The sequence below is a fragment of the Paraburkholderia sp. Ac-20347 genome (genome assembly GCF_017104805.1).
Classification (GTDB): domain Bacteria; phylum Pseudomonadota; class Gammaproteobacteria; order Burkholderiales; family Burkholderiaceae; genus Paraburkholderia; species Paraburkholderia tropica.
In genome coordinates this window covers 57672-115342 of record NZ_JAAGPN010000002.1, presented here as the reverse complement: position 1 = coordinate 115342, position 57671 = coordinate 57672, and the positions used below count along the sequence as shown (strand labels likewise).

47 protein-coding genes and 12 pseudogenes (2 of these 59 cut by a window edge) are annotated in these 57671 nt (G+C 60.6%); 39 read left to right on the top strand and 20 right to left on the bottom strand.

Annotated elements, in window-relative coordinates:
- Positions 1-28: pseudogene (locus G3N97_RS01125) on the bottom strand (transposase) (its annotated part extends 632 nt beyond the left edge of the window); the annotation flags it as partial.
- Between the two features lie 5 nt (positions 29-33).
- On the opposite strand from G3N97_RS01125, the gene G3N97_RS01120 reads away from it, so the two are divergent.
- The 3 genes and pseudogenes from G3N97_RS01120 to G3N97_RS01105 form a co-directional block, all read left to right on the top strand.
- Entirely contained in the window at positions 34-798 is a 765-nt protein-coding gene (locus G3N97_RS01120) for an SDR family oxidoreductase (RefSeq protein ID WP_205991493.1), read from the top strand.
- A 2-nt stretch (positions 799-800) separates the two neighbouring features.
- Positions 801-998: a hypothetical protein gene (locus G3N97_RS01115; RefSeq protein ID WP_205991503.1), complete on the top strand. Its 198-nt coding sequence runs from the start codon at positions 801-803 to the stop codon at positions 996-998.
- A gap of 724 nt (positions 999-1722) precedes the next feature.
- Positions 1723-1992: pseudogene (locus G3N97_RS01105) on the top strand (M81 family metallopeptidase); the annotation flags it as partial.
- Between the two features lie 803 nt (positions 1993-2795).
- Here the strand turns inward: G3N97_RS01105 and G3N97_RS01100 are convergent.
- The 5 genes and pseudogenes from G3N97_RS01100 to G3N97_RS01080 all read right to left on the bottom strand — a co-directional run bounded on the left by G3N97_RS01100 (position 2796) and on the right by G3N97_RS01080 (position 10004).
- Positions 2796-4037, bottom strand: a complete 1242-nt coding sequence (locus G3N97_RS01100) for a porin (RefSeq protein ID WP_205991490.1) — start codon at positions 4035-4037, stop codon at positions 2796-2798.
- 179 nt (positions 4038-4216) lie between these two features.
- Positions 4217-5854 (bottom strand): annotated as a pseudogene (locus G3N97_RS01095) (MFS transporter); the annotation flags it as partial.
- 85 nt (positions 5855-5939) lie between these two features.
- Positions 5940-7178, bottom strand: coding sequence for a CaiB/BaiF CoA-transferase family protein (locus tag G3N97_RS01090; RefSeq protein ID WP_205991489.1), 1239 nt, complete (start codon positions 7176-7178; stop codon positions 5940-5942).
- 77 nt (positions 7179-7255) lie between these two features.
- A complete protein-coding gene (locus G3N97_RS01085; RefSeq protein ID WP_205991488.1) occupies positions 7256-8392 on the bottom strand; it encodes a MaoC family dehydratase N-terminal domain-containing protein in 1137 nt (378 codons plus the stop codon).
- Positions 8393-8444: 52 nt separating this feature from the next.
- Positions 8445-10004, bottom strand: coding sequence for an acyl-CoA synthetase (locus G3N97_RS01080; RefSeq protein ID WP_205991487.1), 1560 nt, complete (start codon positions 10002-10004; stop codon positions 8445-8447).
- Positions 10005-10120: 116 nt separating this feature from the next.
- Between G3N97_RS01080 and G3N97_RS01075 the strand changes: the two genes are divergently transcribed.
- From G3N97_RS01075 to G3N97_RS01065, 3 genes and pseudogenes are all read left to right on the top strand, one after another.
- Entirely contained in the window at positions 10121-10933 is an 813-nt protein-coding gene (locus G3N97_RS01075; RefSeq protein WP_205991486.1) for an IclR family transcriptional regulator, read from the top strand.
- Entirely contained in the window at positions 10930-11373 is a 444-nt protein-coding gene (locus tag G3N97_RS01070) for a PaaI family thioesterase (RefSeq protein ID WP_205991485.1), read from the top strand. Before G3N97_RS01075 ends, G3N97_RS01070 begins: the two co-directional genes overlap by 4 nt.
- A gap of 424 nt (positions 11374-11797) precedes the next feature.
- Positions 11798-12379: pseudogene (locus tag G3N97_RS01065) on the top strand (IS6 family transposase); the annotation flags it as partial.
- Between the two features lie 947 nt (positions 12380-13326).
- Here the strand turns inward: G3N97_RS01065 and G3N97_RS01060 are convergent.
- Positions 13327-14226, bottom strand: coding sequence for a LysR family transcriptional regulator (locus tag G3N97_RS01060; RefSeq protein ID WP_205991484.1), 900 nt, complete (start codon positions 14224-14226; stop codon positions 13327-13329).
- Between the two features lie 107 nt (positions 14227-14333).
- Between G3N97_RS01060 and G3N97_RS01055 the strand changes: the two genes are divergently transcribed.
- From G3N97_RS01055 to accC, 9 genes are all read left to right on the top strand, one after another.
- Positions 14334-15653, top strand: a complete 1320-nt coding sequence (locus tag G3N97_RS01055; protein WP_205991483.1) for an MFS transporter — start codon at positions 14334-14336, stop codon at positions 15651-15653.
- Positions 15654-15690: 37 nt separating this feature from the next.
- Positions 15691-16428 carry an aspartate/glutamate racemase family protein gene (locus tag G3N97_RS01050; RefSeq protein WP_205991482.1) on the top strand — a complete coding sequence of 246 codons (738 nt, stop codon included), beginning with the start codon at positions 15691-15693 and terminating at the stop codon, positions 16426-16428.
- A 247-nt stretch (positions 16429-16675) separates the two neighbouring features.
- Positions 16676-17314 (top strand): 5-oxoprolinase subunit PxpB, encoded by a 639-nt coding sequence (pxpB, locus tag G3N97_RS01045; protein ID WP_346777998.1) that lies wholly within the window; start codon positions 16676-16678, stop codon positions 17312-17314.
- Positions 17311-18294, top strand: coding sequence for a biotin-dependent carboxyltransferase family protein (locus tag G3N97_RS01040; protein ID WP_205991480.1), 984 nt, complete (start codon positions 17311-17313; stop codon positions 18292-18294). The genes pxpB and G3N97_RS01040 overlap by 4 nt, the downstream gene beginning before the upstream one ends.
- Positions 18285-18704, top strand: coding sequence for a biotin/lipoyl-containing protein (locus G3N97_RS40090; RefSeq protein WP_205991478.1), 420 nt, complete (start codon positions 18285-18287; stop codon positions 18702-18704). Before G3N97_RS01040 ends, G3N97_RS40090 begins: the two co-directional genes overlap by 10 nt.
- Positions 18705-18707: 3 nt before the next feature.
- Positions 18708-19484, top strand: a complete 777-nt coding sequence (locus G3N97_RS01030) for a 5-oxoprolinase subunit PxpA (RefSeq protein WP_205991477.1) — start codon at positions 18708-18710, stop codon at positions 19482-19484.
- A gap of 105 nt (positions 19485-19589) precedes the next feature.
- Entirely contained in the window at positions 19590-20627 is a 1038-nt protein-coding gene (locus G3N97_RS01025; RefSeq protein ID WP_241030292.1) for a porin, read from the top strand.
- A 189-nt stretch (positions 20628-20816) separates the two neighbouring features.
- Positions 20817-21290 carry an acetyl-CoA carboxylase biotin carboxyl carrier protein gene (accB, locus tag G3N97_RS01020; protein WP_205991476.1) on the top strand — a complete coding sequence of 158 codons (474 nt, stop codon included), beginning with the start codon at positions 20817-20819 and terminating at the stop codon, positions 21288-21290.
- Between the two features lie 12 nt (positions 21291-21302).
- Positions 21303-22649, top strand: coding sequence for an acetyl-CoA carboxylase biotin carboxylase subunit (gene accC, locus G3N97_RS01015; RefSeq protein ID WP_205991475.1), 1347 nt, complete (start codon positions 21303-21305; stop codon positions 22647-22649).
- A 19-nt stretch (positions 22650-22668) separates the two neighbouring features.
- Here the strand turns inward: accC and G3N97_RS01010 are convergent, their stop codons facing one another.
- Positions 22669-23637 carry a LysR family transcriptional regulator gene (locus tag G3N97_RS01010; RefSeq protein WP_205991473.1) on the bottom strand — a complete coding sequence of 323 codons (969 nt, stop codon included), beginning with the start codon at positions 23635-23637 and terminating at the stop codon, positions 22669-22671.
- Positions 23638-23774: 137 nt separating this feature from the next.
- On the opposite strand from G3N97_RS01010, the gene G3N97_RS01005 reads away from it, so the two are divergent.
- From G3N97_RS01005 to G3N97_RS39915, 6 genes are all read left to right on the top strand, one after another.
- The gene (locus G3N97_RS01005; RefSeq protein ID WP_205991472.1) at positions 23775-24440 is read left to right on the top strand and encodes an RraA family protein; all 666 of its coding nucleotides are present in this window, start codon (positions 23775-23777) and stop codon (positions 24438-24440) included.
- Between the two features lie 30 nt (positions 24441-24470).
- Positions 24471-25673, top strand: coding sequence for a pyridoxal phosphate-dependent aminotransferase (locus G3N97_RS01000; RefSeq protein ID WP_205991471.1), 1203 nt, complete (start codon positions 24471-24473; stop codon positions 25671-25673).
- Between the two features lie 78 nt (positions 25674-25751).
- On the top strand, positions 25752-27017 hold the full coding sequence (locus tag G3N97_RS00995) for an aminotransferase class V-fold PLP-dependent enzyme (protein ID WP_205991470.1): 1266 nt from the start codon (positions 25752-25754) through the stop codon (positions 27015-27017).
- Between the two features lie 322 nt (positions 27018-27339).
- On the top strand, positions 27340-27657 hold the full coding sequence (locus G3N97_RS00990) for a hypothetical protein (protein ID WP_205991468.1): 318 nt from the start codon (positions 27340-27342) through the stop codon (positions 27655-27657).
- Positions 27658-28189: 532 nt separating this feature from the next.
- Positions 28190-29380, top strand: a complete 1191-nt coding sequence (locus G3N97_RS00985) for a porin (RefSeq protein ID WP_205991467.1) — start codon at positions 28190-28192, stop codon at positions 29378-29380.
- 193 nt (positions 29381-29573) lie between these two features.
- Positions 29574-29699, top strand: coding sequence for a hypothetical protein (locus G3N97_RS39915; protein ID WP_277397717.1), 126 nt, complete (start codon positions 29574-29576; stop codon positions 29697-29699).
- Between the two features lie 156 nt (positions 29700-29855).
- Here G3N97_RS39915 and G3N97_RS00980 read toward each other — a convergent pair whose 3' ends face one another.
- Positions 29856-30773, bottom strand: a complete 918-nt coding sequence (locus G3N97_RS00980; RefSeq protein ID WP_205991465.1) for a LysR family transcriptional regulator — start codon at positions 30771-30773, stop codon at positions 29856-29858.
- Positions 30774-31032: 259 nt separating this feature from the next.
- Between G3N97_RS00980 and G3N97_RS00975 the strand changes: the two genes are divergently transcribed.
- The 4 genes and pseudogenes from G3N97_RS00975 (at position 31033) to G3N97_RS00965 (ending at position 34488) form a co-directional block, all read left to right on the top strand.
- Positions 31033-32346: an MFS transporter gene (locus G3N97_RS00975; RefSeq protein WP_241030291.1), complete on the top strand. Its 1314-nt coding sequence runs from the start codon at positions 31033-31035 to the stop codon at positions 32344-32346.
- A 9-nt stretch (positions 32347-32355) separates the two neighbouring features.
- Positions 32356-33333 (top strand): PDR/VanB family oxidoreductase, encoded by a 978-nt coding sequence (locus G3N97_RS00970; protein WP_205991462.1) that lies wholly within the window; start codon positions 32356-32358, stop codon positions 33331-33333.
- A 24-nt stretch (positions 33334-33357) separates the two neighbouring features.
- A pseudogene (locus G3N97_RS39245) lies at positions 33358-33654 on the top strand (Rieske 2Fe-2S domain-containing protein); the annotation flags it as partial.
- A 6-nt stretch (positions 33655-33660) separates the two neighbouring features.
- Positions 33661-34488 (top strand): aromatic ring-hydroxylating dioxygenase subunit alpha, encoded by an 828-nt coding sequence (locus G3N97_RS00965; RefSeq protein ID WP_241030290.1) that lies wholly within the window; start codon positions 33661-33663, stop codon positions 34486-34488.
- Between the two features lie 43 nt (positions 34489-34531).
- On the opposite strand, the pseudogene G3N97_RS39240 reads toward G3N97_RS00965, so the two are convergent.
- A pseudogene (locus G3N97_RS39240) lies at positions 34532-34681 on the bottom strand (IS110 family transposase); the annotation flags it as partial.
- A 363-nt stretch (positions 34682-35044) separates the two neighbouring features.
- Here G3N97_RS39240 and istA point away from each other — a divergent pair.
- The 3 pseudogenes from istA to G3N97_RS00950 all read left to right on the top strand — a co-directional run bounded on the left by istA (position 35045) and on the right by G3N97_RS00950 (position 39136).
- Positions 35045-36269 (top strand): annotated as a pseudogene (istA, locus tag G3N97_RS00960) (IS21 family transposase).
- Positions 36266-37133: pseudogene (istB, locus tag G3N97_RS00955) on the top strand (IS21-like element helper ATPase IstB). The pseudogenes istA and istB overlap by 4 nt, the downstream one beginning before the upstream one ends.
- Positions 37134-37464: 331 nt before the next feature.
- Positions 37465-39136: pseudogene (locus tag G3N97_RS00950) on the top strand (phage integrase family protein).
- A 129-nt stretch (positions 39137-39265) separates the two neighbouring features.
- Here G3N97_RS00950 and G3N97_RS00945 read toward each other — a convergent pair.
- Both G3N97_RS00945 and G3N97_RS00940 read right to left on the bottom strand, forming a co-directional pair.
- Positions 39266-39406, bottom strand: a pseudogene (locus G3N97_RS00945) (transposase); the annotation flags it as partial.
- A gap of 278 nt (positions 39407-39684) precedes the next feature.
- A pseudogene (locus G3N97_RS00940) lies at positions 39685-40326 on the bottom strand (IS110 family transposase); the annotation flags it as partial.
- Here G3N97_RS00940 and G3N97_RS00935 point away from each other — a divergent pair.
- From G3N97_RS00935 to G3N97_RS00925, 3 genes are read left to right on the top strand one after another with little or no spacing between them, the layout of a single operon-like run.
- Positions 40291-41133, top strand: a complete 843-nt coding sequence (locus G3N97_RS00935; protein WP_205991502.1) for a hypothetical protein — start codon at positions 40291-40293, stop codon at positions 41131-41133. The pseudogene G3N97_RS00940 and the gene G3N97_RS00935 sit on opposite strands and share 36 nt — an antisense overlap.
- 31 nt (positions 41134-41164) lie before the next feature.
- A complete protein-coding gene (locus G3N97_RS00930; RefSeq protein WP_346777997.1) occupies positions 41165-42487 on the top strand; it encodes a serine hydroxymethyltransferase in 1323 nt (440 codons plus the stop codon).
- A 44-nt stretch (positions 42488-42531) separates the two neighbouring features.
- On the top strand, positions 42532-43143 hold the full coding sequence (locus G3N97_RS00925) for a LysE family translocator (protein WP_205991460.1): 612 nt from the start codon (positions 42532-42534) through the stop codon (positions 43141-43143).
- A gap of 446 nt (positions 43144-43589) precedes the next feature.
- Here the strand turns inward: G3N97_RS00925 and G3N97_RS00920 are convergent, their stop codons facing one another.
- Together G3N97_RS00920 and G3N97_RS00915 are read right to left on the bottom strand one after the other, a co-directional pair.
- Positions 43590-43766: a hypothetical protein gene (locus G3N97_RS00920; RefSeq protein WP_205991459.1), complete on the bottom strand. Its 177-nt coding sequence runs from the start codon at positions 43764-43766 to the stop codon at positions 43590-43592.
- A gap of 252 nt (positions 43767-44018) precedes the next feature.
- Positions 44019-44315: an H-NS histone family protein gene (locus tag G3N97_RS00915; protein ID WP_205991458.1), complete on the bottom strand. Its 297-nt coding sequence runs from the start codon at positions 44313-44315 to the stop codon at positions 44019-44021.
- A gap of 453 nt (positions 44316-44768) precedes the next feature.
- Here G3N97_RS00915 and G3N97_RS00910 point away from each other — a divergent pair, with 453 nt between their 5' ends.
- A complete protein-coding gene (locus G3N97_RS00910; protein WP_205991457.1) occupies positions 44769-45182 on the top strand; it encodes a hypothetical protein in 414 nt (137 codons plus the stop codon).
- 206 nt (positions 45183-45388) lie between these two features.
- Here G3N97_RS00910 and G3N97_RS00905 read toward each other — a convergent pair whose 3' ends face one another.
- From G3N97_RS00905 to G3N97_RS00895, 3 genes are all read right to left on the bottom strand, one after another.
- Positions 45389-46210 (bottom strand): TIM barrel protein, encoded by an 822-nt coding sequence (locus G3N97_RS00905; RefSeq protein WP_205991456.1) that lies wholly within the window; start codon positions 46208-46210, stop codon positions 45389-45391.
- Between the two features lie 22 nt (positions 46211-46232).
- Positions 46233-47228 carry a xylose isomerase gene (locus G3N97_RS00900; RefSeq protein WP_205991499.1) on the bottom strand — a complete coding sequence of 332 codons (996 nt, stop codon included), beginning with the start codon at positions 47226-47228 and terminating at the stop codon, positions 46233-46235.
- A 163-nt stretch (positions 47229-47391) separates the two neighbouring features.
- The gene (locus tag G3N97_RS00895; protein ID WP_205991455.1) at positions 47392-48456 is read right to left on the bottom strand and encodes a LacI family DNA-binding transcriptional regulator; all 1065 of its coding nucleotides are present in this window, start codon (positions 48454-48456) and stop codon (positions 47392-47394) included.
- A 159-nt stretch (positions 48457-48615) separates the two neighbouring features.
- Between G3N97_RS00895 and G3N97_RS00890 the strand changes: the two genes are divergently transcribed.
- The 4 genes from G3N97_RS00890 to G3N97_RS00875 all read left to right on the top strand — a co-directional run bounded on the left by G3N97_RS00890 (position 48616) and on the right by G3N97_RS00875 (position 52328).
- Entirely contained in the window at positions 48616-49743 is a 1128-nt protein-coding gene (locus tag G3N97_RS00890) for a fatty acid desaturase family protein (RefSeq protein WP_205991454.1), read from the top strand.
- 23 nt (positions 49744-49766) lie between these two features.
- Positions 49767-50075: a MocE family 2Fe-2S type ferredoxin gene (locus tag G3N97_RS00885; protein WP_205991453.1), complete on the top strand. Its 309-nt coding sequence runs from the start codon at positions 49767-49769 to the stop codon at positions 50073-50075.
- A gap of 3 nt (positions 50076-50078) precedes the next feature.
- On the top strand, positions 50079-51311 hold the full coding sequence (locus G3N97_RS00880) for an FAD-dependent oxidoreductase (RefSeq protein WP_205991452.1): 1233 nt from the start codon (positions 50079-50081) through the stop codon (positions 51309-51311).
- A 135-nt stretch (positions 51312-51446) separates the two neighbouring features.
- Positions 51447-52328 carry a MurR/RpiR family transcriptional regulator gene (locus G3N97_RS00875; protein WP_205991451.1) on the top strand — a complete coding sequence of 294 codons (882 nt, stop codon included), beginning with the start codon at positions 51447-51449 and terminating at the stop codon, positions 52326-52328.
- 2 nt (positions 52329-52330) lie between these two features.
- Here G3N97_RS00875 and G3N97_RS00870 read toward each other — a convergent pair whose 3' ends face one another.
- Positions 52331-53272 (bottom strand): LysR family transcriptional regulator, encoded by a 942-nt coding sequence (locus G3N97_RS00870; RefSeq protein ID WP_205991498.1) that lies wholly within the window; start codon positions 53270-53272, stop codon positions 52331-52333.
- Positions 53273-53471: 199 nt separating this feature from the next.
- Here G3N97_RS00870 and G3N97_RS00865 point away from each other — a divergent pair, with 199 nt between their 5' ends.
- From G3N97_RS00865 to G3N97_RS00855, 3 genes and pseudogenes are all read left to right on the top strand, one after another.
- Positions 53472-54983, top strand: coding sequence for a CoA-acylating methylmalonate-semialdehyde dehydrogenase (locus G3N97_RS00865; RefSeq protein ID WP_205991450.1), 1512 nt, complete (start codon positions 53472-53474; stop codon positions 54981-54983).
- 242 nt (positions 54984-55225) lie between these two features.
- Positions 55226-56050 (top strand): annotated as a pseudogene (gene tpiA, locus G3N97_RS00860) (triose-phosphate isomerase); the annotation flags it as partial.
- Positions 56051-56276: 226 nt separating this feature from the next.
- Positions 56277-56507 carry a hypothetical protein gene (locus tag G3N97_RS00855; protein ID WP_205991449.1) on the top strand — a complete coding sequence of 77 codons (231 nt, stop codon included), beginning with the start codon at positions 56277-56279 and terminating at the stop codon, positions 56505-56507.
- A gap of 245 nt (positions 56508-56752) precedes the next feature.
- Here G3N97_RS00855 and G3N97_RS00850 read toward each other — a convergent pair whose 3' ends face one another.
- Positions 56753-57247: a heme-binding protein gene (locus G3N97_RS00850; RefSeq protein WP_346777996.1), complete on the bottom strand. Its 495-nt coding sequence runs from the start codon at positions 57245-57247 to the stop codon at positions 56753-56755.
- A gap of 76 nt (positions 57248-57323) precedes the next feature.
- On the bottom strand, positions 57324-57671 hold the 3' end of the coding sequence (iolB, locus tag G3N97_RS00845) for a 5-deoxy-glucuronate isomerase (protein WP_205991447.1). It continues 471 nt past the right edge of the window; 348 of the gene's 819 nt are visible here — the last part of the coding sequence; the start codon falls outside the window, past its right edge — the gene reads right to left on this strand; it ends in the stop codon at positions 57324-57326.

Genomic DNA, 57671 nt, shown 5'->3' with positions numbered 1-57671 from the left:
TGAAGTCCGGTGCGAGGCGACCGGTCATGGGTGATGCAGATTCCACCCTGCGAAGTCAAGATCGCGCCCCAACGCGTTCGCGACCTGATGGACTGGCTGATGACGCGCTACGTTCGGCCCGCTCTGCCGGACAACTTTAATGCCCGGCTCGCCACGGTGAAAGCGGAAGACAAGTTGCGAAGGCTGCTCGAGAAATTGCCGGCAGTCACGGAGGTATTCGTTGCTGATGTTTCGGATTTCCACGCCGCATCTAAGATTTCCGGGGAGCTAGTTGGCACTTGGGGTCGAATTGATGTCCTCGTTAACAACGCAGGTGTTTCGGCGCCGAAAAGCATCCTTGAAATTTCCGAAGCAGAATTCGATAGGTCGATAGCTGTAAATCTTAAGAGCTGCTTTAACTACGTTCATGCTACTGCACATCAGATGCTTGGACAGAGCGAAGGAGGGCGAATTATTAACATTGCTTCGGTCAGCGCAACATCGGGAGGTGTTACGCGGGCTGTCAGTAAGCATGCCTACGCGACGGCGAAGGCTGGAATTCTTGGTATGACGCGTTCGCTAGCGAAGGAGCTTTCACCGAAGGTGCTCGTAAACGCGGTATCACCAGGAGTAATTGCGACGGACTTGCTCAAGGAGAATTTGGGGCATAGGGAGGCTGAGTTGACTTCAGGTGTTGCGCTAGGGCGCCTTGGCACGCCGGAGGACGTAGCGAGTTTCGTTGCTTACCTGGCATGTGAAAAGCACCTCTACATGACTGGTCAGAACATAACAATCGATGGTTTCCAATGGAGTTGCTAAAAATGAGCTTGAATTTTGAGGGCAAGAGTGTTCTGGTTGCTGGGGCGGCGCGAGGGCTTGGAGAGGGCATCGTCCGCGCCTTCGCGAGTCGTGGTGCAAACGTCTACGCTGCGGACCGTCTTGAGGATGTCCGCTGCACTGATGACGTCATTGCATGGCGTGTGGGGATTGTCTGGGTGGCAGTGGATGTTCCTATTTGAGGGGCTTCCGTGCATTGGTCTAGCCGCAGTCGTCTGGCTAACGCTAGCAGACCGCCCACAAACGGCTAAGTGGTTGTCGGCAAGCGAGCGAGAGATCATCCTGGAAGAAGTTAAGCCTCCGGTGCCCAAGCACCCCTCGTTCTTGAGCGTTGCAGGTGACCCGAGGATTTATTTGATGTCGGCCGCCTATTTTTGCGTCATATGCGGAATCTATACGCTGAATTTTTGGCTGCCCACCATTCTGAAGGCGGGCGGCGTCACGGACGTACTATCTATCGGGCTGTTTTCGGCAGTCCCGTACGTAACCGCTATCGTGGGAATGAGATTCGCGGGGTGGAGTTCGGACCGCTCTCGCGAGCGTCGCTGGCACAGTGCGGTCCCTGCGCTTGTCGGTGCGGTTTAGAGCAGGTTCTTTTTCTGTTCCGATAACCGCAGTGAAAAGTACGCTGCCTGGGTTTCCAACAGAGCTCTAATTTTTGCTCAAAACGCCACTCGCCGACATCCCAGGTCGGCGAGGAAGTCCGGCGAAAAAGGTATGAGATGAGGTTGACCGGGCATGAAAGGGACGGAGAAATTGGCCTGCTGACTTTGAGAAATTGTTGATTTCGTGGTGGTGAGCAAGGCGAAGCGTCTTCCGCAAGTGGTTTCCCTGTAACACCTCGTTGGCTTCATCCAAGGCACAGAATCTACGGGTATCTGTCGTATCTGCTTTCATTAAACACCCATGCGAATCTTTTCTGCTTCACTGGCGACTGAGACGAACACCTTTGGGCCGATGCCAACCAGCATCGGCTCTTTTAGCGAGCGCAGCTACTTCCACGCTGGCGAACACCCAGACGCAATGCAAATGTTTAGTGGCCCTCTCTGGGCCGCTCGTCGAATCGGGGCGGAGCGTGGTTGGACGTTATTCGAGGGAATGGTGGCAGCGGCTGTGCCTAGCGGCCCCACAACCCAGCGTGCGTATGAAACGTTGCGGGATGAACTTCTAGCCGATCAACCACGGCGTAACTGTTCTTGAGGCGGCTCGCGCTCCCGCGCTGGCTCAGGCGTCTGCTCTGTTGTTGCAGCTCCTGCGTCGGCATCCGCTGCGGATTCCGGGCTGTCGCCCGATGTGGAGGCGTTCGTCGCCTCGCACATCGAATCCGCCGCCTGCGAAAGCCGCGCCTCATGCTCCAACGCGCCGCTACTGCGGTGTAGTCCATACTCTGCAACGCTGCTTCGGAATCTTCGAGCCGCTCAGCGGCGCCCGTACCGGTTACACCCAAGAAAAGTACGACCAGTGCGTCAGCACGCGTGCTGACAAGACACCGCGAAATGGTAAGCATGACGCTTACTCCGTCGTGTAGGAAACGGACACTGGCAACGGGGCAGCCACCAATTGTCAGCGATGGGTATCAATGTCGAATAACCGGCGCTGTCCAACACCGGAAGTTCGATGTCTGTCTGTGGGTGGCGTACGAGTTCACCGAGCAAGGCCATGTTCGGAGGGGAGAGCGTCGGGACGCGTTCTTTGAAGATGGAGTTTAAGCGAATATTTCTGATGTTGTGATTATCAGGCATCTTATGTGCTTCAAGAGCCCCGACGGCAGGGGGATAAGACGGCGCCAATTGACAAACAAGTCGGCGCGATCATGGGCGGAGCGAATTCAGCCGGTACCAGCGGGAGGCAAAAGTCCTGTACTCCCTGCGCTTGCTCCGCCTGGTCTGATTGCCATCGTGATTTGCGGAGTCAAGGAACGCCATGCTCGGATGCTTTGCTTGCGCGCCGGGCGGTCCGGCCAAGCAGAACCGCAGAGCTCAGAAGAAATGCATGAGGCCGAGCCGCAATATCAACTGATGCGCGTTGTTAGACGGCGTCACCGTCAGGATCGAAGCCACCGCGGGTTGGTTCGTCGAATCGGTGCCGCTCGCGATCACATACGTTGCGAGGGCATACAAATCTGTCCGTTTCGACAGGAGGTAATGCGCGGCTGCGTTGAACTGGTTGTAATGGGCGGGTGGTTTGCCGTCTATCGCACCACCGGTCAGAAAGTCATACGCGCCGGTCAAGACGATGTATGGTTTCGGCAGATAACGCACGTACGCGGCATAGCTGTTGAACACCGCTGTGCCGTGATAGCCGAGCGGATTCGTTATGGACAGCGTGCCCGAATTCGGATCGCCGAGGTCGCCGAACCGCACGTTCGAATAGTTCGCGCCGACAATCAAGCTGCTCGTGCCGTACTGCGCGCCGGCTCCGATCACCTGATACGTGCTGGCCGACGCAAAGCCGCTGTATACCGGGTTCGACTGAACGCCGGTCACCGTGCCGGCGTTGTTGCCGGTTGCCGAACTCAACGTATTGTTGCCGAAGAACGACTGGTTCGGGTCGTGCACCTTCAAATAGGCCGCCGCGACCTTGTACGGTCCTGCACCATACGAGGCGCCGAACGAATAGATGCTGTTGCGCGTCATGGATCCCGCGACGCCGCCGAAGCTGTACATACCGCCGACGGTGAGGCCTCGCCACGTAGGGCTCATGTATTTGACCGCATTGTTGGTGCGGTAGGTGTTCGCGAAGTTGTCGATGTCGTTGCCGTGCGCGGTGAAGGTCCCACCCCCACCCACGGTTGCCGCTGAAAGCGGCCGCAGGAAATCCACCACGGAGTCGTACTGGCGGCCGAACGTCACCGATCCATAAGGCGTCGTCATGCCCAGATAGGCCTGGCGGCCAAAGAATGTGCCTCCTTCTTGGAGTTTCCCGGTGCCGATATCGAAGCCGGTTTCAATCCGGAAGATCGCCTTGTAGCCGCCGCCGAGATCCTCGGTGCCGAGAAAGCCGAGCTGGTTGCCGGCCATCACGGTGCTGCTCGTCGTCCACTGCGTTTTACCCACCCGTGCGCCCGCTGAGTTCAGCGCCTGTGCGTTGCTGATGTAGTTGATGCCCTGATCAATGATCCCGTAAATGGTCACCGACGACTGTGCAAGCGCCGCCTGTGACAACATGCCGACGCACAGGAAACCTCCAAAGGAAGCTGTCCTGGCTATCAGTTTTTTCATGGCTGTCTCCATTCTATTATGCTTTTATTTCGTCATGCGAAATATTTATCATTCAGAAGCGCGATTTCGGGAATATGCCTTCCTGATCACGCGTCCATGTTCTTTGCGGACGCGCTTGCGTGCATCGGTTCGAGGCCACCTGCGCCGAGCGGAGCGGGCGCAGGTGCGGGATCGCTTTCGAGGCTCACGCCCTTCGTCTCCGGCAGCAGGAACACGCCAACCACGAAGGTCATGATGATGATCGTGACCGGATACCAGAGCCCCGCGTAGATGTCGCCCCGCGCGGCGACGATGGCGAACGCCATTGCCGGCAGGAAGCCGCCAAACCAGCCATTGCCGATGTTGTACGGCAGCGAGACAGCGGTGTAGCGGATGCGCGTCGGGAACATCTCGGCCAGCACGGCGGCGACCGGGCCATAGGTGGCGGTGATAAGCAGGCCCAGCGCGATCAGGATCACGAGCGCCATCGGCCAGTTGATCTGCGCGGGATCGGCCCGCTGCGGATAGCCGGCTTGTGTCAGCGCCTGGACGAGCGCGGCGCTGAAGCGTGTCTCGTCGGCCTTGGCGCTCGCATCCGTTGCGCGATAGCCGGGTACCTCGACCGAGCCGATACGCACCGACGCGATGGTGCCCGCCGGAGCGGGTGTGTTTACATAGCTGAGGCCGGCCTTCGCGAGTGCCTGCTTCGCGACGTCGCACGACGTGACGTAGTATGCGGTGCCCGTCGGATTGAACTGGAACGAGCAGTCGGCCGGGTCCGCGACGACCTGGATCGGTGCGTGGTCGAGTGCGGCTTCGAGCGCGGGATTCACGAAGTGCGTGAGCCCCCTGAATAGCGGGAAATACGCGCACGCCGCCACCAGCAACCCGATCATGATGACTGGCTTGCGGCCGACACGGTCGGATAGTGCGCCGAAGACGATGAAGAATGGTGTGCAGATGATGAGCGCAATGCCGATCAGCAGGTTGGCCGTCATGATGTCGACCTTAAGCGTCTGCGTGAGGAAGAAGAGCGCATAGAACTGGCCGGTATAGAGCACGACAGCCTGGCCCGCGACCAGCCCGAACAGCGCGATCAGCGCCAGCCGCAAATTGCGCCACTGCCCGAAAGCCTCGGTCAGCGGCGCGCGCGAGCCGCGGTTTTGCGCCTTCATGCGGCTGAATACCGGTGACTCGTGCAGCTTCAGGCGAATCCAGACGGATGCCGCGAGCAGGATCGCGGAACTGAGAAACGGCACGCGCCAGCCCCAGTCGGCAAATGCGGCGTCGCCGACTGCGAAACGCACACCGAGTATCACGATCAGCGAGAGCAGCAGGCTCAGTGTGGCGGGTGTCTGGATCCACGCGGTCCATGCACCGCGTTTCGCGTCGGGTGCGTGTTCTGCTACGTAAGTGGCGGCACCGCTGTATTCACCGCCTAGCGACAGTCCTTGCAGCAAGCGCAACACAATGAACAGGATGGGCGCTGCGATACCGATCTGATTGAAATTGGGCAACAGGCCGATGATGAACGTCGAGAGGCCCATCACAGAAATCGTGAACAGGAACGTATATTTGCGTCCGACCTTGTCGCCGATCCGGCCGAACACAATCGAGCCGAACGGCCGCACCGCGAAACCTGCCGCAAAGCTGAGCAGAGTGAAGACAAACGCGGCGGCGGGATTGACGCCGGCAAAGAACTGCTTGCTGATGATCGTCGCGAGCGAACCCGCGAGATAGAAGTCATATGCCTCGAATACCGCGCCAAGCGACGACGCGAACAGAACACGCCGGTCGTCACGCGTCATCCGCGTGACAGCCGTAGGGTTGTCAGTCATTTTCGTCTCCGTGCGGCCGCCTCGTGGGCGGCGTCGTTATCGTTCGTGAAACGGCAAAACGGCAGGTGCGCGTCGGCGGATCGGCTTAGCGCTTGTGGCGACGCGTGGTCGGCGTGACGCCGGAGGACAGCAATTGATCGATGTCGCGTGCCGAGTAGCCCACGTCGCGCAGCACGTTTTCGGTATGCGCGGCGAACGCCGGTGGCGCGCTGCGAACCGAACCGGGCGTGCGCGACAGCTTGACGGGAATGCCGACGCCGCGATAGTCCGGCAGTTCGACCACCATGTCGCGCGCTCGCGTTTGCGCATGCGTGAGTACGTCGGCAATCGACTGGATTCGCGATGCGGACACGCCCGCTTCGGTCAGGCGTGCGCACAGTGGTGTGCCGTTGAAGTTGCGCAGAATAGGTTCGAGCGCCTCGCGCAACGCGGCGCGGTTCGTCACGCGTAGCGGATTCGTCGCGAAGCGCGCATCGTCGATCAATTCGCGATGGCCGATCACGTCGCAGAAGCGCCGGAACGCGCCGTCGTTGACGACGCCGATGAACACGTCGCAGTCGGCGGCGGTAAAGGTGTCGTACGGCGAGATGTTCGGGTGCGCGTTGCCAGTCAGTTTCGGCGTTGCGCCGGACGCGAACCAGTTGGCGGGGTGGGGATGCAGCAGACTCAGCGCGGTTTCGAACAACGACGTGTCAACGAGCTGCCCTTGCCCCGAGCGATGACGCTCGGCGAGCGCGAGCAGGATGCCGATCACCGAAGACAGTCCCACCGCGGTATCGACGATCGGAATGCCGATGCGTGTCGCGCCCGATGCCGCGTGGCCGTTCACGCTCATCAGTCCGCAGAACGCCTGCAGGACCGCGTCGTAGCCGGGCATCGACGCGAGCGGACCGCTTGCGCCGAAGCCGGAGATGCGGCAATAAATCAGCTTCGGAAATCGCTCCGCGAGGACTCTGTGATAGTCGAGGCCCCACTTCTGCATGGTGCCGGGCAAGAAGTTCTCGATTAGTACGTCGGCGTCGGCAAGCAGGCGCAGCAACACTTCGCGACCGGCCGCGTTTGAAAGGTCAAGCGCGATGGCGCGCTTGTTGCGGTTCAAGCCGTGAAAATACGCGGCACTGTCGCCAACGAAGGGCGGGCCCAGCTCACGGGTTTCATCGCCTTGCGGCGGCTCGACCTTCAGCACGTCCGAGCCGTGATCGGCGAGTATTTGCGCCGCATACGGACCGGCGAGCACACGCGAAAGATCGACGACCTTCAACCCGTGCAACGCCCCCGATGGCGTACTGCCTGAGGCATACGGCGCGTCCGACGAATCACTCATCCAATGTCTCCAGTCTTGATGTTCGACAGGGGCCGTTGTGCCCGGCCCTCGGTACTGCCACGCACTTCTGGACGCGCTCAGCCGCGCGACGGCAACTCGACCACGCCGCCGCCGAGCACGGAAAGCTCTTTGTCCTGGTTGCGCGCTTCCTGCTCGATTTCGACCAGATGCCGGCCGTTCTCGACATACTTGCGCAGCACCTTGCCCGTGATGAACAGCATGTCGCCAGCGGGATTGTGGCGGCGGATCTTGCAGTGCGCACGCCGCAGGAAGCCGGCGTCGCCCATCCAGTTCGTCATGTGATGCGTGAGCCAGGAGCAGCGTTCGGGACCGTAGTCATAGGCGCCCGGCGCACCGACGCGCAGCGCGAACTCCTCTTCCCAGTGCACGCGCTCCGGGCAGTCGGGAATGCCGAAGCGGTTCTTGATGCCCGCGCCCGGATGCGCATCGACCAGTTGCCAGGCAAGCTTGTTCGCACGGATATACAACCCGCCCCAGCCTTGGGCATAAGCGATGAAGCCGGTGACCGTCATTGGCCCCTTCAGCATGACCGGCAGTTCCTCGCCCTCGGCGACGTCTTCCCAGTAGCGTTTTTGCGCGCCGCGCACCGGTTCGTGCCGGTACAGTTCATACGCCTCGGCCAGTTCACGCTCGGAGTACAGCCGCGGCGCGCGCGACTTGACCTCAGTGTACTTGGTGCCTTTCTCGCGCGCATGGTCGCGCTCGGTGCGAAAACACCAGCTATCCGCGTCGGCGACCAGATCGCCGTCCTGGTTGTAGAAGTCGACGTGATAGATCTGCTGGACCGCGCGGCCCGCGAAGCGTGTGTCGTGCTCAATCAGATCCTTGAGGCGCGCTTCGGTGGTGATGGTGTCGTTCCGGTGGACCGCCTTGTGCCAGTTCCAGTCGGCGCCCGACCACATCGCGTGCACGCCGGGCAGACCGCCCACGTAACCGGAGATGATGCGGCTCGTGGTGAACAGGAAGCTCGGCAAGGCGATGAGGCCGCCGTATTGCGTCTGTGCCGCGTATTCGGGATCGCACCACAGCGGGTTGTCGTCGCCGATGCCGTGCGCGTAGTGGCGAATGTTGTCGCGCGTGGCTTCATAGCACCACGGCTCGACCGTCGGTCCAACCTTCACGCCGATGCGCCGCGTGAGGTCTTCGAGACCCTGCTCGGTGATTTTGGGGAACATCAGCTGATCTTCGGCCATGCGTCTTCTCCTGATTGGCGAGGTGTGTCTACGTGTTGTTGGGGGGACTGCATCAAGCGGTGCTGGCCGCGGCTTGACGCTCGCGTTCGCGCAGCACTTTGCGATTGATCTTGCCGGCCGGATTACGGGGCAGTTCGTCGACGAACTCCACGATGCGCGGATATTCGTGCTGGCTCAGCTTTTGTCTTACGTAATCCTGAATTTCTTTGATAAACGTATCGTCGCCATCGCGCTGCGTAACGACCAGCACCTTGACAACATGCCCGCGCAAAGCATCGGGTGCTCCAATCGCCGCCGCTTCGCGTACGTCGGGATGCTTGAGGACCGCGTCTTCGACTTCGACCGCGCTGATGGTCCAGCCGGCGGAGATGATCACGTCGTCGGCGCGGCCGAGATGATAGAAGTAGCCATCGGCGTCGACACGGCCGAGATCCTTGGTTGGAATCCAGGCGCCGCGCCGCCATACCGCGAGTTCGCCGGTCACGTCGGGTGCGCATGGCACGCCGTTGGCGTCCTGCACTTCGACGCGCACGCCGGGCACGGCCTTGCCGAGCGAGCCGGGCCGCACGGCAAAGTCCGGCGCGCCCGGATAGCTGACCAGAATCACACCGATTTCGGTCGTGCCATACATACTGCAGACCATGCAGCCGAACGTGCGTTGCACGAACTCCATCGTGTCGCTATCGATTGGCTCGCCTGTGAACGACAGCTTGGAGAGTGCGTAGTCGAATTGATGCGCGACGCCGGAGTTGCGGATCATCCGGTAGTGCGTGGCGGCAGCCGACATATTGTCGAAGCGATGCTCGGAGAGCGCGCGCAAGAGCCGCTCGGGAGCGAACTTGCCGGAGTAGGCACCGATCGTTGCGCCGAGTGCGAGCGGCGCGAGCGTGCCGTGCCACAGTCCGTGCCCCCACGCCGGCGAAGACGGGCAGAAGAACGTTTCCCCGGGCCGCACACCGGTACCGTAGAGCGCCGCGCGAAGCACCATCACGAGTGCACGGTGCGTATGGTGTACCGCGTCGGGCAATTCGCGCGTCGTACCCGATGTGTACTGGAAGATCGCAAGATCGTCGCTATGCGAGGCACAGTCGAAACGATCAGGATAGTGCGCGATAGCTTGCAGCCAGGCATCGTCGGCGACTACCGTGGAAAGACCCGGTACCGACGCCGCCACCGGCGCCTTCTGTTCATTCGTGAACAGCATCCGCGCCTGGCAGTCCTCGACCCGCAGTTTGAGGCCATCGGGACCGAATAGTGTGAAAAGCGGCACCGCAATCGCGCCAGCCTTCAGGACTCCAAAAAGACAAGCGTAAAAAGAAAGCGACGGGTCGAGCATCACGCCGATGCGCTCGCCTGGCTGGACGCCCTGTTCCCGGAGATAATGCGCGACTTGCGATGAGGTACGTGAAAGCTCGGCGAAACTGAGGATTTCGTCGTGACCGTCGGCGTGAGCGACGATGACGGCGGGGCGGCCGCTTGCCGCGTGGCGGTCCACGCATTCGTGCGCAATATTAAGCTGCGAAGCGTCGCCATCCACCAACTCCCATAACTTGTCGACGCTGAAATGCTGTTGTGCATCGGCATAGGACGTGTATGCCGTCAACTTGGTCATCTGCGTTGTCTCCGGTTCGTTATGTCGTTCGTTAGGAGACACTGTAGAAAGCTCACGCGCTTTTGTCAAATACGTTATGCTTTTGTCTATAGACAAAAGTAAAAAGGAGAACAGGCATGAACGATCGAACACATTCCAGCGACGAGGGCGGGAAAGCCGGCGACGGCCCGCGAGTGCGCCCGGTGCCCGCGGTCAGCCGCGCCATCGCGATCTTGCGGCTGCTCGGCGAGAGCGAAGAGCCGCTCGGTGTCAAAGCGGTCGCTGATCAGCTGGAGATGGTGCCAAGCACGGCGTTGCACATCCTGCGCGTGCTGGTTGACGAAGAATTGGTGAAGGTGGATCGGGCGACCAAACGTTATGCGATTGGCGCGGGCATGCTGGCGCTCGCGCGCAGCGCGCTGAAGAGCGGTGGCTTCAGTCAGCTCGCGCAGCCGCATCTGGACGAACTTGCCTCGCGTTATGGCGTGCGCACAATGGGTGTCGAGGCGAGCGGACTGCGGCACATGGTCGTGAAGGCGTTGTCGCGTTACGAGTTGTCCATCAGTCTGCACGTCGAACTGGGTAGCCGGTTCCCGGCACTGATCAGCGCGACGGGCCGCTGCGTTGCGGCGTTCGGCGGCTACAGCGCGACCGAACTCGAAGCAGGATTCGCTGCTCTGCACTGGCAAAACGCGCCGTCGCTGGACGCCTGGATGAAAGACGTCGAAGCGACGCGCGAGCATGGCTACGGCGTCGATCGTGGCAACTACATTGCGGGCGTCACGGTGGTCGCGGCGCCGGTGCTTAACCCGGCGGGGCGCATGGCATACGGACTGGCGGCGGTCGGCATTGCGACACAACTGAATGCAGAGCGCGTTGCCGCACTCGGCCACGATCTACGGGCGGCGGCGGCCGATATCGCAGCATCGATCGTGGAGAGAAGCGCATGAGCGACGCGATCGACACGCAACGGCTGAGCGAAGCGGGCTGGCGCGAGCATGCGCGAAACGGCTTCATGGGGCTCGTCGGGCCGTTGTGGAGCCGGCGCGAAGCGGAGCGCTATGTGTTTGGCGTGTTCGTCACGCGCGAGCATGTGAATCCGGCGGGCATGATCCACGGCGGCATGATCGCGAGCCTGCTCGATCAGTCGGTGAGCACGGCGGCGTGGGAAGCAACGGGGCGGCAGCCGTGCGTGACGGTGCAACTCGATACGCATTTCGTCGCGGCCGTCCGGCCCGGTACGTTCATCGTGGCGCGTTCGCGTATCGTGCGGCAGACCGGCACGCTGCTGTTTGTGCAGGCAGAATTGAGCGTCGTGTCGGAGATCGTCGCGACTGGCGCCGCGACTATTAAGGTGATGCGGGTACCGGAAAATTTGAGCGCTGGGTAGCCTGCCGGATACTATCATCACGACCGTGAAGACTCTTTCTGGCGCGGAAACGTTGCTTGAACAGCCATGCGATGATGAGGGAGAGCGACTGGTATTGACCGAGACCGACTATCCGCCGTATGACCCGCGGAACCGCACAAGCCCATCGGAAAAGTTCCGCTCATCGGTGGGGAAGGGCAGACCACGGTGCGTAGGAACACGCTCCCTCAAGAGCGAATTTGGGTGTTTAGCTAAGCAGTCCTCCTATCTTGATAGGAAAACGCATGGACCGACACGCTGCGCTTTCATCTCGCTGGAGTTGAGGATCGCGAATTCACTGGCATCGGGAAAACCCACCGCTTCAGCGAAAGTTGGGGCAGGGGGGGGTGAGGCAGGTTTTCATGCATTCGAGTTTGATGCAAGAATGCTAATGTTATGATAAGAAGGATTGTCGCTGGTTCACACGACGATTTTGCGCTGGGTGAAGCGTTATACGCCCGAGTTCGTCAAACGCTGGAACCGCTTTGCTACACAGACGGGTCGCCCCTGGCGTGTCGACGAGACCTACCTGAAGATTCGCGGCAGGTGGGTCTACCTGTACCACGCGGTGGATCGGGCTCGCCAGACGTTGGACTTCATGCCCAGAGCCCGACGCGACGTGGCTGCGGCCAAAGTCTTTTTCAGCAAGGCCATCAGGCATCAGGGCCATCCGCCGGAGAGTATCACGCTCGACGGCTATGCAGCCTCGCACCGCGCGGTGCGCGAAGGGAAGACCGATGGTCTGCTGCCTGAAGGCACGAAAGTCCGCTCCTCAAAATACCTAAACAACGTGATCGAGCAGGATCATCGCAACATCAAGTCCAGAACGAACGTGATGCTTGGATTCAAGCGATTCAGGAGCGCCGCGACCACGATTTCAGGCATCGAGTTGACACATCGCATTCGCAAGGGGCAGTTCGATCTCGCGAAGCTCGGCCGCAAGGATGCCGCTGCGGCCGTCGTATGGAATGCGGTCCTGTTTGATTGATAAGGCATCCTACTCATATGAATTTTCTCAACCCGCTTACGTATTTGCACCAGAACCGTCATGCGCACCAAGCGTGACACGTTCTCGGAATTGTGTCGCCGATCTGTAGGTGCCCTTCGGTTGTGCGGGTGTGGCGGTGTACCCTGGCGACGTGATCGTCGGTGATGCAGACGGTCTGACAGCGGTGCCTGCGAATCTTGCCGTCGAGATGGCGGACATCTGTGAAAAGCAGGACGATATCGAGCACTATCTGGCGATGCGGATCGCGTCCGGGGATGCACTGTGGGGGTACCCGCCGAGCCCGCAGGTGTACACAGACTACGAAGCGTGGGTGATCGGGTCGCCCGCCGATCGAGCCACTGCCGGAGATCACGCGCACTTGAGCATGCATGGGAGACGGGCGTTTGCGAGGAAGGCAATGCGCCCGTCCCAGTGAGTTCAGCGCAGCCGCGGCTGTACTCATTTGTCTGAAGCTAGTGATCTTCTTCGTTAGCGGCACTCTTGTAGTGACGGCGAGCGGGGAAGCACGTCGGTGGGAAGTGGCAGCGACGTGGAGACGTAGAACTCTTCTCGCGGATATGGGTCGCCACGTATGGTCGACGATAATGCGCTCACGCATTGCCCGACTGCGAGGGCACCCTTAGTCCGCTGGACCTGAAGTTTGAACTTTTGCGATTGATCGCCTTCTTAAGAATGCGTGCCACTCGCAGAGCATCCAAATACCCGCACCAGGCACACGCGACGATTAGCGGAGTTTCAGCTTTTGCCAGGCAGAGAATGTCGAATGACCGGCATAGAATATTCCCCGGAAGCGGGGTTCCAAATACGAGATTTTAAATTCCAATATTATCTCGGTCGTCACTCTTGAGCGAGGAGAAAATCTTGGTTAAAATTATCGTTTGATATTTTAGTGGATAAAGTTTTTTCATTAAAATTACTGTTTTTATCTATTTAATCAACTTGTTTGATAACAATATTTTTTTTGTGCTTTCGACGAAAAGCCGAATCTCGTGGCTCTCACACTCTCTTATATAAGACATATAAAATCTCGGACGCACGAAATGCGACGAAGTGCTGATGACGGCCACAGACCCGTTGTCGATTTCGGTTTTTAACACCGTGGGTGGAAGTATGGCGACCGCGTTTCCTGCTCTGACCAGTTGTGTCATCATTGCAAGCGAGTTACACGAGGCATAGTTGTCGAAGCTAAGCGACTCGGAGCTGAACCACTGCTGCGCCGCTTCGAACAGCGTCGAAGGAGGGGCTATGGTGACAATCGGTAAAGCTCTCAACTCTCGCGCTGTAAGACCTTGACGTCCATTCAGAAACTTCACGCATGCGAGCCATTCGAGCTCGGCCTCACCAAGCACAACATCATTCACTGCGCTCGTCGAGTGAGGGTCAGTGAGGATCGCGACGTCTAACTCTTTTGCGTTGAGCTTCGCGCTAAGGGTCGAGCCTACATCGACTGTCAATTCGACACGCAGTGTGGGGTATTGCTCGCGGAGGTATCCGAGTAATTCTGTCAGGCAGACCATCGCCGTCGACTCGTTTGCACCGAGTCGTAACACGCCTCTCATTGGGTCGCTTTTTTGGCCGGCTGCGAGTAGTTCTTCTGTCGCCCTCAGAATGATCTGTGCCCGCTCCAGGATGTCCCGCCCCCGCAGGGTGATCTCCACCTTATGCCTGGTACGCTCGAAGATCCTCATCTCCAGGATTCTTTCGAGTTCAGCGATTCGCGCCGATATGGTTGGCTGAGAGACGTGCTGCTGGCGCGCAGCAGCGCGAAAGCTCCCGAGGCGGGCTACCCAGACCAAGGTTTCCAGCTGTTCCAGGGCGATTCTCATGATAGCTCCAGTCTTTCACCAAATTCAAATTTGTTCGATTATTGCCTATCACTCGGGCAAGGATACAGTGTATGTGAAAGAGAGAAACGTCGAATGGAGAACCGGAAATGAGCGCACCAGCTTTAAACGAGCCTCAACGGCCGCAGTCCAATGTCGTGTTGGAGCCGCTATACCGCCGCGTCACGCTGCGCTTGCTGCCATTCCTCATGTTGTGTTATGTCGCCGCATTTCTTGATCGAGTCAATATTGGATTTGCGAAGTTGCAGATGCTTCAGGATCTCGGATTTAGCGAGACGATATACGGGCTGGGCGCCGGTTTATTCTTCGTAGGATACTTCGTGTTTGAGGTGCCGAGTAATTTGATGCTTCATCGATTCGGAGCGCGGCTCACCTTAATGCGTATCATGGTTATCTGGGCAGTAATTTCGGCCGGATTCATGTTTGTCAGGACGCCAACGCAGTTTTTCATCCTGAGATTTCTACTTGGTGCAGCGGAGGCTGGTTTTTATCCTGGAATCATCCTGTACCTGACACGGTGGTATCCCTCTGGCAGGCGCGCGAAGATTATCGCGTTGTTCATTACCGCGATTCCCATCTCAGGGATCGTCGGAGGGCCTCTCTCAGGCTGGATTTTGGGGCACACCTCGCACTGGGGATCGCTTGCGGGTTGGCAATGGTTGTTCATTATCGAAGCGGTTCCGTCTCTGATCCTTGGCTTACTGACATTGTTCGTGCTTGATGACTCAATCTCCGCAGCAAAGTGGCTGAATCAGAGCGAAAAAAATCTGCTAACCGCGGAACTCGATGCTGCTGATTTACAGGTTGGATTTAGCAAGAAGGATTCACTTTTGAAGGCGGTGGCCAGCGGATACGTCTGGCTCCTTACCGTGATCTGTTTTTGTCAAGGTATGGGCCAATACGCCTTGTCATTCTGGATGCCCACACTGATTCGGCAAGCCGGTATATCGGATCCTCTCATGGTCGGTTCGACTTCGGCGATTCCCTTTACGGTTGCCGTCCTCGCAATGGTGTTGGTGAGTCGTAGCTCTGATGCGCGAATGGAGCGACGCTGGCACCTGATTGTTCCCTTTGCAGTCGCTGCTCTTGGTCTCTTAATTTCGACGAAGGTCGGAGGAAGCCTCAACGCGTCCTTGTTCGCGCTCTCGATTGCCGCTGCTGGCTGCTATTGTGTGTCGGCAATGTTCTGGAGTATTCCCTCCGCATTTCTGTCAGGCGCCGGCGCTGCGGGAGGTATTGCTCTCATCAATTCGTTCGGTAGCTTGGCCGGTTTCGTTAGTCCGTTTATGGTGGGCGCTTTCAAGGACGCCACACAAAATACTGATCTTCCGATGCTTCTCCTTGCGGCCACGATGGTGATCGGCGCAATACTTACTTACTTTTTACCGTCGCGCATCGTAAATCGATAGGTCGCCAGGACGGTATCAAATTGAGAAAATTCCGGAAATGAAATATCCAAAATTCAAACGCCTCGGCGTTCTCGTCCCGGCGACCAATAACGCAGTTGAAGCAGACTTCCAGCAAAACCTCGTTACCGGCGTGTCTGTTCATACTGCTCGGCTCACCATCGTTGATGGTGAATTGTCAGCAGCGACGCTCGATGGAATGAATAATGTATTGAGTGACGCTGTTCGGGATCTTAAAGCTGCCCATGTTGATGCCATTGCTTACGGCTGCACTTCGGGGAGCTTTTACAAGGGTCCTGGTTGGGATGATGATGTGATAAATCTCATCCGTGAGATCGCTGGCGTGCCTGCGATTGCAACCAGCCCATCAGTAATATCCGCGCTTCGCGACAAGCGAGCGAGGAGGCTGAGTGTCGTGACGCCGTATCCACAGGATCTCAATGCGCGCCTCAAGACATACCTGGAGAATGCAGGCTTTGAGGTGATGTCTATTGCCGGCGACGCGCGCTCAGCAGCTCGCGGTCATCGTGCGGTGAATGACCAGGATCCGGCGGAAATTGCCGAGTTTGCCATCCGTCATTGGGTACCAGAAGCCGATGCTCTGTTTTGTTCGTGTACGGCATGGAGAGCGATGGAAGCGATTCCTGAAATCCTTGCGGTCACCGGGAAGCCGGTTATTACCTCGAACCAAGCGACAATTTGGGCATCGATGCGGCTGTTGGCGCCAGAGGGCAAGAGTGAGGAATCCGCGACAATCTCAACCTCTCGTAGCGCATGATCTCCGTTGGCGAGTTTGAAAAAATTTTGCCCTGAGGTCAGGGAGAGTCACTCGATGGTCCTCCTTAAACGTCTCTATCCCGGCCAGCAATGCAGTTGACTGACCTGGCACCGGGGTGCGTTGTAGCGCCGCACCCTTCAGAGCGTCAATTTGGGATCGATCGAATCTTTGTATTCCACAAGTAATGGGTGCTGTGTTGCGTAATTCATCCACTCGTCCTGCCGACAAAACCGGCGATGCGCTTAAGGTGAGCCTGCTGGCCGACTCGGCGATTCTCTGCGAAAGCGCCGGACCGCTCGACCCGGTGTGTCAGGCGAAGTTCTGGGCGCTCGCGCAGGTTGCCGGAGAGTGGCCCGAAATCGAGGAAGTCGTGCCGGGCATGAACAACCTGATGGTCGTGATGAAGCCCGGCGACTTCGATATCGAGCAGACGGCGCGGCAGCTCGCGCAGGCGTGGCCGCACGTCGCGCCGCTGAGCGCGGCGGTCAAGGTGATAGACGTGCCGGTCGTGTACGGTGGCGAGCGCGGGCAGGATCTGCCGTATGTGGCCGAGCACGCGGGCCTGAGTCTGGAAGAGGCCGTGGCGATGCATGCCGGCGCGGAGTACACCGTGTATTTTCTGGGCGCGCATGCGGGCTTCGGCTATCTCGGCGGCATGGACGCGCGGCTCGAAACGCCGCGCCTGGAAAAGCCGCGCTTGAGCGTGCCGGCTGGCACCGTCGCTATCGGCGGCGTACAAACCGGCGTGATCGCGCTCACGGGACCGAGCGGCTGGCGTTTAATCGGCGCGGCGGAAGTGGACTTCTTCGACCCATTTCGCGAGTCGCCCGCGCTGCTCAATCCAGGCGACACGCTGCGCTTTCGTTGCGCGAGGATCGAATCGTGATCGAGATTCTCGCAACCGGTCCGCTGTGCTCGGTGCAGGACACGGGCCGCAGGGGGTATCGCAGTCTCGGCGTGAGCGTGGCGGGCGCGATGGACCCGCTCGCGCTGCGTATCGGCAATATGCTGGTCGGCAACGAGCAGGGCGCGGCCGGCATTGAAGTCACGGTGTTTCCATTCAAGGCGCGCTTCGAAGCGAACGCGCGTATTGCGGTCACGGGCGCGGACTGCCGTGCGTCGGTTGGCGACAAGGCGCTGCTGCCGTGGTGGTCGGTCGACGTGGCGCAAGGCGAGGTGCTCACGCTTAATCCGCCTCGCAGCGGCGCGCGTGCTTACGTGCTGGTTTCCGGCGGCATTGACGTGCCCGTGGTGCTGAATTCGCGCAGCACCGACATCAAAGTGGGCTTTGGCGGATTCGAGGGCCGTTGTCTGCGTCGCGGCGACGTGGTGAGCGTGCAGGCGGCCTCCTACGGTGCGAACGCTTCGGGCGGCTTCGGCGTGTTCCCGCCGCGCGACGTGCTCGACACGGCGTTCGCGCAACGCGGCGGCCGCGACGTAACGTTCGTGCGCGCGCTCCCCGGTCCAGAGCACGATGCGTTTCCCGAGCCGGCGCGGCGCGCGTTCTGGGACACGGCGTGGACTGTCACGCCGGACAGCAATCGCATCGGCTATCGCCTGCAAGGACTGGAGTTGTTGCTGGCCGAACCGCTCTCGCTGCTCTCGCACGGGATCGTGCCGGGCGTGGTGCAGGTGCCGCCTTCGGGGCGACCGATTGTGATGATGAGCGACGCGCAAACCTCGGGCGGTTATCCGAAGATCGCGACCGTGGCCGAGGCCGATCTCTGGCGGCTCGCGCAGGCGCCGCTGGGCAGCCGCGTGCAGTTCGTCGAGACCGATGTGGCCGGTTGCGTGGCGGCGTCGCGCGACCTCGCGCGACACGTGGCGAGTCTCGAAACCTGTCGCTGGAGGGCGCTGTGGAAGTAACGGAAATCGAAACCCTCGCGGCGCACATGCGCGCGACGGGCATGGAAGCGCTGGAGTGGCGGCACGCGGGTTCGCAACTGCGGATCGTGCGTGCGGGCGGCGCGGCGCAGATCGAACGTGACCATGCCGATGTCGATGCACAAGCGCTTGTAGCTATGCCCGAACAACTCGTGCGAGCGCCTGCCGTGGGCACCTTCGTCGCGAATCATCCCGTGACGCGCAAACCGCTCGCGGCGCGCGGCGCGCAAGTGAAACGCGGCGATGTGGTTGCACTGCTCGAATGCGCGGGCTTTCTGCGCGAAGTGATCGCCGCGGCGGACGGCGTCGTATGCGACGTGCTGGCGGCGGACGCAACGCTGGTCGAATACGGTCAGCCGCTACTGACACTGAATATCGAAGTGGTGGAGTGAGAGATGGATATCGTTGATTTGAACTCGGACATGGGAGAAGGCTTCGGCCCCTACAAGATGGGCGACGACGATGCCATGCTCGACATCGTGACCTCGGCGAACATCGCGTGCGGCTTTCACGCGGGCGACCCCGACATCATGCATCGCACGGTGACGGGCGCGCTGCAACGCGGCGTGGATGTGGGCGCGCATCCCGGTTTCAACGACGTGTGGGGATTCGGGCGTCGCACCATCGTGGGCGATAGTCTGAAGACGATCGAGAACCTCATCGCGTATCAGATCGGCGCGCTGCAGGCGATCGCGCACGCGGCCGGCCACAAGGTCACGCACTTCAAGACGCACGGCGCGCTCGGCAATCTCATGTTCAAGGACGCCGATATCTCCGACGCCATCGCGCGCGCCGTGAAGGCCGTGGATCGCGACTTGCTCTACGTGATTCCACCCAACACCGAAGGTGAGAAATCGGGCGAGCGCGCGGGCCTGCACGTGCTGCGCGAAGTGTTCGCAGACCGCGCTTACACGGATGAAGGCCATCTCGTTTCGCGCCGGCTCGAGGGCGCGGTGATTCACGACAAGCAGGAAGCCGCCGCGCGCGTGCTGCGCATGGTGGAAGACCGCTGTATCACCGCGCTTTCGGGCAAACGCCTTCCCGTGGCCATCGACTCGATCTGCGTGCATGGCGATACGGCGGGTTCCGTTGCCATGGCGCTCGAAGTGAAGAACACGCTCGTGGCCGCAGGCGTGATGCTGCAGCCGCTCGCCGCTACGCACCGCGTGTAACCGGACCTTGTCCTGCACCACGGCTAGACCGGAAGATGATTGATTAGATATGCATATTATTATAGCTAGTGCCGAGGATTGCTCGCCTACACTTGGACGCTGATTATGAAAAAATCCCTGCTTGAACCCGCGACGCTTGGCCTGCTCTCTGTTCCCACCTGGGCGCAGTCATCAGTCACGCTCCACGGGTTGATTGCCGGGGGGATTCGCTTCGCCACCAATCAGCCCACAACGCAGGGACATGGCAACAAGCTGTATATGTCAGAAGGCATTGGCAGCGGAAACCGCTGGGGCGTCAAGGGCTCGGAAGACCTTGGCGGTGGCACGGTGGCCATCTTCGACTTGCAGAGCAGCTTCAATCCGGCAACGGGCGGTGTCGATCAGCAAGGGCAGTTGTTCGGCCGCTATGCGTTCGTGGGCCTGACGAACACGCGCTACGGCGCGCTCAAGCTCGGCCGTCAGTACGGCACGGGCTTCGACTTCATCGCGACCTTCGATGAAGTGCAGGTGGGCAACCAGAATCCCGTGGACTGGGAAATCTTCCTGCTCGGCGTGCGCTTCGACAATACCGTCCAGTATTCGAACAGCTTCGGGCCGGTGGCCGTTGAGATCCATCATTCGTTCGGCGGCAAGCCGGGCAGCGAAAGCAAGGGCAGCACCACGGCGCTCAATGCGATCTATACGGAGGGCTGTCTGAAGGTGGGAGTGTTGGGCCAGCAGTCGAAGGACTCGGCCAATCACAACATGTATGCGGCAAGCTTGGGCTTTCGCTATGAGTTCTCGAAAGCGACGCTCTACTCGTACTACATCTACTCGCGCCGCTACGCGGGCTTCACAATCGCGGCCAATAGCAGCGGCGGCGCTCTCGCGAACGCCAACATTATCGGCAATGCCAACACGGAGGCGGGCGCAGGCACGCAGACCAAGGCGCTTATCGACAATCTGTTCAATTTCGGCGACGCCTATAAGCCCACGCCTTACCTGAAGTTCACGATGGGCGGTCTGTACGACCCCGTCTCGAACGTCGCGGGTTCGCAGTCCGGCCATATTGCCTCGTGCTTCGGCATGGCGGATTACCTGCTCTCGAAGCGCATCGACGTGTACGCCGACTCGATCACAGCCTGCTGGGCAGTGCTTCCGTGACGGACCCGAACAGCCCGATAGGCAGCTTCGGTGGCGAGAACAACAGCACCGGCGAGATGGTGGCGTTGCGCACGCGCTTCTGATCGCACGGTTCAGAACCTAGGTCCGCGTCGACGGACCGGTTTCGCGTTCGAGCGAAGCTGTATTCGTCGAACAGACATTGCCATTTCGACATCCCAAAACAATCGTATGGAAATTCAGAAAATCACGCATTTGATGGACCTGTTGTCGCGGTCCGATCTCACCGAACTGCATCTTCAGGAAGGCAACGATGTGCTGAAACTCGTGCGCGGCGGCGCGCTGGATTCGCCGCCGCCGAAACCGCTCGCGCACACAATCGCGCAACCGATCGCACAACAGGGCAGCGCCGTAAAGCCCGCCGATCAAGCTACGGCCGCGCCCGCTGCCGACACACGCCACGTGTTCAAGTCGCCGATGGTCGGCACGTTCTTCCGCGCGGGTTCGCCAGGGGCGGCGCCGTTCGTCGAGACGGGCACGCAGGTCGCGCCTGGGCAAACGCTGGGCGTGATCGAAGCGATGAAGATGCTCACGGAAATCGAATGCGACGTGGGAGGGAAAGTGCTGGAAATCCTCGTCGAAAACGGCGCGTTCGTGGAATTCGGCCACCCGCTGTTCACCATCGAAACGCGCGCGCCGCAATGAGAGTGAGTTCTTATGTTCGATAAAGTACTGGTCGCCAATCGCGGTGAAATCGCCTTGCGCGTGCAGCGCGCGTGTCGCGAACTGGGCATCAAGGCCGTCATGGTCTATTCCGAGGCCGACCGCGACGCGCGCTACGTGCAACTCGCCGACGAAGCCATCTGCATCGGTCCCGCGCCATCGGCCGTGAGTTACCTCAACATGAACGCGCTCATCACGGCGGCGGAAGGCACGGGAGCGCAGGCCATTCATCCGGGCTATGGCTTTCTCTCCGAGAACGCGCTGTTTGCTGAACGCGTGAGCGAAGCAGGTCTCGCGTTCATCGGGCCACGCGCGGAAACGATCCGCCTCATGGGCGACAAGGTTTCCGCGAAGAACGCGATGCGCAATTCCGGCGTGCCGTGCGTGCCGGGTTCGCGTGACGCGTTGCCCGACGACAGCGATGAAATCCGCCGTCAGGCGGATTTCATCGGCTTTCCCGTCATCATCAAGGCGGCGGGCGGCGGCGGCGGGCGCGGCATGCGCATCGTGCGCTCCAGCGAAGAACTGCTGAACGCCGTGGCGATGACGCGGGAGGAAGCAGGTCGCGCCTTCGGCAATCCGGCCGTGTACATGGAAAAGTATCTGCAGAAGCCGCGGCACGTGGAGATCCAGATTCTCGCCGACCGGCATGGCCACGCCGTCTGGCTCGGCGAACGCGACTGCTCGATGCAGCGCCGCCACCAGAAGGTGCTGGAAGAAGCGCCCGCGCCGCATATCGACAGAATACTCATCGCGCAGGTGGGCGAACGCTGCGCGCGGGCGTGCGTGGACATGGGCTACGAAGGCGCGGGCACGTTCGAATTCCTCTACGAAAACGGCCAGTTCTACTTCATCGAAATGAATACGCGCGTGCAGGTCGAGCATCCAGTGACGGAACTCGTCACCGGCATCGACATCGTGCGCGAGCAGATTCGCGTCGCGGCGGGCGAGTGCTTGTCATTCACGCAAGCCGACGTGCGTCTCACGGGCCACGCGATCGAGTGCCGCATCAACGCCGAAGATCCGAAGCGTTTCCTGCCTTCGCCGGGCCGTATCGGCACATGGCTAATGCCAGGCGGTCCCGGCGTGCGAGTGGACACGCACGCGCACGCGGGCTACACGGTGCCGCCGTACTACGACTCGATGGTCGGCAAGCTCATCGTGCATGGCGCGACGCGCGAGCAGGCCATCGCGCGCATGCAGTCGGCGCTCGCGGAGACGGTGATCGACGGTATTCAGACCAACGTGCCGTTGCATCGCGAGATTCTGGCCGACGAGGCCTTTATCGCGGGAGGCGCGAGCATCCACTATCTGGAGTCGCGCTTGAAGCAGGAGTCGTAAACTCGGGCGCGCGCGAACCTCAGGGCTTGGCCGGTGCGCGTTTGCGCGCCGGTTTCTGCGCGCTGGTTTGCGTCTGTTGCGACTGAAGCGGCTGAAACAGCAGGTTGCCGAAATCGACGCATTGCGTGGCGAGCCGCGCGATTTCGCGCGTGAGCGAGTACGGATGATCGGAGCGATAGACCGCCGAATACTCCACGGGCGGCAGCGGCGGATCCGTTTCGATCACGCCGAGCGTGCCTTCCTTCACGAGCGGCTGCAAGCACTCGTGGGGCAGATAACTCACGCCCAGGCCCGAGACCGTCAAGCCGATCTGTGCGACGAGGTTGTTGCTGGAGAGCGCGCGCTTCACGTGCACGCCTTGCTCCTGCAAAAAGCGTCCGTACGCCATGCCGGTGCCCGATGCATTGCCTTGCGTGAGCAGCGGAAACCGCGAGATCGCCGTCAAGGGAATCGGGCCGCCCGCCGGCACCATGTCGGGCGCGCACATCCACACGTTCTCGACGCGCGCGAGCAGCGTGGTCACGTAGGCCTCGCTCGTGGTACTGCCCGGCACGACGATGAAGTCGATGCTGTCGTCGGCGAGACGCTCGCGCAAGGTCGCGCTCAGTTCCACTTCGGCTTCGACAATGACCTTCGGATATTCGTGGCGGATCGCCGCGATCAGGCGCGGCAGCCACGTGAGCGCGGTCAGTTCGGTCACGCCCAGGCGCAGCCGCCGCACCAGCACTTCCTTCGCGCTCACGCGTTCCACGATCTGGTCGCGCCGCTCCAGCAGTTCCTTGGCGTACTGAAACAGCTCCTCGCCTTTTTCGGTGAGCCGTGCGCTGCGCCGGTTGCGGTCGAACACTTCCAGATTGAAGGTGCTTTCCAGCTCGTGCACGCGCTTCGAGATGGCGGACTGGCTCGCGTTGAGCTTTTTCGCGGCGGCTTCGAACGAGCCCAGCTCGACGATCCAATAGAGCGCCTCGACTTGCTTGAAGGTCAGCATCGTGCGTTTCCGTAAGACAGGTTCATGAAGAAAAGCGATCTTAGTAAATAGAAAAAAGTCGCTTTTTTGCAGCTATTTGTCGTTTTATCGTTGCCAGCATCGTGCCGTCAAGCGGCCAATATCCGATGGAGAACGCAATGAGCCTCACCGGCTTTCGCATCAACCCCGCGGCCGACGTCGCGCCGCAAGCGCTGCTCGCGGCATTCGAGAACGTCGTCACGCCGCACCTGAGCGACAACATGGCGCGCAGCACCGGCATTGTCGGCCTCACGCGCTACAACCGCACGGGCAAGCTCGTGGGCACGGCCCTGACCGTGAAGTGCCGCCCCGGCGACAACCTGATGATCTACAAGGCGCTCACGCAAATGCAACCGGGCCACGTGCTCGTAGTGGACGGCGGCGCCGAGCCGCACAATGCGCTGGTGGGTGAACTTATCAAGTTGCACGCGCAACAACATGGCTGCGTGGGGTTCGTTGTGGATGGTGCGATTCGCGATGTGGCCGCGTTCGAGAACTTTCCGTGCTATGCGCGCAGCGTCGTGCATCGCGGGCCGTACAAGGACGGTCCAGGCGAACTGAACGTGCCGGTTTCGGTGGGCGGCCAGATCGTGAATCCGGGCGATATCGTGGTGGGCGACGAAGACGGCGTGGTCACGTTCGCGCAGAGCGAAGCCGAGTCGTTGCTCGCATTGGCCGCGAAGCATCGCGCGAAGGAAGACGCGATCCAGGCCGAGATTGCCACCGGCCGACGCGAACAGAAATGGATCGAGCAGATACTCGCGGCAAAGAATCTGGCGGCTTGAACGCATAACGCGCATTACACACAATTGAACATGGATTTTCTTTCCGATCGCATCAACCGTATCAAGCCATCGCCGAGCATGGCCGCCAAGGCGCTCGTCGAAAAGCTGCGCGCTGAGGGGCGCGATATCGTCGACTTTACCATCGGCGAACCCGACCTGAAAACGCCCGACAACGTGGTGGAAGCCGCCATTGCCGCATTGCGTAACGGCGAGACGAAGTACACGGGCTCGAACGGCACGCCGCGCCTGCGCAAGGCTATTGCCGAAAAGCTCGCGCGCGACAACCAGCTGACCTATGCGCCCGAGAACGTGGTGGTGGGCAGCGGCGGCAAGCACATCATCTTTCATGCACTCGCGGTCACGCTCAATCCCGGCGACGAAGTCATCGTCCACGCGCCGTACTGGGTCTCGTATCCCGACATGGTGGTGGTCAACGAAGGCGTACCCGTGATCGTGCAGGGCAGCGAGGCGGAGGGTTTCAAGCTCACGGCCGCCGCGCTCGAAGCCGCGATCACGCCGCGCACCAAGTGGCTGATCCTGAATTCACCGAACAATCCCACGGGCGCCGTGTACACCGCCGAAGAATTCGCGGCGCTCGGCGAGGTGCTCCAAAAGCATCCGCACGTGTGGGTCATGTCGGACGAAATTTACGAGCATTTCGTGTACGACGGCGCGCAGCATGTCTCGGCTGTGCAGGCGATTCCCGCCATTGCGGAGCGCTGTCTCATCGTGAACGGCGCGTCCAAGGGCTACAGCATGACGGGTTTTCGCGTGGGCTTTGGCGCGGGTCCGGTCACGCTCGTCAACGCGATCGCCAAGCTAATTTCGCAGACCACCACGTGCCCGAGTTCGATCAGCCAGGCTGCCGCTATCGAAGCGTTTTCCGGCAGTCAGGATGCGCCACGCGCGGCCGCACGCAGCTACGCCGCGCGCGGCAAGCTGATGGCGGAGCTGCTCGGCAAGGCGAAGGGCATTGCCGTGCATGCGCCGCGCGGGGCCTTCTATCTTTATCCTTCGGTGGCGGGTCTGATCGGCAAGACCACGCCAGCAGGCGATGTGCTCGCCAGCGATCTCGACGTCGTGCGCTACTTCACCGAAACGGCGGGCGTGGCGACGCTCGACGGGTCCGCGTATGGCGTGTCGCCGTATCTGCGGCTTTCGTTCGCGACCTCCGAGCAGACCATTCTCGAAGGCTGCCGCCGTATCGTCGAGGCGTGCGCGGTGTTGACGTAACGCCCACGCCGCACGCAGGCCCGGTCATGGTGTACGCTGGCTGGGCCATTTTTCCGCGCACCATTCGAGGTTCACACAATGAACATGTCGACCGGCTTGCCATTTCCCGCAGCGCTCCAGCAGGAAATCAAGGGCCGCTTTCATTTCGTCGATGAAGACCACGCGGGCCGGCGCCGGCTGTTTTTCGACAACGCGGGCGGCTCGTTTCGGCTGAAAGCGGCCATCGAGCGCCACGCGCTCGTGGACGCCTTACCCGATTGCAGCGAGCGCATGCACGACGTCGCGCGCCACTTGCAGGAGATCGAAGCGCAAGGCGCCGCCGACGCGCGCCTGATCTTCAACGCGCAGGGCGGCAGCGTGTTCGCCTCGCACACCGCCTCGGGCGCGATGTTCGACGTGATTCACGCCGTGGCGGAAAACGTGCCGGGCACCAACGTGGTGACTTCGGTACTGGAGCATCCGTCGTCGTTCGACGCGGTGTCGTATTACGCGGAGAAAACGGGCAAGACGCTGCGCGTGGCGCCGAGCAACCCGGAAACGGGCGGCATCGACGTGGACGCGATCGTCAAGCTCGTGGATAAGGACACCTGCTTTTTGAGCGTGATGTACGCATCGAATATCTCGGGCGCGAAGATCGATATCGAAGCCGTGGCGCGGCGCGCGCGCGAGGTGAAGTCCGATCTCTACATCATTGTCGATGCCGTGCAGCACGCGCCGCATGGCGTGATCGACGTGAGCAAGACGCCGGTGGACGCGATGAATATCGCGCCGTACAAGTTCTTCGGTTGCCGCGGCTCGGGAATGACCTGGTTATCCGAACGAATGGCGCGGTTGCCGCATCACAAACTCGCGGCGAAGGCGGAAACCGTCTGGGATCTCGGCAGCGCGGCGCCCGCGCAATTCGCGGTGGTCACGGCCATGGTCGATTACGTGTGCTGGCTCGGCGCGCAATTCACCGCGAGCGCGGATCGTCGCGGGTGCTTTGTCGAGGGCGTGCAGCGTATCGAGCTGCATGAGCGCGCGTTGCTGGCGCGCATGCTCGACGGCAGCGCGAACGTTCCGGGTTTGCGACAACTCGCGGGTGTGACGGTGCACCTCGATTACGCCGATCTGTCGAAGCGCGATCTCATCGTCGCCATGTCAATCGATCGTATGACGGCCGCGCAGGCCGTGCGCGAGTACGAGCGGCGCGGCGTGATCGTGTACGAGCGCGTGCAAGACAGTCTCTACTCGAAGCGCATGCTCGAATCGTTCGGTCTTGCGGGCGCGATTCGCGTGTCGCCGCTGCATTGCCACTCGTTCGATGACATCGATCAATTTTTGCGGATCACGGCGCAACTGTAGCATTCTGTCGGATTGACCTGATTATCAGCGCGTATATTTGAATGCAACGCAAACTGATTGAATGCTCCACCTTTGGAGTTTCCGGCTTATTGGGGGAGAAGTAGGGAGGTTGTGCCGATCTACTTCGGAATTCAATTTGTATGGAAGAAGGATCAGCGTGCCGGACTATCGAAGAATTTGATGTGTGAACCCCTAAGTGTGACGGAGGATGAGTTGCGAAGGCGTGCCCGGAAGTCAAAGTCACTGTCGATCGTTTCGGAGCACTTGTTGGTTTTGGTCCTTATGCACGAAAGCTCGCGGAAGTGAATGCTGGCACTATCTAATGGTTTCTGGCAGGCTCGGCACGGCTGGAATGCAGATATTCGGGCGTCCGTTTGCCGATGAAACGACGCCGCGTGCGTCCAGACAACTCGCCGAGGCGTGGAAGTCTATTTTTAGGATGTGCAACGAATTCTTTGGGCTCAACTGCTGCATGTTCGAAACTAACTTCCCGGTCGATAAACAGACGTTCAACTACTGCAGCTCGTGGAATGTGTTCAGGTGGATCGAGTCTTTGCCGTTCGCGACCGACAAAATGACTGTTTTCTCGCGCCCGGAGCGCAGGGGGTACCGTTTATCGGATCGCGCCGTCGCCGCCTGAACGATGAACATTGGTGCCTGGATCGCGTCAAGTCGCGGCGGTGAAAACGATCGCCCGGAGCCTTGATTGCCTCTTTGCACGCGGGGTAGCCTTGGCTCGCGTACCACGCCGGATTAACGCTTTTCACGAGACCGAACCAGGAGGTGTGCAGGGAGAGGCGCCGGGGTTTGAATGCTTCATTAGGATGACTGGTGATATCGTCCGCCATCATTGTAAGCGCCGATGATCGACCTGGACCTCTCACAACGAGTGCAATGAAGATCGGCGGTTAGAATCCACTAACGAATTCTAGGCAGTTTTCTGAAAATAAATAGAGGAATCCTATTTTAAAATCTGAAAAAGAAGACCTGTCGATGCCGATTGCCAACACGTGTGAGCTTAGGTTCTTCGCATCAGTCGGTTCTCGGAAACGGCGTGCGGACCAGGGAGTTCCCCGACATTTAGTCGCAGTGAGATAAGCCAGTGACGGGGACGGACGGGCTGGCTTCTCAATAATTTCAAATGTTCTATCAACAACGGCAGACTTCAACATATGAAGCTCAAAAAATATTACGCTTCCGCATTGACGCTGGCCATCGGTTCGAGCGTTGCACACGCCCAAAGCAGCGTCACGCTTTACGGCATCGTCGACTCCGGATTTTTGTACAACAGCAACGTCAAAGGGGGCCAGTTGTACGGGCTGTCGTCGGGAAATTCGTCGCGATGGGGCCTTCTCGGAGCAGAAGATCTCGGTGGCGGCCTGAAGGCAATCTTTGACGTCGAGAATGGCTTCACCCTTGGATCCGGAGCGTTTAGCCAGGGTGGCCTGTTGTTTGGACGTAAGGCGTTCGTCGGTCTAAGCAACAGCACCTGGGGTACCGTGACTGCGGGACGTCAGTACACGGCGAGCAATGACGCAACCAGTTCGTTTGCCTCGGGGAATGACTGGGCGGCATCGGGCCTGAGTTACGGCACGCGCGCGGCAGACGTAGACAACGTCGATACCTCAAACCGGATCCAGAACTCCGTGAAGTACACGAGTCCGCGAATTGGTGGTATTACGTTGGGAGTCCTCTATGGATTCGGAAACGTCGCCGGGAATTTTGGGCAAAATTCGGTCAAAGACGTCTCGCTCGCGTACGCATACGGCTCGTTAAAGCTTGGTGCGAGCTACATGTTCACGAAGAATCCGTACTACGCGACATACGGCAACCAGGGCAACTCGTCGACGTCGACCTCCGGTACGAACAACAATATGCCAAGCCCCATCTTTGGCGGATACGCATCGGCAGGTTCACAGCAGATCGTGACAGCGGGGGGGGCTTATGGACTCGGGCCTGTCACCGTCGCTGTCCTCTATTCGAACACGCAGTTCCAGAATCTCGGCAGTGTTGCAGCAGGCGGGAGCTATGGTACTGCGTACAATGGTGGAACTGCAACGTTCAACTCTGGCGAACTGAACCTCAAATACGCCATGACCCCGAGTCTTACCCTCGCGGGCGCCTACATCTATACCCACAACAGCGGAGCCGGCAAGTACGACAGTGCTCACTACAATCAGCTGAATCTGGGCGCGATTTATTCCTTAAGCAAGCGTACTTCGCTCTACGCGAACGCCTTTTACGAAGCTGCATCGGGCACCGACTCGACGGGCAAAGCGGCCGTGGCAAATTTCATCGGTTCCACCTACTCGAGCACCAGCCATGCCGTTGCCGCGATCGTCGGCATCACGCATCGCTTCTGACGGTCTCGGCGCCCCGGCATGCCAGTGACGGGGCGGCGCCGAAGGGGCATCTTGCTTTCGGCGCAAATTTCCGGTCGTAACGATTGCGGTTGCATGAGATTTTCCGGCCTGTCCTCAATTAATATTTTCATTAAATCAACGAACAGAGCCCATTGGATTTCAAGGGCATCCGGGCTACAGTCTGGAGGACAAGGTGAAAAAGCTGCTCGACGAGGGTTTCGTTGGCGAGACCGAGGCAAGGGTGCTCAATAGCGTGGTTGACGCGGGGGAGCGCAGCGGCGCATCGCAGCTGGCAGCCCACAGTCGAACAGTCTCGTGAACTGCTTGCCGCGCTCGAAAACTTTCTGCGTCGAGTGCTTCTCAAGCACGGACGCGGGGCGCTCCGACCCCGCAACCCGCGGCCGCCGCGATAGGCGACCTCCTCGAACCGCGTCACGCATTGGCCATGCCCCGCGACGCGTTGCCACGGCAATGATTATCGCGGCGGGGTGCTGGCCTCAAGCCCCGCAGCCGTTGGGGCTAACCATTTCTCCTTCAGCCAGTCGATCAAGGCGCGCACGCGCGCAACGTTGAGATTGCGGCGCGGCACGTAAGCCTTGAACCAATTTTCCTGTGGCGTGAATTGCGGAAGCAGTTGCGTGAGTTGCCCGGAAGCGAGCGCCTCGCTAGCAACATACGTCGGCAACAGCGCAACGCCCAGACCTGTGCGAGCGGCTTCGAGCAACGTCAGGTTGTCGTCGGCGCGTAGCCGCGGGGTTACGTCCGCGGACACGACACCCCGCGCCGACTGGAACTGCCAGATCGTGCCCGTTGCCGCAAACACGAGACACGGATGCGATGTGAGATCGCGGGGATGTGCAAGCGGTTTTGCATTTCGCAGATAGCTGAGCGATGCACACAGCACAGGTTGCACCGGCCGCAGCGGTATATCCACGACGCCGTCGTAGCTCGCCAGCCGTCCGCTGATCGCGATATCGAAGCCGCTTTCCGCAGGATTGGCCGAATGATCGACGAGCGCGAGATCGAGCGTGATGCGCGGATGCTCGTCGAGAAACGCGCATAGCACCGGCCCGAGTTGCTGCAGCGTCAACGTGGTGGGCGCCATCACGCGCAGATGGCCTTCGAGCTTGCCCGCGTTGCGCTCGACCGATGTTACCAGATCCTCGAAATCCGCCACCAGCGTCACGGCGCGCGTATAGAAGCGCTCGCCTGCCTCTGTGAGCGAGACCTTGCGCGTGCTGCGCTCGAACAGCCGCGTGTCCAGTTCCTGTTCAAGCTGTGCGATGCGCCGCGCGACCACTGACGGCACCACCTCCAGTTGATGCGCTGCTTCCGTGAAGTTGCCGTGGCGTGCCACCACCGTAAAGGTACGCACGTGCGTGATGACGTCCAATTCCGGTCTCCTTGCCTGACGGCGCGACGTTGCAATTGCCCACAGTTCGCCATAATTTGATTGATGCAGAAAATCGCTATCAGATACGCTAATTTTCGTTCAATTATCGATGGTTTGCATCAATACAATACCACTAAGAGCACGACCGGACGACGAGCCGGCAGACCACGACACGGAGACACGCGTGACCCACCCCCATCCTCTTCCCTCCCTCCCGGTTGATATCAAGGCCTTCATCGATGAGCGGCCCATCAGCGCGATGCAGTGGCTGCTGGTCGCCTTGTGTTTTCTGATCGTCGCCTCGGATGGCATCGATGTCGCGATGATGGGTTTCATCGCGCCGCCCATCGTGCACGACTGGCATCTCGCGCGTTCGAGCTTCGGCCTTGTGATGAGCGCCGCGCCGCTCGGGCTGGTGGCGGGCGCGCTGCTCGCCGGGCCTTCGTCGGACCGCTTCGGGCGCAAGACGATACTGGTGGCCTCGGTGCTGGTGTTCGGCATCGGCAGTCTGCTGACGGCGGCAACGCAGGACATCACGCAGATGATGGCGATGCGCCTGCTCACCGGCATCGGCCTTGGCGCGGCGATGCCCAACGCCACCACGCTGGTCGCGGAATACGTGCCGCAACGCCGCCGCTCGCTGCTGATCACGTCGATGTTCATTGGCTTCGGTGTGGGCTCGGCTCTGGTCGGCTTCGTGGCGGGCTGGCTGATTCCGCGCTTTGGCTGGCGTTCGGTCGTGGGGTTCGGCGGAGTGGTGCCGCTCGCGCTCGTGCCCGCATTGCTGGTTGCGTTGCCCGAATCCGCGCGCCTCATGCTCGTCAACGGCAAGCCCGCCGAGCGCATCGCCCGCACCTTGCAGCGCGTGTGCGGCTGCGTGTTCGGGCCGGGCACACGGTTCATTTCGCCTGAGCCCGTGCTGGTGTCGCGTCGCCCGACCGGCGTGCTGTTCGAGCGCGGCTATGCGCTCAAGACTGCATCACTCTGGGTCACGTATTTCATGGGCCTGCTAGTGATTTACCTGATTACGGGCTGGCTGCCGATGCTCATCAAGGACAGCGGTCTGCCCATCACCGAAGCAGCCAACATCACGGCGATGTTCCAGACCGGCGGCATCGCCGGCGCCATTCTCGCGGGCTGGGCGATGGACCGCTTCGCGCCGGTGCCGGTGATCGCGCTTGCCTATTTCGGCGGCGCGGTGTGCATGCTCGGCGTGAGCGGAGCCGGGCTGACTTCAGGCGCGATGTCGGGTTCGTTGTCGCTCTGGATGCTGGCTGCCGGTTTCTTCATGAACGGCGCGCAGACCGGTCTGAACGCCTTCGCGCCAGTCTGCTACCCGACAGCGGTGCGCGCCACGGGCGTGAGCTGGATGCTGGGCGTGGGACGGCTCGGCAGCATCGTCGGATCGGCGAGCGGCGGCGTGCTGGTGGGGCTGGGTCTTGGCTTCGGGCCGCTGATCGGCGCACTGGCGGTGCCAGCCGTCTGTGCCGCGCTCGCGATTTTGCCCAGTGCGTTGCGCAGGCGCGATGGCGCTGCACACGCGCAACCGGTTCACACAATCGAAGAAGTTTGAGGAAACATCATGGCGAGAAGCAATTTCGGCGTCGAAGTCGCACGCGTGCGGCCGCTCACGGATCGCATCAACGAATACCTGCTCAAGTCGGTGGACGGGAAGCCGCTGCCTGAATATGGCCCCGGCGCGCACATTGCCGTACATACCGTGTCGCCGGAGCGCGGCCTGATGGTGCGCCACTATTCGCTGATCGGCGGCGACGCCAGTGAACACGATGCGCGCGACATTTATCGCATCGCCGTGCAGCGCGAACTGCATCAACGCGGCTCCGCGCATATTCACGCGAGTTTTCGGCCTGGCGTGCGCGTGGAGATCGGCCCGCCCGTCAACGACTTTCTGCTCGACCGGCGCGCGGCGCGTGTGCTGCTGATTGCGGGCGGCATCGGCATTACGCCGATCCTGTCGATGGCGCGTTCGCTCGCGCGTCGCCGCCGGCCGTTCGAAGTCGTCTACGCAGGCCGCGAACGCGGCGTCATGGCGTATCACGATGCACTGGCCGACGTGGCCGGCGACGCCGCTGCGTTTCACTACAGCGATACGGCAGGCCAACCTGATCTCGTGAGCGTGCTCGCGCGCCAGCCCGACGAAACGCAGGTCTACGTCTGCGGTCCGACGCCGATGGTCGCGGCGACACACGCCGCCGCGCGCGGACTCGGCTGGGAACCGGCGCGCGTGCGCAGCGAGAACTTTGGCATGGCGCAGAGCGCGAATGCGCGCGCATTCGACGTGCGTCTCGCGCGCAGCGGACGAACGGTCCGCGTGAGCGAGGACGCCAGCATTCTCGATGCGCTCAACGCCGCCGGCGTGCCGGTGCTCTGGGATTGCCGGCGCGGCGAATGCGGGTTATGTCCGCTCAACGTCGTATCGAGCGACGGTGCGATCGAGCATCGCGACCACTACCTGAGCGACGAAGAAAAAGACGCGGGCGACACGCTGTGCATCTGCGTGTCGCGCACCGCAGGCGGCGAACTGGTGCTCGACGCCTGAGCACGGCCTTCACGGAGAACAAGCATGAGTCACCACGACCTCGCGGGCATCCAGCCCGGCCAGCAGGATTTCGATATTCCCGGCTTTACGCCGGGCGGTTTCGCCGATCACAACACGCCGCTCGTGCGCAACGCCTGGTACGTCGCCGCGACCAGCACGGAGGTCTCGCGCGAGATCTTGTGCCGTCGCCTCCTGGGCGTCGACGTTGCGCTGTATCGCACGCTTACGGGCGGGCCGGTCGCTGTGCGCAATCGCTGCCCGCATCGCTCTTTTCCGCTTGCGAAAGGGCGTCTGGATGGCGATGTGCTCGTGTGCGGCTATCACGGCATGCAGTTCGATTCGTCCGGTCGCTGCGTGAATATGCCCGCCATGCCCATCGTGCCGACCAATGCGAACGTGCGCAGCTTTCCCGTTGCGGAACGCCGCCCGTTCGTGTGGATCTGGATGGGCGACCCGGATCTCGCCGACGAGACTCTGATTCCCGATACGCATTGGCTCGACGATCCGGCGTGGAAAAGCGTTGGCGATCAGTTCCATCTGAAATCCGATTACGTTTCGATGCATGAAAATCTGCTGGATCAGACGCACTTTCCGTTTCTGCATCCGGGCGCGATTGGCACGCCTGAATATGCGCGCTCGAAATTGAAAGTGCGCGTGGAAGGGAACGTGGTGGTGATTGATCGCGCGCTGCTGGATTCGCCGCCGCCGGGTGTCTACGGGGTACCGACAGGGTTGACGGGAAAGCCGGTTGATCGATTTTCCGAGGCGCGTTTCGTGTCGCCCGCGATCCACACGGCGTATGCACGCATCGTCGATAACCATGATGCGAATGGCGCGCCGCGTACGTATCGCTTCAACATCACGCACGCGTTCACGCCGGAAACCAACGGCAGCATTCATTACTGGTGGTTCAATAGCCGCAATTTCAATCTCGACGACAAGACCGCCGACGATTATCTCTATGCCGCATCCGACAAGGCTTATAAGGAAGACGTCGACGCGCTTGAGTGGATTCTGGCGACTGTGCAGTCGGATAGCGAACCGCAGTTCGACCTGAATTTTGCACCGGACAAACCTGGACTGCTCATGCGGCAGATACTTGACCGTCTAGCGGCAGCGGAGAACCGAAATAGGAATATAGCGATTGCCACCTGATGAATATGCCGGTGTTTCGCGATGGCCTAGGACGCGCAGTCCGGGCGGAAGCCCACGCTTTCAGGAACAGCTTGCTAGCCAGCGCGCATGCCACCACGTTCGAGTGGCGCCGCGTCAGAAGCGCACGCGTCCGATCCGCTAGATGACCGGTTCGCTTCTCCAGACATCGGTAAGCGATCGATTCAGCACACCGAGTTGTTGATGGTCGGCAATGGATAGGCGAGCTCTCCGGTTACACCGGAGACGTTGTAGTCGGCGAGATGCAGGGGTGCCTGCAATCGTATGCTGGGGGAGGCGCTTCGCTCTGGTCAGCCACTACCTGTTGCGACCTGTTGCTGGCGCGCGTAGTTGAACGGCAGCAGATCGGTCACGTCCGCATCTGGCGCGCGCTATCGCCGTCGGATAAATAATCCCCAGATTCGTCGAAGTAAAAATCCCCAGTTGGTTCAAGGATGAGGTGCGCGGCGTAGCCGCGCACCTCATCGACTGATCACCGGCGATAGCTCCGTTCGCCCACGCTAACGGGGACGTCGATGATTGATCTGGGGGGGGGGGGATGACGATCTTGGAACTGCATCGGCAGGGACTGAGCGTCTCGGCCATTGCCGCCAGGCTTGATATGGATCGCAAGACGGTGCGCAAGTACATCAGGGATGGCGTTCAGGTGCCTCATTACGGCCCGCGTGCGCCGCGACCTTGTGTGATCGATCCGTTCGTCCGTTATGTGACCGAGCGGGTGCAAGCCTTCCCGGAACTGAGTATTGAGCGTTTGCTGCGGGAGATCAAGGCGATGGACTATCCGGGCAGCCGCACCGCGTTGGGTGATCTGGTGCGCGAGGTACGGCTGCCGCGTCAACGCGGCTTTGAAGTGCGTTTCGAGACACCGGCGGGACAGCAGGCGCAGGTGGACTTTGCCCATTTCAACGTTGATTTCGACGACACTCCCGGCCAGCGACGCTCAATCTGGCTGTTCTCGATCGTGCTGGGACACAGCCGATATCTCTGGGGTCGGTTTGTCGAACATCAGGATATGCAGACGGTCCTGCGCTGTCACATGGAAGCGTTCGCGCATCTCGGCGGCGTGCCGCGCGAGATTCTCTATGACCGGATGAAGACGGTCGTGCTCGGCGAACTCGAACGACACGTGGTGTACAACGCGAAGATGGTTGCGTTCGCCCAGCACTACAGTTTTACGCCACGTGCGTGCAAGGCGTATCGCGCCAAGACCAAGGGCAAGATTGAGCGTCCGTACCGCTATATCCGTCAGGACTTCTTTCTTGCACGGCGTTTCCAGAACCTCGGCGACCTGAACCGGCAACTGCGTGAATGGCTCGATACGGTGGCCAATGTCCGTGTGCATGGCACGACGCAGCGTGTCGTTGCCCAGCATTTCGAGGAGGAACGAGCTACTCTCCAGGGGTTGCCTGCAGGGCTGTTCAACGGGGTAATCCGGCTCGAGAGGCGTGTAAGCCATGAGGGCCTCGTGTCGGTCGGCGGAAACTACTATAGCGTGCCGGACCGCACGCGTAGACGCACGCTGGAAGTGCACAGTCTGTGCCCATGAGGTTCGTATCTATGAGGATGGCGAACTGCTTGCCGTTCATCCAGTACTCGAAGGCAGACGCCGAACCTCGTTGCTGCCGGGTCATCGACGCTCGCACCATCGGCATGAGTTGGCAGAGCAGAATGTTGCGGCACCATCGCCCGTGGTGAGTCGTCGTTCGCTGTCATTCTATGATCGGGTAGCGCGGCGTCTGGCAGGTTCGGGGAGATCAGCATGAACAATATGCCGGCATCAACACTCGAGCGGATTCGCAAGTACATGGTTGGCCTGCGCATGCCCCGTGCACTCGAGGCACTGGACGCAACCCTGGTGCGGTTCGAACAGGGCGACATTTCCATGCTGGAGGTACTCGAAACGCTGCTGGGGGAAGAGTTCACAACGCAGGAAACCCGCCGGATCAAGATTGCATTGCAGACTGCGCGGCTTGACACGATCAAGACGCTGGCTGGCTACGACTTCAGCTTCCAGCCAGGTCTCGACCGGGATCGCGTCATGGCACTGGCACAGCTGGACTTCATCGAACGACGTCAGGCCGTGCACTTCCTCGGACCGCCTGGAACCGGTAAATCGCACTTGTGCATTGCACTTGGTGTTGAGGCCGTGCGTGCGGGCAAGAGCGTCTACTTCGGCACGCTTGCCGAGATCGTTGCGTCGATGGTCAAAGCCGAGCGTGAGGGTAACCTGACGCAGCGCGTGCGCTTCCTTGCGCGCAACAGTCTGCTCATCGTTGACGAGATCGGTTATCTCCCTGTTGGCCTGAACGGCGGCAACCTGTTCTTCCAGCTCATCAACGCCTGCTACGAGCGATGCGTGATCATCCTGACATCAAACCGGAGCTTCGGGAAATGGGGCGAGGTGTTCGGCGACAGCGTGGTAGCAGCAGCTCTGCTCGACCGTCTACTGCATCACGCAATCGTTGTGCACATCGAGGGTTCGTCGTATAGGCATGCGCGAGCATGCCGACCTGCTGCCGGAGCATTTGCGCAACCGTCCGGGTTCGCTCAACCAGGCTCCTGCCGAACCCATTCGTCGACGGCCAGGCCGTCCAAAACGGAGTTCTGCAGATCGCGATTCCGGCTGATCACCGGTTACATAGGGTGGGGATTTTTACTTCGATACTTCTTGGGAAATTACGGGCGGGATTGACAGCTGATCTTCGTCGGCCCGACCATCGTGCGCGCGGATCGCCTGCAGTGAGGCGATTCCGTTTCAGAACTTCAGTGCCACGAAGGGAAAAAAGGCGGCAGGCAAAGCCCGCCTGATTGACCGGTGAAGCGGCAGAGAGCCCGCAGACGGGCAACGGATAATGGAAGAAAGGGGAACACCCATCACAGATCCATGGCGGCTTCGCAAGACTAGACTGATAAATCTAATTATCTGCCCATCACCATTTCTGATCTAAACTGGCGGTCATGAAAGCGCGTGAGACTGAATCCAACACTTTTCCAGACGACGCCGAACTGGCCGCACTGCGCGCTTGGTATGCCGGGCTTGACGCCCGCGCGGCGGTCGCGCGCTATCTGGGAGACCGCAAGGCACCAGGCGCCTCCGCACGCGGTGTGCTCGGCCGCATCCGTCGCGCCCTGGTTGCGGTCGCGACGAGCCGCCACCGGCCCGATCTGGCAGAAATATTCAGCGAGCAACCCGCCGCGTCGGCCGACGCCGTCAAACGCGCCATCGAGGCGTTGCGCCGCCTGCCGGCCCCGAGCCGCACATCGCCGACAACATTGACCCGTGGTTGCCACCGCGCGTGGTGAGCGCCCTGCGGGCGCCTGGCATCCGCACGCTCGCCGAGCTGACCCTGCGGATTCCGCGCCGGCGGCGCTGGTGGAGCGCGATCGCTGGACTCGGTGTTGCGGGCGCACGTCGCGTGGAGGCGTTTTTCGCTGCCCATCCGGCACTGACCGAGCGGGCGCGGGCGTTGATCGCCACGGCGCCGGCGGGGAACGTCGTGCCATGAGAGCAACTGCGCGTGCCGCACGAAGTCGACGGGTCGCACGGGCAGTTCCGCGCACCGCGGGCCGCCTGCCTGCTGAATGCGTCCAACGACTACGACGCAATCCAGTCGTGGCTGTCACTGCACGAATCGGCCGCCACACAGCGAGCCTACCGGAAGGAAGCAGAGCGCCTGATCCTGTGGGCGATCGTCGAGCGCGGCCGTGCGCTCTCGTCGCTCAACACCGACGACGCGATTGCGTACAGGGCATTTCTGCGGCGACCCACGCCGCGCGAGCGCTGGGCCGGGCCGTCGCGGCCGCGGCATAGTGTCGAATGGCGACCGTTCACCGGAGCGCTTTCTCCCCGATCGGCGGCATACGCACTGAATGTCCTGTCGGCACTGTTCCGCTGGCTGGTCGAACAGCGCTACGTGCTCGCGAATCCGTTCACCGGCGTCAAGGTCAAGGGTCACGCGCCGCGCGCAGGCCTGGACGTGTCGCGCGGCTTCTCCGAAGGCGAATGGCTGCTGATCCGCACAGTTGCCGACGGCCTTGAATGGTCCTATGGCTGGAGCGTGCCGGCCGCCCAGCGCCTGCGGTTTCTGCTGGACTGCGGTTATGCGACGGGCTTGCGTGCAAGCGAACTGGTTGGCGCGACGCTCGCCGACATTCGTCGGGATGAGCATGGCGATCATTGGCTGCACGTGCTCGGCAAAGGCAGCAAGCGTGGCAAGGTGGCGTTGCCGCCGCTTGCCCGGGCGGCACTCGACCACAATCTCGTGCAGCGGGGCCTGTCACGCCCGAACGCTGGAACCCGGCTACGTTGATTGTCGCAAGCCTCGAGGAGGACGGTGCAGGCATCGAAAGCACGCGGCTCTGGCGCGTGCTGAAACGGTTCTTTGTCCTAGTGGCCGATGCGATCCAGGCCGAGCGGCCCCCGACGGCGGAAAAGCTGCGCCGCGCGAGCCCGCACTGGATGCGGCACACGCATGCATCACATGCGCTGGCCCGGGGCGCCGAACTGATCATGGTGCGCGACAACCTGCGCCATGCGTCGATCTCCACGACGTCGACCTATCTGCACGGCGACGAAGTACAGCGTGCCCGGCAGTTCGACCAGGCGTTTGCCCTGCGAGCACAACGCTAAGCGCTACGCCCTACGGTGCCGCACGGAATTGACTACAGCAGCCTTATATCGGGATATGGATAAGTGGGCCAACTTTCATAACCTCAGGGCTTATGATAGGAAATTGCGCTTACCTTGTTCGCCCCCCTGGAACAGCTGGTTGGGGTTCACGCCGTGCTGCCGGGCGACCAGCGAAACGGACTTCCCCGGCTCGAAGCTCTCGCGAACCATTGCCATTTTTTGTTCCGCCGTCCAGCGCCGCCGACGCTCCGGGCCCGTCAACACGTCCATCACTTCCCGCCTGGCGTTAGTCAAAATCTATGGTCGCCCCCATTTTTGCGATGCTGGGTTAACGATGTTACGGGCTTGCTCAAATCTATTCGGCGTCTTCGTTGAGGTTTTTTCCTCAGCGCCACGATGAGAGTCGCGCCTGACGATCCTAAAAAAACACATCGGCTTTTGGAGCCTTCGTGACTATCGGGTTGTTCGTTCAGGCCGGTATGCCGTTCACGTCATCAATTTCCAGCGATCGCAAAACCAGCTGGTTGGTAAAACGCTATTGAGTTTGTTCAACCCTTCTTTAATTGGTATCCAGCCATTTCGAAAACCGTGTGTCGTGCAGCTATCGCCCATGCGATCCTCGCCAGTTTGTTGGCCAGCGCACAGGCCACAACACTCGAGTGTCGTCGAGCGAGTAGCGTGCGTACCCAATCAGCCAGAGGGCCAGCCCTCCTTGCGACGTCGCGCATATAAGAACGGGCACACTGTATGAGCAAGCGTCTGATGTTCTTGTCCCCTCGCTTGCTAATGCCGAGCAGATTCGCCTTTCCACCTGTACTGTGCTGACGCGGAATAAGGCCAATTGATGCAGCGAAGTCTCGACTGCTCCGGTACTGTTTCCCGTCTCCGACCTCGCTTGATAGCACGCTTGCAGTGATTGGGCCGACACCGGGGATGGTCAAAAGCCGATGCCCGAGATCATCTTCACCCAACTGACGAGCCAGATCCTTGTCGAGTTCCGCAATCTGTTCGTCGAGATACTTGTAGTGGGCGTGAAGCCGTTCAAGCAGCAACACAAGGCGGGGAGGAAGTGAGTATTGCGCGATGATTGCTGGCAGTCGCTTCAGCACAGTGCAGCCTACCGGCAGGCTGATACCGAATTCCAGGAGAATTCCGTGAACCTGATTTCCAGTGCATACGCGCTCACGCACGAACTCCAGATTAGATGCTTCGTAAACGTGAAAGGATCTGCAATGGCCACCTCATTTGATGAGTCGAAACTCAAGAGCCACCTTGACGATGTGGTGCGGGAGCTCGGTGTCCAGAAGTTGCGAAATTCGTTTGCAAGGGATGGTTTCCTGAAAATCAGAAATATCGTCACCGACGAGCTTCGTGAAGCGATGAGAGGGGAAGTACTCCGACTCATCGATGCACAACTGGGGCGACGCGACCTGTATCTGGCAACGACCGATAACAGTCCGCGTCATATGAGCGTGGTCAGGAGCGAGTTCATCGCTCAGGAGAGTCGGCTCATCGTGGAACTGTCCAGGTCGCCTGTGCTGCTGGACGCACTTTCACGGATCGCTGACGTGAAAATCGTTCCCTCTGTGTCGGAAGACGAGGAATACCTCATCACGAAACAGGAACGAAAGGGGGACACGCATGGATGGCACTGGGGTGATTACAGTTTCGCCTTGATCTGGATCATCGAGACGCCGTCGTTATCGAAGGGCGGCATGCTTCAGTGCGTTCCGCATACTTATTGGGACAAGTCGAACGCCAGAATCAATGAAATCCTGTGCGATAACCCCATCTCGACGTACGGGTTCAAGTCCGGCGATATTTACCTGCTGCGAACGGATACGACCTTGCATCGCACGGTTCCACTCGCCGAGGACGCGACGCGCATCATCCTGAACATGACCTGGTCGGATGAACATACAGGCGGTCGCACGCTGGTCGGCAACGACCGCTGGTGGGAGAACGCCAACGTCGAAGCGGCGCGTCAAACGGCTTGACTGTGAGTAGCGACAGATAGCGGGGGGCGACGTGCACGACGTATTTTCCTTGGAGGGGGCCGCCAGTCTGCTCAAGGCGGCCGACTCGTATGCTGATGCCGCGGAACTCGTCAGGGCGGCAGTGAACCGCAATGCGCAGTGGCGAGGGCAGGAATGTCTGAACCTGGTGGCGGCGGAGTCGCCGACGAGCCTTGCTGCAAGGGCTCTCTTGTCAAGTGAGATAGGCACCCGTGCGTCCGGCGGACACATCGGCAAAAGCAACCGGTTCTTTGCCGGGATGCGGTTTATCGACGAACTGGAATCCCTGTGTGTCGAGCTTCTCAAAAAGTCGTTTCGGGTGCGCTATGCGGACCACAGGCTGATGGGCGGCATGGCGGCCACACTGGTGGCCTACACCGCACTGGCTCGACCGGGTGATACGGTCATGACGGCACCTCTGCCGATGGGCGGTGACACCAGTAATCGCACAAATGGTCCGCCAGGCGTGCGTGGGCTGCGCGTGATCGATATCCCGTATTCGAAGAAGGATGGGACAATTGACCTCGACGAGTTTGCTGCGATCGCGCGTAAGGAGAGGCCGGCGGTGATCGGGCTCGGGATGACGCTCACCTTGTTTCCGCTGCCGGTCAGGGAAATCAAGGAGATCGTGTCGGCGTGGGGAGGGCTCGTTTATTTTGACGGTGCACACCAGCTTGGCCTGATTTCAGCAGGCCTGTTTCAGGATCCCCTCAAAGAAGGGGCGGACGTGATGACCGGTTCATCGGGCAAGACGTTCAGCGGTCCGCAAGGGGGCATTATCTGCTGGGACGACGGTCAGTTTTCCGAACGGATCACTGACACGATTTTCCCGGTTCTTACGGGAAGCCACCAGATCAACCGCGTAGCTGCACTTGCCGTGGCGGCATCGGAGATGCTCGAGTTCGGGCCGGCATATATGCGTCAGGTCGTTGCAAACGCACAGGCTCTTGCTGGCTTCCTCGATGAGAGAGGGATGAAGGTGCTGTACGGAGACCGCGGGTACACCCGGACGCACCAGATTGTCGTCGATTCGACGCCCGCGGGAAGTGGACGGGAGGCCGTGCATCGACTCGAAGCGGCCAATATCATCTGCAACGAGATGCCCTTACCTTGGGATGACGTTGAGGCGGAAGGCGGGGAAACGGGAATCAGACTGGGCACTGTCGAGGTGACCCGTCGCGGCATGGGAGTGCCTGAAATGGAGTGGATAGCTGAACAGATTTCCAGGGTGCTTCGAGGCGAGGAGCCGTCAGCGAGCGCCCGCAAGATCGCCGATTTCGTAAGTCAGTTCGACACGATCTACTACTGCCACGAGCATGGGCTGCCGCCACGTTGATGCGTCGCGTCTGGGTCTGTATTACTTTAATGTTTCGAGGTGAAATGTTGTTGACGACGGGCATGGACCTGAAGCCGGTCCTTTCCTTTTCCCTCGCCTCAATTGCTCTGCTCGCAAGCCCGGGGCCAGCAACGGTAGCGCTTGCTGCGAGCGGAGCTTCGTTTGGGCTCAGGCGTTCGCTGAATTTCTACTTCGGAATCGTGGCGGGGCTGATTCCCGCCATCGCGTTGGTCGCCGGTGGGGTGTTCGTAGCATTGCGCGCGGTTCCGATGGTCTCGTCGGTCCTGTTTGCGGTGTCTGTCGCCTATATCCTGTACCTTGCGGTGAAGATCGCGTTGGCGCCCCCACTGTCCAATCCCGATGAGGTTACATCGCCGGGATTTTTCTCGGGGTTTATTCTGGGAATTACCAATATCAACGCATACGCGGTATTCGGTGCACTTTTCGGAGGGTTCGCCCTGGGCATCTCGGATCAGTGGGACGTATTGATCAAGGCTTCAATCTGTATGGTCGTGATTGTGGTCTTCGACTTCCTTTGGCTTGCGACGGGAAGTAATCTGCGCCACTTTTTCACTGATCCCTTTTTTAACCGGATCTTGAACGTCAGTCTTGCGGTGCTGATGCTTGTGATGGTGGTTTGGTCCGTATGGAAGTAGTGAGGAAGCAGCCTGGATAGTGCGAGGGCTGTGCCGTCGGGACCGTTTGCGGTGACCGTGAAGATGACTGCTGGAAACACTGTCAGACTCTACTACGGAGGGCCTCTCTGGGAGGTTCTTCGGAGTTGGCCCGCGGGAGTAAGCTCCGCATATGTGCTTTGCGTGCGCAAGCACGGACGCCGGGAAATGGCAATCTACCGCGTATGCGATCTTGTGCTGATCAACCAGGGGGATCGGTTCGCGTTCCGGACAGAACGGTGTAGTGCGTCAGGACGGGGACTTTCCTGAGCAGCGCCATCCGGATCAAGGCTCTGGGTGCAAAGTGCCAGGCTTCTTTTGCCGTCGCCGGTTGCTAATGCGAACCACGCGGCTTCCATAATTTAACCTCGCCCCCTCGAACACTGAGTTCGAACGATACGAGGTTTCGATGCCCGTCTTGTGATGGATCAGCAATCCTGAGGCGACCGATTTGCTGCAGGGCCATGGGTGTCGTCGGGATATTCGCCGCCTGGCGCCTGCATCAGGTGGTTCGCGCTAATGCCGTCATACTGAAGTACTGCGGCGAGGGCATCATTTCGCAGAACAACGTTCCGGCTATTCACAAAAATATCCAGTTGATTCACAGATGGTCTCCGTTATCGCCTGGGGAGGTGTTCTGCTCAGGCGGTCGGGGACGTCCGGCGTTGCTGAGCGTTCGGTCCACGTGTTGCCTTACGGATGCGCGGATGAGCCGACGCCAGTCACGCGCCCGCCGCGGACCACGCGACTTCATCCGGGAGGGATTCGATGGTCGGCGGGGCTGTCGATTCGGTGCATTGCCGGGTGCCGGGCGGTACGGTCTGCGACCCCACGTCCGACCGGTGCGATGCGATGGCTCAGGCTTCGAGCAGGAATCGCTCGCGATTCTTGCCCTTGATCCAGGATGGTTCGCGGCCGCGGCCGCTCCACGTCTTGCCACTCCTCGGGTCCTGGTATTTTGCCGTCGCAGACTTAGGGGCAGCACCGTTCGCCCGGGTACGCTTTTTCCCGAACACATGCTCGGGCGTCAGTCCGTATTCCGCGACAAGTGCCCGGACCTGGTCGATCGCCTGCTGCAATTCAGCGAGCCGTGCCTCTTCGGCCTGAGCCAGCAGCTCCTCTGCCTTCGCCTTGAGATCGCGATAGGTTGCCATTCGTTGCTCCTTTCTGAATTTTCTGTCCGGTCCTGCAATGCGCGACGTTTAATCCGGGTCATGGTCGCGCCGGAATCTGCCTCAGGCAGGACGCGAGTGGCGCCACGCCGTTAGGCAATTCTACCAACGTGATTGTGAGCCTGGATGGCCATTGAGGCACTTCGTATCCTCCCGATTTTAGGAGGTGCGTGCCATTGACGAACACCATAAACGTAAAATGCGTCAATAGCCAGGAGCGCGTGTGGCCATGAACCGGCGCAGGTCCTGACACGTAGGGCGCGCAGAAGTGCCTGTCCTTGAGTCGGGTACCGATACGACGACCGCGGACGACGGTTCTACACCCAATGCGGAGTCAGATGATCCACAATCAATCAACCCGGACAGGCACTTCGATAATATAATCAGGAATCCATATCTAATAATCCGGTTTGGGGGATCGATATGGTGGCAGACATGAAACTCGAATCAGGAAACGTCCGGTATTTTGGGCACCTCAAGCGAGCCTGGTACGGTGAGGTAACGCTTCGGGAAATGCCATTTGTCGACGAGGTGGGCTTTGGCGTTGGGCCCCTTGCCGGTAACGGCACATTCGGTGAGATGGCAGTGCGCTGGTATCAACTGGGAGCCATGCTCTGCCCCAGACTTGAGGTGTTCGACGACGGCTGGCGGACTCTGGCAACCTTTGCCGATGTGATCAAAAAACTCGGTCACGTTCCCACGAGCAGGAGCGTTGCCATTGTACCGGTGGCATTTTGTGCGCTGCTTGAAGGATGCGGATTTGTCGGCCGGACGCCGGTCCTGCGGCGACAGAGAGATACAGATGGGCGAGGGCCTGGGCGTGACGAGTCGGGCGGACCCGAGCGGTAGGTAGTTCGGCGGTATTTTGCGAGCGTATTCAGGCGGCGCGTGACTGGTCGGAAGTCCACGGCAGTACCAACACGCCTGCAAGGCGGTGTTATTGTGTTGTACGTTTCCTTCGTTGTTTTCTGAAAAAACGTCCTCTGCCACGGGGCACCGTGGCTGGCTGTCGTAATGAGTGCTGGCTCGTGCGATACGCCGACGCGGCAGACCGGTTACCCCAGTGCGGCGCGCACGTAATCGATGCTGGCGCGTAGTCGCTTCTCGATGTCAGGGGCTTCGGCAATTTCCATGGCGAAGGGCTCGAACGAGAATGCACCGCGATAACCGCGGGCGACGAGGACCTTCAATTGCCGGATATTGCCGAGCCGGTCCGCGCTACCCACCAGCACACGATGACCGTCGCGCATCCGGCCGACCGGCAGGCCGTCCTCCTCGACGCCAGAGATGTGAATGAGGCCGGTCAAGTCAGGGTAGAAGATGTCCTCGCCGGACAGGTGATGATGGAACGTGTCATGGACGAGGCGGAATACCCGCTCGCCTGCGGCGGCATAGATACCTTTAACCGCATCTGATTTGCGGCGCAGCGCGCACTCTTCGAAGCCGAGCGGCTCGATGAGGCCGAGCAGATCTCGCACCTGGAGAATCGGCTTGAGCGCGACCAGCGCTCGCACCAGGTCGGCGTGGCGCGTATCCGGGCTGCGACTGTCGCTGCGACTGTTCGTCGGGCACAGCACGAGCGAACGTGCGCCGCACTGTACCGCGTAGTCTGCGAGCGCCGTGGCTTCGTCGGCTCGGTCATCGCTCCATTGCTCGAAACGCTGTAACGCGTTGATAGACAGAATCTTCAGGCCTGCTGCTTCGGTTGCTGTTCGCACGGCCGTGGCCGGTGTGCCATCATTAATTTCGACGTCGTCGAGATCGTTGCGAATCTCGATCGCGGCGACACCGAGACGCTTGCACATTTCGACGTACTGGTCGAACGGCATACGCGGCGCACTCATGCGGTTCAACGAAAACTGGAATGCCGGGCTCATCGTAGTGTCCTTCGAGGATGTGTCAGAGATTGGGCGACGCTGCGAGGGCGTTCCACGTGTCGCGCAGCCATTGCGAGCACGCTACATTGTTCTCGAAGATCGAGTAACGTGCCCCGCCGCCGTAGTCGGGAAACGGAATGAATTCGCAACTGATCTGCTCGAGCCGTCCAGTGCGCGTCTGCCAACGCAGCAGTTCGCGCACGGCCTGCTTCCACGGTTCAAGGTTCGCGAATTGCCATTCGTCGTGCCACGTACCGTGGGCGGGCTCCACGAACGGGTACTGGATGCCGCGGCCGGGCCTGCCGTCCGCGCGGTTCATCCATCGGTTTGCCGGGTTGTTTGGCATCACGCTGCGCGCGTGTGCGTGATGGACCCAGCCGCGTTGTACCCAGCCGGCGTATACGGCCTCGGACGACGCGGGGTCCAGCACGAGTTGTCCGTTTTGCACGCGGTCGCGGATGCCGGATGCATCGAGTTCATCGGGATTGCCGATCTTGAACAGCAGATGCGAGTGATCGAGCGTGATCCTGAACGTGACACCAGCCTGCTCAACGATCTGAGCGACGCGCGCGATGCGCGTGAAATCTTCGCTCCACATGTCGACGTGAACCTCCAGGCTCGGCAGGCAGCCGACCGGCTCACCCCACTCGCATGCGCGCAGGTAGAACGCGGCAACTTCATCGTCCGAGAGGGGATGTCCGTCTGCGTGGTTCGCGTACAACTGGCAATTGAGTACCTTGCTGCCGAATCGCGCGCCCGCAGCGATGATCTCCTTCACATGTGTTTCGTCACGGCCGGCGCACCAGATGCCGCCGATTACCCGGACCGGCAGTGCATGGCGATCGACAAGCCCGAACCAGGGCGCGAGGTCTTCGCCGGGCATTGGATTTTTCTCGACGTAATCGAACACCCCCGCCTCGGCGATCATCGCGAAACGTTGCGCCGGGTCCGGAACCGGCAAACCATCGTGTTCCAGTACGCCGTCAACGTTTACGCCGATCAAAATGGGTTGTGCCATCTTCTCCTGTCCACCTTGTTGTCTCGAATGGACCTCAACTGTACGGACGTCGATCTCGATCCGCACGCGGAAAATTGACGAAAAATCGGCAAGGTTGTGATCGACTTTTTGGCCCGGCATGGCGCAGCCGTCCACGTTGCCGGGACCCGGATGAGGCGGAATTTCAGGGCTGCAGGTAGGGTGTGTTTCGCACGTTCGCGGAGCAGAAAATACCGAACTCGACTGGATCCTGCGGCGGCTGTTGCTTGACGACGCCGCATGCATGCAACAGGTGCTGCAACGCGGAAATGACCTGGCGATCCGGGTCCTGGTCGATCGCGATGTCCATCGCACCTGCCGTGATATAGACACGATGTATATCGAGCATTTCGTGCCCCACCCACACGACGCGACCAACGGCATCGAATTTTCGCAACGCCGATTCGACGCCGGTTGAACCTCCGCCGCTGTTGTAGATGCCGACCAGGTCGTCACGTGTCTGTAGCGCTTTCACGACGGCTTTGTAGCACCGGTCGTCGAGGTCGAGTGTTTCGCCGGGCCGGTCGTTGCAGGTGAAATCGGCAAACGACTGGGCGAGTTCCTCGCGGCAGCCGGCGATCCGGTCCAGGTGGGCGCCATAATCCATGCGCCCGGCAAGCAGAAGTACCCGTCCAGGGCGGCGAGCAAGGCGTCCAAGGTAGTAGCCTGCCGTGCGGCCCGCACGATAATTGTCGATGCCCGCATAGTGCGCGCGGGCAATCCCGCCGATGTCAGTGGTCATCGTGACGACGGCTTCGCCGCGCTCGATCGCACGCGAGAGGGCATCGCGCACGCGTTCGCTGTCACGCGCAGTAATGATCAGCCCGGCACGCCGGTAGGCGGCCCGATCGATTCGGGCGGTGATGAGATCATCATCGGCGGCCGGCAAGATTGACCAATGCACGACCACGCGCCGGTCGAGCATCTGCAGCGCGCGTCTGAGCGCCTGTTTCAGGCGGTCGAAAAATGGCGTGTCTGTATCGGGCAGCAGTACGTCGATGTGCACGAGTCCATGTCGGGTATCGGGTAACAGGCGGGGTACGCCAAGCTGCCTCGCTGCTGCGACGACGCGCTTGCGTGCATCACCCGATACGCTGCCGCGTTCGTTCAGTACGCGGTCGACCGTGGCCGTGCTGACACCGGCCAACTCTGCGATTTCGCTAAAGCGCGCGCTGCGCTTGCGACGTGGGGCCGGTGGGGCTGCTGTCATGTTGTCTCCTTGTCATCGTTCGATGCGCATGGCACTCCGGGCCCCACGCTAGGGTCCTAACGAAATCTCGTCAAGATAGTCGTTGACGAAATATCGGCACGATAGGTGTTGAGCGGAGCCCGGCCCGCCCCTAATGTGATCGCACATTCGGCCTCTCGCATGAGGTGCAATGATTCGATCAAGGAGACACAGGTGTCGGACCTCAATGCTCGTTCCTATACAGAAACCGCCGCGACGAAACGCGAGGCGTATCGTCTGATCGACGGCGCCGGTGAGCGCGCACGTGCCGCCGGCCTCGTCAACGCGGACTGGTATAGGTGCCCGGTGCCGCGCCCGGTGATGAAACAATTGATGCAACGCAACGACGCCCGCGCGATCCTCGATACGTTGATCTGGTATGCGGTGATCGTCGCGAGCGGCGTGCTCGCCTGGTACGCGTGGCATCGACATTCGCCGTGGGCGATTCCTGCGTTCCTGTTATACGGCACGCTGTATTGCAGTCCGGCCGATTCGCGCTGGCACGAGACGGGCCACGGCACGGCGTTCAAGACACGCTGGATGAATGACGTGCTGTATCAACTCGCCTCGTTTCAGACTTTCCGGCGCGCAACCGTCTGGCGCTGGAGCCATGCGCGCCACCACACCGACACGCTGGTTGTTGGCCGCGATCCGGAAATCGCCGCGCAGAAGCCGACCGACTGGACGAACCTGGTGTTGAACGTTGTCGCACTGAAGCACGTGACTGGAGAATTGCGCAAGATGATCGCGGCGGCGTTCGGCCGGATCGAGGAGGAAGAACAGACGTTCGTCCCCGAGTCGGAGTGGCCAAAGATCATCCGTGAGGCACGGATCACGCTCGCCGTCTACATGATGGTGATCGCGGCCAGCATCGTGCTCCGGTCCGTTCTGCCATTGCTCTACATCGGCCTGCCGAGCCTGTACGGCGCCTGGCTATACGTCTATTTCGGCCTGACGCAGCACGCGGGGCTTCCCGAGAACGTGCTCGATCACCGCAAGAACTGTCGCACAGTGATGATGAATCCGGTCTTCCGCTTTCTCTACTGGAACATGAATTACCATATCGAACATCACATGTTTCCGATGGTGCCATTTCATGCGCTGCCACGGCTGCATGAAACGGTGAAGGCGGATATGCCACCGACTTATCCGGGCACGCTCGCCGCCTACGCGGAGATTTTGCCAGCTCTCGTGCGCCAGAGCCGCGACCCGTCGTACCGGATCGAGCGCCCGATTCCCCAGACGGCGAACGTCCGGCCTGGACACTAACAAACATGTACCCGAGACATGACATGACTCAATGGATTGATGCAGCTGCATTCGACGATATCGAAGACGAGGATGTGATGCGCTTCGATCACGCTGGCCAGACCTATGCGATCTACCGGATCGATGGCGTGGTCTATGCAAGCGATGGATTGTGCACACACGAGCGTGTGCATCTGAGCGACGGGCTCGTGATGGGCCATGTCATCGAATGTCCGAAACACAATGGACGATTCGACGTGCGCGACGGCCGCCCGCTGGGTGCACCAGTCTGCGAGAAGCTTCGCACCCATCCAGTGAAGGTCGAGGGCGGCCGCGTCCTGATCGGGGTCTGATCGATGGCGAACGAACGCGTGATGGCGATCGTCGGCGCAGGCCACGTCGGCGGCCGTGCGGCGCAGGCTCTGCGCGAAGCCGGATGGCAGGGGAAAATCGTGCTGATCGGTGCCGAAGCGCATCTGCCCTATGAGCGGCCACCATTGTCCAAAGGTGTGTTGACAGGGGAGCACGACGCCGCGAAGTGCCTGCTGCAATCTCCCGACGTGTGGCGGCAGGCTGGCGTCGAGCATGTTGTTGCGACGGTGGAGGGGATCGATACGTCAGGGCGGGAGGTGCGGCTGCACGATGGCCGTGCGATAAGTTACGCTGCGTTGCTGATCGCGACAGGCGGCCATGCGCGGCGGCTGACGATCCCGGGCGCAGATGACGACTGGGTGTTCACACTGCGCACGCTTGATGACGCAGTATCCCTCGCGCCACGCCTTGCACCCGGCGCACGGATCGTGGTGATCGGTGGCGGGTTCATCGGCCTTGAAGTCGCATCGTCCGCCCGCGCACGCGGATGCGAAGTCATCGTTGTAGAGGGCGCCTCGCGGCTGCTGGTGAGGGCGGTGCCCGCGCCGATTGCGGCCCGCGTTCAGGCGCTGCACGAGCGCAACGGCGTGCGCATAGCAACCGGAGCGGTGCCGCACGCAATCGAGCGGCGCCCGGACGGTGCGCTGGCCGTGCTGATGGAGCATGGCGAGGTATTGCTGGCCGACACGGTCGTTGTTGGAGTCGGCATCGACCCGGCCGATGAACTGGCCCGCGCGGCGGGGCTGGAGGTTGACCGCGGGATCATCGTCGATGGCGGGCTCGAAACGTCGGCGAGCGGTGTTTTCGCGGCGGGCGATGTCGCCGTTTTTCCGGGGCCGGTTTCGGGCCAGCGAATCCGCCAGGAAACCTGGCATAACGCACAGACGCAGGCCGGTGTGGCGGCGCGCAACATGCTCGGGGCACGGGAAGTGTATCGGGAGATACCGTGGTTCTGGTCGGATCAGTACGATCACCAGATCCAGGTCGCTGGCGAACCGGCCGTGGGCGTGCAATCGGTGACCCGCTCGCTGGCCGGCGATGCAGACATCTGTTTCTACATCGATTCGGGCGACCGTATTGTCGGCGCGAGTGGTTTTGGTCGGGTGAGCAGTCTGGCGAAGGAAATGAAGCTGGCGCGTACGCTTGTCGATCGAGGTGCACTGGTTGGGACGGCTGATCTGGGCGACCCCGGTGTGAAGCTCAAGAGTTTGTTGTAACGGCCGACGGGGTGTTGTCAACAGGGTGACTGGAATATTCGCGTGATAGCATCGAAGATCCCGTGTCGGGTGTATTGCCCGACTTGCCGGTATCCGGATCTTACCTTGCGAGGGCGTTGATTTCGCACCCAAAAGATGTGCCCATTCCAGAATCCACCCGCCAACGTCGAAGAATTGCTGCAGCGCATTACGAGTGAATATGACGGCCTGAGCAAGCGGCTCAAGGCGATCGCCCACCATGTCGAAACGCACGGTGACCGGCTCGGTCTCGAGGGAATCCAGTCGCTCGCCGAGCAGTGCGGGGTGCAGCCATCGGCCATCGTACGTTTTGCCCAGCAGTTCGGGTTTTCCGGTTTCTCCGAAATGCAGCGCCTGTTCAGAGAGGGGCTGGTCGAGCAGATTGCGCCGGCGCGTGCATACGATTTACGGTTGCGTGACGTGATCGAATCGGGATCGTCTGACCTGCGGCCCGAACAGATAGCCGATGAGTTTCTTGCCGGCAGCATCGCCGGCATGCAGCAGCTGCGGCAGACACTCGACCAGCAGGCATTCGCGCACGCGGTGGACATGCTCGCGCAAACACCGGCGATCTGGATCGCCGGATCACGGCGCTCGTTTCCGATTGCGGTCTATCTTGACTACGTGCTACAGCATACAGACAAGCGCATCGGGTTGTTCAGCGGACTCGGCAGCATGCAGCAAGGACAGATTCGCTCGGTGCGCGAGGGTGACGTACTGATCGCGATTTCGTTCGAGCCGTATGCCAGCGAGACGGTGGAGGTTGCGCAGGAGGGCGTGCGCCGCGGGGCACGACTCCTTGCGATTACAGATAGCCGCATGAGTCCGCTTGCGCGGGAGGCCGAAGCAGCATTGCTGGTGCAGGACAGTGCGACATTCGGGTTTCGCACATTGTCGGCGACGATGGGGCTCGTGCAAAGCCTGTTCATCGCGCTTGCGTACCGGCTGGAGCTTTCGTCGCGTCATACCGTGGATGCCGACGGAAATAAGTCAACCTGAATTCATTGCAATCCGAAACCCTCGCTGAATGACTGCCGCAGGAACTCACTGAAGCGTGTCACGGCGCGCGGCACGTGCGCGCCGTACGGGCGCACCACGTGCAATTGCGAAGCAAAGGCGCCAACCGGGCGCCAGTCGGGCAACAGCACGACAAGCTTGCCGGCCTGCAATGCGGATTGAGCGCTGAAATCCGGTAGCAGCGTGATGCCTAAGTGTTCGAGCGCCGCATCGCGTAATGCCTCGCTGTTGTTGGCCGACACCGGCCCGTTCACTGTCACGTTCACGCGCCCGTTCTTCGTTCGACGTCCTACCTTCTCGAATGACCAGATTGCCGAGCCCAGCGTGCGCGGGTAGTACAGGCAGTCGTGCGTGGTGAGCGCATCCGGCGTATGCGGCGTACCGCGTCGCTTGAGGTAGACCGGCGTGGCGACGATCACCGAGCGCGTATCGCAGAGTTTCCTGGCCACGTGTGTTTCCGGCACCTGTGCGCTATGACGGATTGCGAGGTCGAAACCTTCGCTCGCGATGGAGGTTAGCCGGTCGGAGAGTTCAAGTTGCACACGCACCTCGGGGTTGGCGCGTGCGAATTGCGCGAGACGGGGCACGAGTTGCTGCCTCGCGAATGCGACCGGTGCCGTGACGCGCACCGTTCCGCGAACGTCGTCCGCCATTTCGCGCACGTTTGCGAAGCTCGTCGCGATGTGCTCGAACTGCGCGCGCGTTTCTTCCACGAGCTGCTGCCCCGCTTCGGTAATGCGCACACTGCGCGTGGTGCGCTGCACGAGTGCGACGCCGGCGATGCGCTCCAGTTCCGTGATGCGTTGGCTAACGGCCGCCTTGCTTACGCCGAGCTGTGTCGCGGTGGCCGTGTAGCTGCCTTGCTCTGCCAGCATGATCAGCCAGTGCAGATGCGACCAGAGTACTTCAATTTTTTGTGTATCCATACCTGTGCCTGTCGCTGCGAGTCGCGTGGTGACGGGTTCCACCTTCGGGTACTGATGGTAGCACCATGCCCTGCGATATTTCATGGCATCACCCGATGATTGTTCAAGGTTACAAACAATCAGTTCAGCGTTTGCACCTTTGCATGCCCGCGTCGCCTCCGTACACTGGGCCAGGTCGATAATCCTTGGAGAAGATGACATGCAGGCCTATACCGATTCAGCAGACGTGGTGCATTTCATCGGCGGAAAGAGCGTACGCAGTGCCGGTGAGCGCATTCAGGCGGTTTTCAATCCGGCGACGGGCGCCGTGGCGCGCCAGCTTGTGCTGGGCGAATCCGTCGACGTGGATGCCGCCGTGGCAAGCGCGAAAGCGGCGTTCCCGAAGTGGCGCGACACGCCGCCGATCCGCCGCGCGCGCGTGATGCTGCGTTTTCTCGAATTGATGAATCGCCACAAGGACGAACTCGCTGCGATCATCACCGCCGAGCACGGCAAGGTGTTCGCCGACGCGCAGGGCGAAGTGGCGCGAGGCGTCGACGTGATCGAATTCGCCTGCGGCATCCCGCAACTGCTCAAGGGCGACTATACGGAGCAGGTCTCCACGGGCATGGACAACTGGACCGTACGTCAGCCGCTCGGTGTGGTCGCTGGTATCACGCCATTCAACTTTCCGTGCATGGTGCCGTGCTGGATGTTTCCGGTCGCGCTGGCTGCCGGTTGTACGTTCATCCTCAAGCCTAGCGAGCGTGACCCGTCGGCGGCGCTTTTCATGGCGCGCCTGCTCAAGGAAGCAGGCTTGCCGGACGGAGCATTTAACGTCGTGCAGGGCGACAAGATCGTTGTCGACGCACTGCTCGCGCACCGTGATGTGAGGGCCGTAAGCTTCGTCGGCTCGACGCCGATTGCGAACTACATCTACGAGACCGGCGCGAAGCACGGCAAGCGTGTGCAGGCGCTTGGCGGCGCGAAAAACCATATGGTTGTGATGCCTGACGCCGATCTCGACCAGGCGGTGGATGCGCTGATCGGCGCGGGCTACGGTTCGGCTGGCGAGCGCTGCATGGCGATTTCGGTGGCGGTGCTCGTGGGTGACGTGGCTGAAAAGATCATCCCGCGTCTCGCCGAGCGCGCCCGCACGCTCAAGGTGAAAAATGGCATGGAAGCCGACGCGGAAATGGGCCCTGTCGTGACGCGTCAGGCACTGGAGCGCATCGAGGGCTATATCGCCACCGGCGTCGAGGAAGGCGCAGCGCTGGTCGTGGACGGACGTGGCCTGAAGGTGTCCGGACATGAAGGCGGCTTCTTCACGGGTGGCACGCTGTTCGACCACGTCACGCCCGAAATGCGCATCTACAAGGAAGAAATCTTTGGGCCGGTGCTGGCTTGTGTGCGCGTGAAGGACTTCTCCGAGGCCGTGCAGTTGATTAACGACCACGAGTTCGGCAACGGCGTGGCGTGCTTCACGCGCGACGGCCATGTGGCGCGCGAGTTCGGCCGCCAGATCGAAGTGGGCATGGTGGGCATCAACGTGCCGATTCCGGTGCCGATGGCGTGGCACGGCTTCGGCGGCTGGAAGCGCAGCCTGTTCGGCGACATGCACGCCTACGGCGAAGAAGGCGTGCGCTTCTATACGAAGCAGAAGTCGATCATGCAGCGCTGGCCGGAGAGCACTGAGAAGGGCGCTGAGTTCACGATGCCCGTCGCCAGGTAAGTGCAGGCAGGTGGCTTGACTGTTCCGCCCAGGCCTGATCTGGTTTCTCGCGGCACATCGGGCGCCTGCCAATCGTTGCCCACGCAGGTGCTGAACGCACTTGCGTTGGGGCGCATATGGTGTCCGGGGTCGCCGCCTTGCCAGCCGACGTGAAGCGCAGTAGAGAGAGGCCCGCGGCAGGTTTGCGGACACCTGTGGATGCATGCCGTGGGTGGATTCACAATTTATACGTCGAGGAAATATTGGCTAGCGCATTTCAACCGCCACGAAAACTCGTTATCGGAAACTGGAAGATGCATGGGAGTAGGGAAGGCAATGCCCGACTTTTTCATGCATTGGTTGAAGCGGTATCAGATTCATTGTCCAACGTGGACGTTGCCATCTGTGTTCCGTTTCCTTTTGTCGCACAGGCCCAGGGCGAGTTGCAAGAGACGAGCATATCGTGGGGCGTGCAGGATGTGTCGCCAAATGCCCAGGGTGCATTCACTGGTGAAGTCGGTGCCGCGATGGTCGCAGAATTCGGGTGCCGCTATGCAATTGTCGGACACTCCGAACGTCGCATCTATCACGGTGAGGATTCGGCTGTGATCGCCATGAAGGCGCGACGTGCGATTGAAAGTGGGCTCATTCCAATTCTGTGTGTGGGGGAAACGCTAGCCGAACGGGAGTCGGGCCTGACGGAGCGTGTTGTGGGAGCGCAAATCGAAAATATCTTCGGCCAGTTGAGCATTGCCGAGGCCCGTCAGCTTGCGGTCGCGTATGAGCCGCTTTGGGCCATTGGTTCGGGCATAACCGCCACCCCTACGGAGGCTCAGCGTGTGCACGCGCATATTCGAAACGTGCTCAGGGGGCGCGATCCGGGTCTCGCGGCGCTTCCCCTTCTTTACGGTGGAAGCGTTAAAGCCTCGAATGCGGCCGAACTGCTCAGTCAGCGCGACATCGATGGCGCTCTCGTAGGCGGTGCGTCTCTCGATACCGACGAATTTTCCTCTATCTGTCGGACCGCACAAGAGATGGCAACGAAGTTGAGCGTCCGTGAGCCGTCGACGCATGTCAGGTCCCCGTGATGTCCTGGGGCATCCGACAGTTTCGCGGCGCTCGCCCGCGCGAGACAGGCATTTGCTGATGCCTTTGCCCAGACCCCAAACGGTCGACCGGCTGCTCCGAAGCTATCTGGCATTTGTGGCTAGTAGGTCTGGGCACGGCAACAGGCATCTGTTATTTCAACTCGTCCACACGACATATTTGTCGTTCTTTTTATGGAGAGAGGGGTACGGAGCGGCGGATCGCCGTTTGTATTCGATCGCCGAGAAGGTGCTCGATGATGCCGCGGGCGCAGGCTACATATCTGGTGTCTGGCTGATTCGACCGGAAGATGAGGCGGCAATCAGGCAGGTCCTCCGGGTCTACGACCTTCAGCTCCAGAGCGTTCCGGTGGGCTCGCTGCGCGATGCCGAGACAAAACTGGCGCGATTATTCGAACGGCTTGAAGGCAGTGGTGCCGCGGGGCATCAACCTGCGTGAAGCGGAGCAGCTGTGATCAAACTCGCCGAGCGCCTGCCTGAGGACAGGATTGCGTCTTGTGTCGGCTGTGAAGTGGCGTATATCCTTAGGACGAAATTGCCTCAAGACGCCTCGCAACGAGTCCAATAATTTCCGCCGAAAACGATGGTGAAGAAATTCAGGGCGCCCGTGCGATCGGGGAGGTTCGTAGTGGCGAAGTCAGTGTAACGTCGCTGTCTGATCGGGCTACGCTTGCAATAACGCCGTCAGTCACGTGCAAAATCTGGACCGACTTCATCGAGGTAACACCTTACGATCTCGACAGCGAGTTCGTGATTTCGGGCGCAATCGAGCCCGGTCACGGTCATCACGCCGACGATGCCGGTATCTACAAGGCTCAAAGGCACGCTACCGCCGTCAAGCGCATAGTCACGCGCGCTAAGGCCTTGCGATTCCAGCGACCATCCGGCTTGCGCAAACATCCGACCGACGTCGTGCGAGCTTTTCCGGAAACGAAATACGGTGTTCTGTTTGCGCCGGATAGATTCGCTGTCTTCGGTACGGTTGCCGTCCAGCGTGCAATAGAACAGAGGACTGCGCTGGGAAACGACGCTGACGGCAATCGGCAGTCCACGTCGCACGGCGATGTTGGCGGCCATCTCGCCAAGTCTGCGTGCGATGCTCTCGTTGAAGTCCGGCAGCGTCGGCGTCGAGGCGCAGGCTTCAAAGGGGCGGCTTTCGATCGAGATAGATGCGTCCACGTTCATCTCCCTTGATGTGCCGCACGCGACCCTGTGCAAGACGGCATATCACAGGTGAAGTGAGCGGCGTGGGTCGTCAGTTGCTGGCTTGAGGTTGCAGCATCCACTCGTGCGCCGGGTCATTCTTGAACGCCCATGAGCGGCTTGGTCCCGCCATTACGTTCAGGTAGTACAGGTTGTACCCGTGGGGCGCGACGACCGGGTGATAGCCGCGCGGCACGAGCACGACGTCATGGTTTTCAATAACGCAGGCCTCGTCGAGACTTCGATCGTCGGTATAAACGCGCTGGAAACCGAAGCCCTGCGGCGGGTCGATCCGGTGGTAGTACGTCTCTTCCAGCACGGTTTCGGTGGGCGCTGCATCGGTGTCGTGTTTGTGCGGAGGATAGCTACTGGAATGGCTGGCCGGCGTGATGACCTCAAC

What these genes read in the sequence shown, in the direction of transcription:
- G3N97_RS01120 (WP_205991493.1), top strand. Translation starts at nt 34, where the DNA reads ATGCAGATTCCACCCTGCGAAGTCAAGATCGCGCCCCAACGCGTTCGC.
- G3N97_RS01115 (WP_205991503.1), top strand. Translation starts at nt 801, where the DNA reads ATGAGCTTGAATTTTGAGGGCAAGAGTGTTCTGGTTGCTGGGGCGGCG.
- G3N97_RS01100 (WP_205991490.1), bottom strand. Translation starts at nt 4,037, where the DNA reads ATGAAAAAACTGATAGCCAGGACAGCTTCCTTTGGAGGTTTCCTGTGC.
- G3N97_RS01090 (WP_205991489.1), bottom strand. Translation starts at nt 7,178, where the DNA reads ATGAGTGATTCGTCGGACGCGCCGTATGCCTCAGGCAGTACGCCATCG.
- G3N97_RS01085 (WP_205991488.1), bottom strand. Translation starts at nt 8,392, where the DNA reads ATGGCCGAAGATCAGCTGATGTTCCCCAAAATCACCGAGCAGGGTCTC.
- G3N97_RS01080 (WP_205991487.1), bottom strand. Translation starts at nt 10,004, where the DNA reads ATGACCAAGTTGACGGCATACACGTCCTATGCCGATGCACAACAGCAT.
- G3N97_RS01075 (WP_205991486.1), top strand. Translation starts at nt 10,121, where the DNA reads ATGAACGATCGAACACATTCCAGCGACGAGGGCGGGAAAGCCGGCGAC.
- G3N97_RS01070 (WP_205991485.1), top strand. Translation starts at nt 10,930, where the DNA reads ATGAGCGACGCGATCGACACGCAACGGCTGAGCGAAGCGGGCTGGCGC.
- G3N97_RS01060 (WP_205991484.1), bottom strand. Translation starts at nt 14,226, where the DNA reads ATGAGAATCGCCCTGGAACAGCTGGAAACCTTGGTCTGGGTAGCCCGC.
- G3N97_RS01055 (WP_205991483.1), top strand. Translation starts at nt 14,334, where the DNA reads ATGAGCGCACCAGCTTTAAACGAGCCTCAACGGCCGCAGTCCAATGTC.
- G3N97_RS01050 (WP_205991482.1), top strand. Translation starts at nt 15,691, where the DNA reads ATGAAATATCCAAAATTCAAACGCCTCGGCGTTCTCGTCCCGGCGACC.
- G3N97_RS01030 (WP_205991477.1), top strand. Translation starts at nt 18,708, where the DNA reads ATGGATATCGTTGATTTGAACTCGGACATGGGAGAAGGCTTCGGCCCC.
- G3N97_RS01025 (WP_241030292.1), top strand. Translation starts at nt 19,590, where the DNA reads ATGAAAAAATCCCTGCTTGAACCCGCGACGCTTGGCCTGCTCTCTGTT.
- accB (WP_205991476.1), top strand. Translation starts at nt 20,817, where the DNA reads ATGGAAATTCAGAAAATCACGCATTTGATGGACCTGTTGTCGCGGTCC.
- accC (WP_205991475.1), top strand. Translation starts at nt 21,303, where the DNA reads ATGTTCGATAAAGTACTGGTCGCCAATCGCGGTGAAATCGCCTTGCGC.
- G3N97_RS01010 (WP_205991473.1), bottom strand. Translation starts at nt 23,637, where the DNA reads ATGCTGACCTTCAAGCAAGTCGAGGCGCTCTATTGGATCGTCGAGCTG.
- G3N97_RS01005 (WP_205991472.1), top strand. Translation starts at nt 23,775, where the DNA reads ATGAGCCTCACCGGCTTTCGCATCAACCCCGCGGCCGACGTCGCGCCG.
- G3N97_RS01000 (WP_205991471.1), top strand. Translation starts at nt 24,471, where the DNA reads ATGGATTTTCTTTCCGATCGCATCAACCGTATCAAGCCATCGCCGAGC.
- G3N97_RS00995 (WP_205991470.1), top strand. Translation starts at nt 25,752, where the DNA reads ATGAACATGTCGACCGGCTTGCCATTTCCCGCAGCGCTCCAGCAGGAA.
- G3N97_RS00990 (WP_205991468.1), top strand. Translation starts at nt 27,340, where the DNA reads ATGGTTTCTGGCAGGCTCGGCACGGCTGGAATGCAGATATTCGGGCGT.
- G3N97_RS00985 (WP_205991467.1), top strand. Translation starts at nt 28,190, where the DNA reads ATGAAGCTCAAAAAATATTACGCTTCCGCATTGACGCTGGCCATCGGT.
- G3N97_RS00975 (WP_241030291.1), top strand. Translation starts at nt 31,033, where the DNA reads ATGCAGTGGCTGCTGGTCGCCTTGTGTTTTCTGATCGTCGCCTCGGAT.
- G3N97_RS00970 (WP_205991462.1), top strand. Translation starts at nt 32,356, where the DNA reads ATGGCGAGAAGCAATTTCGGCGTCGAAGTCGCACGCGTGCGGCCGCTC.
- G3N97_RS00965 (WP_241030290.1), top strand. Translation starts at nt 33,661, where the DNA reads ATGCAGTTCGATTCGTCCGGTCGCTGCGTGAATATGCCCGCCATGCCC.
- G3N97_RS00925 (WP_205991460.1), top strand. Translation starts at nt 42,532, where the DNA reads ATGTTGTTGACGACGGGCATGGACCTGAAGCCGGTCCTTTCCTTTTCC.
- G3N97_RS00915 (WP_205991458.1), bottom strand. Translation starts at nt 44,315, where the DNA reads ATGGCAACCTATCGCGATCTCAAGGCGAAGGCAGAGGAGCTGCTGGCT.
- G3N97_RS00910 (WP_205991457.1), top strand. Translation starts at nt 44,769, where the DNA reads ATGAAACTCGAATCAGGAAACGTCCGGTATTTTGGGCACCTCAAGCGA.
- G3N97_RS00905 (WP_205991456.1), bottom strand. Translation starts at nt 46,210, where the DNA reads ATGAGCCCGGCATTCCAGTTTTCGTTGAACCGCATGAGTGCGCCGCGT.
- G3N97_RS00900 (WP_205991499.1), bottom strand. Translation starts at nt 47,228, where the DNA reads ATGGCACAACCCATTTTGATCGGCGTAAACGTTGACGGCGTACTGGAA.
- G3N97_RS00895 (WP_205991455.1), bottom strand. Translation starts at nt 48,456, where the DNA reads ATGACAGCAGCCCCACCGGCCCCACGTCGCAAGCGCAGCGCGCGCTTT.
- G3N97_RS00890 (WP_205991454.1), top strand. Translation starts at nt 48,616, where the DNA reads ATGAGGTGCAATGATTCGATCAAGGAGACACAGGTGTCGGACCTCAAT.
- G3N97_RS00885 (WP_205991453.1), top strand. Translation starts at nt 49,767, where the DNA reads ATGACTCAATGGATTGATGCAGCTGCATTCGACGATATCGAAGACGAG.
- G3N97_RS00880 (WP_205991452.1), top strand. Translation starts at nt 50,079, where the DNA reads ATGGCGAACGAACGCGTGATGGCGATCGTCGGCGCAGGCCACGTCGGC.
- G3N97_RS00875 (WP_205991451.1), top strand. Translation starts at nt 51,447, where the DNA reads ATGTGCCCATTCCAGAATCCACCCGCCAACGTCGAAGAATTGCTGCAG.
- G3N97_RS00870 (WP_205991498.1), bottom strand. Translation starts at nt 53,272, where the DNA reads ATGGATACACAAAAAATTGAAGTACTCTGGTCGCATCTGCACTGGCTG.
- G3N97_RS00865 (WP_205991450.1), top strand. Translation starts at nt 53,472, where the DNA reads ATGCAGGCCTATACCGATTCAGCAGACGTGGTGCATTTCATCGGCGGA.